The organism is Variovorax durovernensis, from assembly GCF_977011995.1.
The window spans coordinates 3,455,607-3,511,979 of sequence record NZ_CDRNCW010000001.1 but is presented as its reverse complement, the minus strand read 5'-3'; the positions used below and the strand labels follow the sequence as shown (position 1 = coordinate 3,511,979).

Genomic DNA, 56,373 nt, shown 5'->3' with positions numbered 1-56,373 from the left:
GCGCTGGGGCCGACCGCCATCCCCAACGCCTGGAACATCCTGTACGGCGGCACGCCCGCGCACAATCTGGCGACCGTCACGCCCATCACCAACGGCGACAACGCCGGGGTGCTGATGGGCGTGGTCTCACAGACGGTGATGGGACCTTCGCGCCACATTACCGGCGCCTTCACCGTGCTGCTGAAAGGCACGCCGTGCACGCGCATGACCAGCCTGTCGGTGCAGAACCGCTGCAACATCATCGGCATGCGGATCGTGCCGAGCCAGTTCAAGGTGCTGGTGCTCGCGGCCTGAATGCACATTCGGTTGCCTTTGTAAGCAGAAATAATTCACTTTTGGCATGTGTATTGCTGCATTGCAGCAAAGCAGATGGCGCGCCCCAATGATGTGCCACGACAGCGGAGACGCCGGTCCTGAAAAGTCACCACGTCATCGATTGCGAGGCGCCAATGAACGCAAGCACTGTCCAGGAATCGCAGCACGTTGCGATAGCGGAAGACTCCGCACTGCATGAACGCTTGCGGCGATGGCGAGGCGGTACGGCGGAGTCGCTGGTGCCGCGCATCGCGGGGTACGCGCTGCTGGCCTTCGTGCTGTGGCTCGTCGTCACCACGCTGATCCAGCCGCTGGTGTCCAGGCAGGCCACGCGCTCCGTGCTGCAGGCACCGGTGACGCTGGTCACTTCGCCCATCAGCGGGGTGGTCACGCACATGACGGTGCGCGCGCTTGACAAGGTGGAGGCCGGCGCGGTGGTGGCCACTGTGCAGAACCCGACCATCAACAGAGACATCCTCACCACGCTCAGCACGCAGCGTCTCGCGTTGCAGAGCCAGGTGGCGCAGTTGACGAACCAGGTCAATGCATCGGGCGAAGAGCTTCAGTTCGTGGAGCAGCAGGTCAAGCTGTACCGCACCGCATCGATGGCGCAGACGCGCGATGCGTGGCAGATAGCGCAACGCCAGCGCGAAGTGGCGCAATCCAGCGTGGCCGAGCAGGAACAGAAAGTGCGCCGCACGTCCGCCATGCTCGACGAAGGCGCCGTGAGCCCGCAAGCCATGGACGCCGCGCAGGCGCAACTGAGCATCTCGCGCGCCAACGCGGCCGTGGCCGAGCAGGCTTATTCAGGCCTCGGCCAGAGCATGGCGAGCGCGAGCCGCGGGGTGTTCGTGGGTGGCGGCGGTGCCACTGTCTACCAGACGCTCGCCAGCCGGCGCGAAACACTGAGCGGCGCCATCGAGCGCGCCCAGCACGACAGCGAAGCCTTGCGTCAGCAGCTGCGCGAGGTGACCGCGCTGGAAGCCGAGGAGCGCAGCCGCATCGACCGCATGGCCGCCTTCGAGGTGCGTGCGATGCAGCCGGGCCAGGTGAATTCGGTGCTGATGCCGCAGGGCAGTTTTGTGCCGCAGGGTGCCACATTGGTGCGCATGACCGACTGCAGCCGCATCGAAGTGGTCGCGGTCTTTCCCCCGCGGGTGGCCAGGAAGCTCAACATGGGCTCGACCATCGCCGTGAAAACCGATGACGGCGGCGCGGAAGTGTCAGCACGCGTTACCCAGTTGTTGCCGGTTGCTCCAGAAGATTTCCAGAGCCGCTATGCCGTGCCCTTCCCGTTCGCCGAGCAGGGCTCGGTGTATGCGGTGGCGCGTGTCGAATCCGACAACCCGGGGTGGATAGCACAGCGCGGCCTGTGCGCGCCCGGCAAGGTGGTATCGGCGAGGCTGGCCTCTTAGCGCAAAGCCTGAATCCACGACGCCGATGAAGGCAGGCGATGGATCACGCAAACCTTGTTCAACGATGCGCGCTGGCGATTGCGGCGATGCTGTGCCTTCATGCACCGCAAGCACCGGCAGCCGACAGCCCCGCGCAACAGATGCTCGCGCGGCAAAGCTGCGATGGCCTGCGCCGCGCCGTAGCGTTCAGCAGCCGGGGGGATTCGTCGACGCCGCTTTTGCTGCCGAGCTACCGCACCGAGGCACAGATCGACGGTGTGCCTGAACTCGCGCCAAGCCTTGCGAACGTGGCCTTCGTGTACGACAACGCGCTGGCCGGCATCGCACTGCTCGCATGCGGCGACACCGCGTCGGCAAAACGCATCGCCGATGCGATGGTGCTGGCCGTGGAGCATGACCCGCACTACCCGGACGGCCGCATCCGCAACGCCTACCGCGCCGGCCTGCTGGCCGACGCCAAGCCCGTGCTGTCCGGCTATTGGGACGCGGACAAGAACCAGTGGATCGCCGACGCCTACCAGGTCAGCACCGCGACCGGCAACGTGGCGTGGGCCGCGCTGCTGCTGTTGAACGTGGAACAGTCGGCGCCCTCCCCGCGCTATGCCGATGCCACCGCCAGGCTGCTGGCCTGGATCGAGCAACGCACGCGTTCGAGCGTCGCGCCTGATGGCTACAGCGGCGGCTGGTATGGCTGGGACGACAGGCAGGCCGTGCAGGCCTGGAAGTCGACCGAGCACAACATCGACATCGCCATGGCCGCCGCATGGGCCGCCCGCTCCGGCGAACGCCCCGGGCAGAAGCGACAGGCCGCCACCGCGCTGGCCTTCGTCGAGCGCATGTGGAACAAGGGCGAGCAGCGTTTCTACATCGGCACGCAGCCCGACGGCGCCACCGTCTCCAACACGGCCTCGGGCCTCGATGCGCAGCTGTGGCCCGTGCTCGCCGCGCCGCCGGGCCATTGCGCATGGCAGGCCGGGCTTGCGTGGGTCGATGCCAATCATCGCTTCGGCGCCGGCTACGGCTTCTCGCGCCAGCCCGACGGCATCTGGACCGAGGGCAGCGCGCAGGCCGCCGCCACGCTGGTGGCCGTCAAGGGCGCGGCGCCCGAGGCGCTGTGGCAACTGCTGGCCTCGCAGCGCGCGCCCAACGGCCTGTACTACGCCACACCCAGCCCGCGCATATCGACCGGGCTGGCCATCGGGCCGGATTCCAAGGGGCCCGATTTCTTCTACTACCGCTGGCCCCACCTGGGCGCCACTGCCTGGATCGCACTGGCCGCCAAGGGCTGGAACCCGTTCACCGGAACAACCACCGTCACAGGAGCAAAGCCATGTTCGAACTGATCGATACACCTGAATTCAGGGTCAATCTGATGGTCGTGGGCCTGGCCCTGATCATGGTCTTCCACGCGCGCGCCGACCGTGCGTCGCATCGCGTGCTGTTCGGCTTTCTCACCGCGCTGGTGCTGGTGCGCTATGTGGCGTGGCGGCTGGCCGAGACGCTGCCGCCGGCGGACCTGGGCTTCGGCACGCTGATGGGCTGGGTGTTCCTGGTTTTCGAGATGGTGTCGATCCTCTACACCCTGCTGTCGATACAGATGCTCTCGCGCCGCCGCGACAACCACGCGCAGGCGGACGCGGGCGAGGCCATGCTGCGCAAGCGTGGCGCGGACGTGCCTGCCGTCGATGTCTTCATCTGCACCTACAACGAAGAGATCGGCGTGCTCGAGAAGACCATCCTCGCCGCGCAGGCCATCGACTATCCGCATGTGAATGTCTGGGTGCTCGACGACACGCGGCGCGACTGGCTGCGCGACTACTGCGCGCGAAAAGGCGTGCACTACGCGCGCCGGCCCGACAACGCGCACGCCAAGGCGGGCAACCTCAACAACGGGCTGCGGCAATCGGCCGGGCAAACCAACGCGCCCTACATCCTGGTGCTCGATGCCGACTTCGCGCCCCATCGCAACATCGTCTACCGCGTGCTCGGCCTGTTCGACGACCCGAAGTCGAAGGTGGGCCTGGTGCAGACGCCGCAGTTCTATTACAACGCCGACCCGATACAGCACAACCTGCGCGCCACCGACAGCTGGGTCGACGAGCAGCGCGTGTTCTTCGACGTGCTGCAGCCCGCCAAGGACGCGGCCGACGTGGCGTTCTGCGTCGGCACGTCGTTCATCGTGCGGCGCGACGCCATCACCTCCGCCGGCGGCTTTCCCACAGGCAGCGTGTGCGAAGACATCTACACCACCTACACGCTGATGCGCTTCGGCTGGGTCACGCGCTGGCTCAACGAGCGGCTGTCGAACGGGCTGTCGGCGGACAGCATCATCGACTACATCAACCAGCGCAGCCGCTGGTGCCTGGGCACGATCCAGGTGGCGCTGCTGCGCGACGGCCCGCTGCGCGGAAAGGGCTACAGCTTCACGGCGCGGCTGCATTACGTGCACGGCCTGCTGCACTGGCTCACCAAGCCCTTCATCCTGCTGATCCTGGCGGCGCCCGCGCTCTACTGGTACACGGGCGTGTCAGCCTTCCATGCCACGCCCCGGGCCTTTGCCATGTACGGCCTGCCGCCGCTCGTCATGTTCTGGGGCTACACCTATTGGATCAGCCAGCGCCGCTGCCTGCCCGTGTTCACCGAGGTGACGCAGATCGTGGCCGCGATGGCGGTCACGCGCACCATCGTCTCGGCGCTGATCCGGCCCTTTGGGCGGCCCTTCAAGGTCACAGCCAAGGGGCAGGACCGCACCAGGACGGTAGTGCACTGGAACCTGGTCGCGGTGTTCGGCGCCTTGATCGCCGCGATGGAGATGGGTGCGCTGGGCGCCATCGGCAGCCCCATGACAACAGGCGACGTGCTCAATGTGGTGTGGACCTTCATCGCCACCGTGTACTGCCTGGCCGCGTTGATCGCCTGCATCGACCGCCCGCGCCCCGAGCATGACGAGCGCTTTCCGTACGACGCCGCGACCACCGTGCGCAGCGCCGCCGGCGTGGGTGCGGCACGCTTCGCCGAGATCGCGGGCGACGGCGCGCGGCTGCTCAACAGCACCGCGCTGGGCCGCATCGGCATCGGGCAACCGCTGGACATCCACGTCGATCATGTCGGCTGGGTTGCGGCCACGGTGACGGGCCGCTCCAGCGCCGGCACCGAACTGGCCTTCGCGCACGACGAAGCGGTGCACGACCGGCTGGTGCGGCATGTCTTCAGCCTGCCGCCCAGCCATGTCGCCACGCAGGTGAAGCCGGGGCGCGCCGTGCTGGCCTTCATGGACAGCGCAGGCTGGCGCTGGCCGCATATGCCGCGCATGCCAGCGGTGCCGCGCATCTTCGCGAGCAGCGCGCCGATGCTGACTGTGCTGTTGGTCGCCGTGCTGGTGCTGTCCGGCTGCAACCTCACGCCGCCGCTGAAGCCGGCCGATGTCGAGGTGCCCGCGCAATGGGCAGAGGGCAAGGGCGGCGCCGACGCCGCGCCCGTGGCATGGCAGGCCTTCGTGCGCGACGACGAGTTGCGCGGCCTGATCGGCACCGCGCTGTCGCAGAACCGCGACCTGCGCGTGTATGCCGCCAAGGCCCGGGAAGCCCGCGCCGTGTACGCGGGCACGCGCTCCAGCCTGTTTCCGGAGATCGGCCTCGTGGGCTCGGCCGGGCGCGGCAACCAGGTCACGTCGCTCAGCTCTAGCGGCGTCGTCACCAACAGCCAGGCGGTCGGCAGCGTGGGCAACACCTATGCCGTGCAGGCCGGCATCATGGCCTATGAACTCGACTTCTTCGGCCGTGTCGATGCGGGCGTGAAGCAGGCGGGCTCGCAGGCCACGGCCAGCGACCGGGACTTTGCCGCGGCGCGCATGAACCTGGTGGGCGAGGTGTCGAACGCCTACCTCACGCTGCGCGCCGACCGTGCGCTGCTGTCGCTGGTCGAGTCGGACCTTGCCACCCAGACCGACAGCACGGGCGTGATGCAGCGTGCCCGCACGGCGGGCGGCACGTCGGACCTCGACCTGCTGCGTTCGCAATCGCTGGTGCAGCGCGCCGCCGTTCAGCGCGAGGAATTCCGCATGCGCGTGGGGCAGGATCTGCAATGGCTCACGGTGCTGGTCGGGCAGCCGGTCCCGGCCACCACCGGCGCACAGCGCCCATGGCCGGAGCGTTCGGTGGCCGACGTGCCCGTGGGCCTGCCCGCGAGCCTGCTGCAGCGACGGCCCGACCTGCTGGCGTCATATGCGCGCGTCGAGGCCGCGAACTCGGGCATCGGCGCGGCCAAGGCGGCGTTCTATCCGAGCTTTTCACTGACCGCCGTGGGCGGCGGCCTGAGCAGCGAGTTCTCGAGCCTGCTGAGCTCGGGCAACCGCAGCTGGGCCACGGTGCTCGGCGTGTCGCTGCCGATCTTCGACTGGGGCCGCCGTTCGGCCAACCTGAGCGCCAACGAAGAGCGACTGGCTGCCGCAATGGCGAGTTATGAATATGCCGTGCAGCAGGCGTTGCGCGAAACCGCCAACGCGCTGATCGCCGACAGCCACCTGCGCCCGCAGCTCGAAGCCCAGCAGGCGCGCGTGCAGTCGCTGCAACGGGTGGCGACGATCTCGCGCACGCGCTTTCGCAACGGGCTCGAAGACTACTTCGCCGGGGCCGATGCGCAGCGCGAGCTGTACATCGAGCAGCGGCAGTGGATCGAGCTGCAGCTCAAGCAGGCTGTGAACACGGTGAGCCTCTACAAGGCGCTGGGCGGTGGCTGGGAAGATGCGCCGGCGCCCGTGGCGGCCGCCGCGAAGGCGCAGCGGTAGTCGTCAGGCCGCCAGGGGCTGAGCGAACCACGCCTCGGCCCAGCCCTGCCGCTTCACCGGGTTGAACTCGCTGAAAGTGAAACTCGCGAGCTTCTGGGTGTGGAACGGGTCTTGCGCGAAGAAGGCCTCGAGCGCGGCGAGCGATTCCGCGCGGGCCAGCATGAACCCGCCGGTCGCCGGTACCTTCGGGCCGGAGCACAGGAGCATGCCGGCGTCGTAGCCCAGTTGCAGATAGGCGCGATGCGGCGGCACGGACTCCTGGATTCTTTCGAGCGGAACGAGATAGTTGATTTCGACGATGAAGTGCTTCATGAAGGGGCGTGTTGGTCTGAATACCACCAGACTTAGCAGCGACCGTGCCTGTTATGTTCGGCGCGAAGGACCTCTCCATGGAATGGCATCAAAAAAGCTTCGACGCGCTGAGCACGCGCGACCTGTACCTGATCCTGTCGGCGCGCAGCGAGGTGTTCGTTGTTGAGCAGCGCTGCATCTACCTCGACCCGGACGGCAAGGACGTGCAGGCCCATCACCTCTACGCGCTCGACGGCGGCCAGGTCGCAGCCTATCTGCGCCTGCTGCCACCGGGCGTGTCGTACGAAGAGGCCTCGATCGGCCGCGTGCTGACAGGCGCAGCGCATCGTGGACAGCGGCTGGGCCAGGAACTGCTGACACGCGGCCTTGCGTGCGCCGGGTCTCTTTGGCCAGGCGCCGCGCTGCGCATCGGCGCACAGCTCTATCTTCGAAAGTTCTATGCGTCGCTCGGCTTCGCCGAGGTCGGCGAGCCCTATGACGAGGACGGCATCCCTCACATCGAGATGCTGCTGCGCCCTACTCCGCCTTCACCCCCGCCGTGCGAATGACCTTGCCCCACTTGATCGTTTCAGAAGCAATGAACGCATCGAATTCCTCCGGCGTGCTGCCCGCCGGAATGGTGCCCATCGCATCCAGCTTGGCGCGCGTGTCGTCGCTCTTGATGATGCGCGCCACTTCGTCCGACATGCGCTTGACGATGTCGCGCGGCGTGGCGGCCGGCGCCAGCATGCCGGCCCAGGTGCTGCCGGTGAAACCCGCAAAGCCCTGCTCGATGAAGGTCGGCACCTCGGGGGCAGCCGCCAGCCGCTTGTCGCCCGCCACGCCGATCAGCCGCACCTTGCCGGCCTTCGCCTGATTGATGAGCCCCGTGGGCGCATCGAAGAAAAGCTGTATCTGCCCGCCCATGAGGTCGGTCAGCGCCGGCATCGCGCCGCGGTACGGGATGTGGATCATGTAAGTCTGCGTGAGCGACTTCCACAGCTCGGTGGTGAGGTGCGCGGCCGAGCCGTTGCCCGACGAGCCGAAGCTCACCTTGCCCGGATTGGCGCGGGCGTAGTCGATGAGTTCGCGCGCCGTCTTGAAAGGCGACTCGATGTTGACCGCCGCCAGCAGCGGCGACACGCCCATCAGCGACACCCCGGCCAGGTCTTTTCGCGGGTCGTAGGGCAGCTTCGGGTACAGCGTGGTGTTCGCGGCATAGGCCGCGATGACGACGCCGAAGGTGCTGCCGTCGGGCGGTGCCTTGGCGATGGCGTCCACACCGATCAGGCTGTTGGCGCCGGGCTTGTTGTCGATCAGTACCGGCTGGCCGAGCCGAGTCTGCAAGCCCACCTGCACGAGCCGCGCCATCTGGTCGGTGAAGCCGCCCGGCGTGTACGGCACGACGATGCGCACCGGCTTGTTGGGCCATGTGCCCTGCTGCTGCGCGAATGCCGGCAGGGCAAGGCCCGCGGCGGCCGTGGCAAAAGTGAAGCGGCGTCGTGACAGCGTGGCATGAGGCATGGTGGCGGGGGCCCTTTCGTCGGTCCGGAATGGATCAGGCCATTCTCGAAGGGGCTGGCTCTTCGCGCGGTCAGGGTTTGCCCGCCGGGCCCGCGCGGCCTCCGTGCCTCTATGCCACCGGCCAAAGTCGTATCAAGTTGTTAAACTAAATCGGGCCGCTGAAAACGGTACGAACGAAGAACAGTTCACGGGAGCGAGTACATGATCGTTGGCATTGACCTGGGCACCACCAACAGCCTGGTCGCGGCATGGCGGGACGGACAATCGGTATTGATCCCCAACGGATTGGGCGACACGCTGACGCCCTCATGCGTGAGTCTCGACGAAGACGGCACGGTGCTAGTCGGCCGCGCCGCGAGAGACCGCCTGCAGACCCACCCTGACCGCACCGCCGCAGTCTTCAAGCGCTACATGGGCAGCGACAAGACCTTGCGCCTCGGCCAGCGCGAGTTCCGCCCTGAAGAACTCTCGGCCCTGGTGCTGAAGGCGCTGAAGGCCGACGCCGAAGCAGCCCTGGGCGAGCCGGTCACCGAAGCCGTGATTACCGTGCCGGCCTATTTTTCGGATGCCCAGCGCAAGGCCACGCGCACCGCTGGCCAGATGGCTGGCCTTCGCGTCGACCGGCTGCTGAACGAGCCCACGGCCGCGGCACTGGCATACGGCATGCACAACATGGGCGCGGAAACCCGCTTCCTGGTGTTCGATCTGGGCGGAGGCACCTTCGACGTGTCGATCCTCGAGATGTTCGAAGGCGTGATGGAAGTCCGGGCCTCGGCCGGCGACAACTTCCTGGGCGGCGAAGACTTCGTCTCGGTGCTGATCGACCTGTTCTTCGAACGCCGCGGGCTGTCTGCCTCGCTGCGCAAGGACGCACGTTTCATGCAGCAGTTGACGGGCGCGGCCGAGGCCGCCAAGCGCGCGCTGAGCACGCAGCCCAAGGCCACGCTGTCGGTCTGGCAGGACGGCACGCAGCACGCGCTGGACATCGACGAGAGCATCCTCGAACAGGCCTGTGCCACGCTGCTCAAGCGCTTGCGCATTCCGGTCGAACGCGCGCTGCGCGACGCCAACCTGCGCAGCGGCCAACTCGACAACATCGTGCTTGCCGGCGGTGCCACGCGCATGCCGATCGTGCGCCGGCTGGTCACGACCATGTTCGGCCGCTTCCCGTCGATCGATTTCAACCCCGACGAAGTGGTCGCACTGGGCGCCGCCGTGCAGGCGGGGCTGAAGGCCAAGGACGCAGCGCTGAAGGAAGTGGTGATGACCGACGTGTCGCCCTACTCGCTCGGCGTCGAGGTCAGCATGCGGATCTCCGAGACCACTTCGTCGCCGGGGCACTTCGATCCGATCATCGAGCGCAACAGCCCGGTGCCCATCAGCCGTGTCAAGACCTACTTCCCGACCAGCAAGGGCCAGATGCTGGTCGACCTGAACATCTTCCAGGGCGAGGCGCGCATGGTGCGCGACAACATCCACCTGGGACAGCTGCGCGTCGAGCTGCCGGGCCTTGCGGCCGAGGAATCAGGCGTGGACGTGCGTTTCACCTACGACGTAAACGGCCTGCTGCAGGTCGAGGCGACGGTGCAGAAGACGCAACACAAGTCGAGCGTGCTCATCGAAGGCAATCCCGGCCTGCTGTCGGAAAGTGAAATCGCCGAGCGCCTGCGGGAACTCGACGAGTTGAAGATCCACCCGCGCGACACGCTGGAAAACCGCACGCTGCTGGCGCGCGCCGAACGGCTCTACCAGCAGTTGCGCGGCGACGTTCGCGCCTGGCTGGGTGCGCAGATCCGCGAGTTCGAGCGCGTCCTGGCCACGCAGGAAAAGCGCGTCATCGCGCCCGCGCAGCGGCAGTTCGAGGAGCAGTTGAACCACATCGAGCGCGAGGGCTTCATCCTCGGCGACAGCTGACGCACGCCTGCCCGCCGGGAGCCCCATGAACAGTTCCGTGCCGTTTCTCCGGTACCTGGATCTCGACGAGGACGCGGACGAGCGCGCCATTCGCCGCGCCTACGCACAACGCCTGAAGAAGATCGACCCGGAGGCCGACCCCGAGAGTTTCCAGGCCCTTCGCGAAGCCTATGCAACGTCGATGAACTGGCTGCAGTGGCGCCTGCAACAGCCGGCAGAGAGCCAGGCGCAGCCTGAACCCGCGCCCTCCTCCGCACCGGAGCCAGACGCAGCCGCGGCAACCGAGCCCATGGCGGCGCAACCTGATCCGCGTGATCCGCGCGCGATGGCAGAGACCCTGCGTGCAGAACTGGCGCAGGCCTTTCGCGAACGAGGCTTCACCGAGCCCGCATCGGTGCGCGAGCACCTGCAGCGGGCGCTCGACGACCCACGCCTCATCGACATGGACGCCCGCTTTTTCTTCGAGTGGGGCGTGGCGGCCATCCTCGCGTCGGGCTGGCAACCTGGGCACGAGCTGCTGTTCGACGCGGCCGTGGAGGCTTTCGACTGGCGCCACGACAGGGCACGTCTGCTGTCGTTGGGCCGCGAGGGTCAGATCGTGGACAGCGCAATCGTCGAGCTCGAAGCCTTCGGCAGCCGCGAGGCGCCGATCTACAACGGCGCATCGCGCGAGCAACTGATTCAGCTGCTGCGCAGGAACGAACGGCCGGACGACGAGGTGCTGGCCATGTGCACGCCCGCCGTGGAGCACATGGCATCGCTCTACCCGCACTGGCTTCATATCGTCACCAACACGAAGAACATCGCGCAATGGCGTACGTGGGAGCAGGAGCTTGCCAGCGCGCGGCAACAACGGCAGGCCGCACCGCGTTCGACCGGAAAGCCGGTTTCGCCGGCTCGCCTGCTTGCGTTCGTGTCGCTGCTGTTCCTGGCGCTCGGCGCCCTGCTGTGGTGGAGCGTCCCCACCGGCCAGGCCATGATCGCCGCCGGTCCGGCGGCGGTTCGGGCCGCGCCGCCAGAGCTGACGCAGGCCTTGCAGCAAACTGCCCCGCCCCCTTTCAACGGGCCCGCGCGCTACCGCACCGAACCCAGGATCGCCTACCCCGCGCAGGCAAAGCGCGAGGGACTGCAGGGACGGGTGATCGTTGGCGTGCTGATCCGCAAGAACGGTGAAATCGGCGATGTCCGCGTCGTGCACGGATCTGGGCATGCGTTGCTCGACGAAGCCGCTGTGAATGCCATCCGCTCCGCCACCTTCTATCCGGCCCGCGTAGATGGCAAGGACGTCGAGTCCTGGTACCACGCCCCATTCAACTTCAAGCTCAGCTCGTGAGCCATCTCGAGCCGTCGCCAGTTTGAAGACTCCCGCACCACACAAGCGCCATGAGCCAGCAGCAGCTACCTTTTCTCCAGCACCTCGGCCTCGGCGATGACGCGGACGAACGCGCCATACGCCGTGCCTATGCGCAGCGCCTGAAGCAGATCGACCAGGAGGCCGAGCCCGAGGCCTTCCAGGCCCTGCGCGAAGCCTACGAGACGGCGATGGGCTGGGCGAACTACATGCAGCAACGGGCGCAGGCCGCAGCGCAAGAAGCGCAGCCGCCGCAAGCCACGCCCGCCGAGCCGGCGCCCGAGAGCACCGATGAGGCAACCGCATCACCAACCCGGCTGGCCGACTCCGAAACCATCGCCCGTGCGGTGCTGGACGAGCTGCAGGAGCGGCTGAAGATCCGCCCGCCCGAAGGCCTGCCCGAAGGTCGCAAGCTGCTCGAAGGCATGCTGGACGACGCGCGGCTGCTTGACCTCGATGCGCAGTTCCTGTTCGAGTGGGGTGTGGCGTCGATCCTCGCGCAGGGCTGGAAGCCGGGTCATGAGTTTCTCTTCGGGCCGGCCATGGACTGCTTCAAGTGGAGAGAAGACCGCAGCCGCCTCTTGCGGCTGGGGCATGCGGGGCACTTCATCGACGTGGCCATTCGCGAACTGGAGATGTACGACCGCCAGGTCGATACGCAGCGCGCGCCCCAGCGCGACATGATCCGCCGCCTTCGCCACGGACGTCGGCCCAGCGACCGCGAGCTGATCCAGAAGTTGCCGCTGGCCGAGCAGCTGTGTGCCACCTGGCCGAACTGGCTGCACGTGGTCACCAACACGCAGAACATCCTCAAGTGGCGTCAATGGGACACCGAGGTACCGCGCTGGCGCCGGGCCGTCACCGGCAAGCCCAACGGCACGGCGGCAAAGGCACGCAAGACCCCCGGCGCCAGTGCGGCGAGCGGCCAGAGCCGGCAAAGCCCGGCCGGCATTTTCTTTCTGGTGCTGCTGGTGCTTGGCGGCCTCGGCCAGATGCTGTCCTCCAACCACTCGTCCAGCAGCTACACGCCCCCCGCTGCAAGCTATCCACGGCTCGTCGACCCGAGCCAAACCCGCCCGGAGCCGTTCAAGGTGCCCTCGGCCTTGCAGCCGCCTGTCTGGAACCAGCCCAGTCCGCCGTCACCGCCACCGGCACCACCGCCAATCGCGCAGTTCGACGTCGCCAGGAAGACCGTGGCCACGCTGACCAAAGGCAAGGTCGATGCGAAGAAATGCGCGGACACGTCGGAGATCCTCGGCTACCACGGCCAGGCGCATCAGAAAGGCAATTTCGGCCCCGCCTTCGATCGCCTGGTGCTCGACTGTCTGGTCAAGGATCTGTGGAAACCGCCGGTGCCGCTGGCGGCAGTGGATGCCTCGCTGCAGCGCAACCAGAAGCGGACGAAGGCGCTCATGGACAAAGAGATTGCAACAGCACGCGCATGGACTTCGCCACCGACCGCATGGCGCGGAGACCTGCCGCCTCCCGCGCCTCCCGAGGCCCCCTCGCAGCAACCCAGGCCCACACCCGCGCCCATGCCGCCTGCGTCGTTCCCGCGCACGGCGGACGATCCTGGTTTCTGGCTGACGCCGGGCTCGCCGCTGTCGAAGAGCCCGCCACCCAGGTAACCATCTCAGCGGACTGCCCGTGTCTCAACGCGCCAGCCGCAACCGCATGTCGAAGCGCGCCCCGCCCCCCGCTTCGTTCGCCGCCTCGATGCGCCCGCCGTGCGCATGCACCACCGCCTGCGACAACGCCAGCCCCAGGCCGAGTCCCGGCGTGTTCTCGTCCGAGCGCGCGGTGGCGCCGCGATAGAAGCGCTCGAACAGGTGCGGCAGTTCGTCGCCGCGAATGCCGGGCCCGTGGTCCGACACGCTGATGATTGCTTCGTTGGCCTCCAGGTCGGCGCGCACGCTCACGCTTACCACCGTGCCGGGCGGCGAGAACTTGAGCGCGTTGTCCAGCAGGTTGGCCAGCGCCAGGCTGGCCGCGCCGCGCGCCACACGCGCGGCCACCGGCGGCGCGGGCTCCAGCACCAGCGACAGGCGGCGCTCCCGGGCTATAGGCTCCAGGCGGCGCACCGCGTCCTCGGCCAGCATGTTGAGCGATACCTTCTCGGCCGCGTCGCGCTCCTGGCCGGCGTCGATGCGGGCGAGCACCAGCAGCTCTTCGACCAGCAGCGTGAGCGACTCGACTTCCTCCAATGACGAATGCAGCGTTTCGACGTATGCCGCCGGCTCGCGCGGCCGGCGCAGCGCGAGTTCCAGCTCGGTACGCAGGCGCGACAGCGGCGAGCGCAGCTCGTGCGAAGCGTCGGAGGTGAAGCGGCGCTGCGCCTCCATGCCGTTCTCGATGCGGCTCAGCATGTCGTTGAGGGTGTCGACCAGCCGGCCGATCTCGTCGCGCGTGCCGGGGTGCGGCAGGCGCTCGCCGAGGTTGGCGTCGCCGATGTGCCTTGCCTGCTGCACCACGTCGGCAATGGCGCCGAAGGCGCGCCGCGTGATGAGCGCGCCCGCCGCTGCCAGCGCCAGCAGCAGGGAAATGCCGAGGATCAGGAACAGCACGCTCGCCATGCCCAGGGTGCGGTTCACGTCGTCGAGCGAGCCCGCGACCTGCACCGCCAGCAGCTTCTGATGTCCCGGTACAGGCACCGACACCATTCGGGTCGGTTCCTCGCCGAAGCCGTCGAGCGTCTCGAACACGGTCTCGCCGGCGGCCAGGCGCTCGCGCAGCACGGGCGGAATGGGCAGTTGCGCTTCGCCGAGGTTGCTGCTGCGCGCCAGCACGCGGCCTTCGGTGTCGACGATCTGCACCAGCCGGTCGAGCCGCACGAACGAAGGCGCGGCCGGACCGGGCGGTGCCTCGTGCACGATGACCGCGTCGCCGGCGTTTGCCGACAGCAGCATGCCGAGCTCGGTCTCGGCCAGCGCGAGCAGCGCCGCGTCGAGCTCGCCGTGCACGTTGCGCGAGAACACGAAGTACGAGCCGAGGGCGGCGATCGTCATCACCACCACGATCACGCTGACGTGCGCCAGCGCCAGCCGCCTGCGGAAGCTAAGCAGCATGGCTGCCGCCGGGGTTGTCTTCGGCCGGCGCCAGCCTGAAGCCTCGTCCGCGCACGGTCTGGATCAGCGGCGGCGCCGGCGGCGCGTCGACCTTGCGGCGCAGGTTGCTGATGTGCACGTCGATCAGGTTGTCGATGGCTATCAGGTCGTCCTTCCACACCTGCTCGGCCAGGCGGGAGCGGCTCACCACCTCGCCGGCATGGCGCAGCAATATCTGCAGGATCGCGAACTCCTTGTGCGTCAGGTCGAGCACCGTGCCGCCGCGCATCACGCGCTGGCTCAGCGGATCGAGGCTCAGGTCGGCCAGCGTGAGCACCATCGGCCGCATGATCTCGGAGCGACGCAGCAAGGCGCGCACGCGCGCCAGCAGTTCGTCGAAGGCGAAGGGCTTGGTCAGGTAGTCGTCAGCACCGGTGTTCAGCCCGGCGACCCGGTCGCTCAGGGCGTCGCGGGCGGTGAGCATCAGCACCGGGGTCTTGCAGCCGCGCTGGCGCAGGTCGCGGCACAGGGTCAGGCCATCCTTGCCGGGCAGCATCCAGTCGAGCACGATCAGGTCGTAGGCGATGACGAAGGCTTCCTCGTCGCCCTCCTCGGCCGTGTGCGCCACATCGACCACGAAGCCTTCTTCCTGCAGCCCGCGGGCCAGCAGGCGTGCGGCCTTGCGGTCGTCTTCGATCAACAGAATTCTCATCGGGGTGGATCATGCCGCGCCCGGCGGGCGCCGTGCCCCCGATTCTGAAGAAAACTTCAGGATTTCTTGGGAGCTTCTTCAGTCGTGCTTTCTTAACCTCCCTTGGGGCGACGGGACAGATCAAGGGCATGGAAAGGGATTCCTTGCGCGGTGCGTCCGGCCCCAACGGATGTCCTGAGATGAAGAAAAAATCCCTCTACCAGATCACGCCGGCGCGCATTTTCTTCGGCGTGCTGACCTGCGCGGCGCTGTGCGTCGACTCCTTCGACAACACCGCCCATGCGGCCACCGTGGCCGCTGCCGCTCCGGCGCCGATGCTGGTCCGCCAGGGCAACCGGCTGAGCGTGCCCGATGGCTCGCCGCTGCGCGACCGGCTTCGCGTGGCCACAGTCGGCGAGCAGGCCTCGCCGCACGACGTGAGCCTGCCCGCAACGGTAGAAGCCAACCCGGCCAGCACCGTCAACGTGCTGCCGCCGCTGACCGGCAAGCTGGTCGAGCTGAAGGTACGCCTGGGCGACACGGTCAAGCGCGGCCAGGTACTGGCCACGATGACCTCGCCCGACCTGGCGCAGGCCGTGTCCGACGCACAGAAGGCCCGCGACGCGCTCGACCTGGCGCAGCGTGCGCTGGTGCGTGCGCGCGGCGTGAACGAGGCCGGTTCCAACGCGGCCAAGGACGTCGAAGCTGCCCAGAGCGCCGTCGCGCAGCAGACGGCCGAGCTGCGCCGCAGCGAGACACGCCTGCACAGCCTGGGCGCGGACGGCAGCGGTGCGCAGGCCGGCCAGCTGCTGAAGATCGTCGCGCCCATGTCGGGCACGGTCACCGCGCTGAACGCCGGCGCCGGCGCCAACCTGAACGACGCCACGGCCACTCTGATGACGGTGGCCAACCTCGACTCGGTCTGGGTGACGGTGAACGTGCCCGAGAACGTGGTGGGCGCGGTTGCGCCCGGCCAGAACGTGACGGTCACGCTGGCCGCCTACCCGGGTCGCCGCTTCACCGGCAAGGTCGGCTTCGTGAGTGCGGTGCTCGACGCCGACACGCGCCGCGCCAAGGCGCGCATCGTGTTCGCCAACCCCGAGGGGCTGTTCAAGCCCAACATGTACGCCACCGCCGTGCTCGGCGTGCCGCAAGGGGCGCAGCCGCAGGTGCCGGCGTCGGCGCTGCTGATGAACAACGACGCCGTGAGCGTGTTCGTCGAGGCCGAGCCCTGGACCTTCGTGCGGCGGGTGGTCGAGCTGGGCCGCGAAGACGGCGACCAGGTGCGCATTCGCAGCGGCCTGAATGCCGGCGAGCGTGTGGTGGTGCGTGGTGGTGTGCTGCTGAATGATTAATCTCATCATCACCCAGTTCTTTCGCCGCAGACACCTGGTCTGGGCGATGTCCATTGCCTTGGTGCTGTTCGGCGCCTGGTCTTGGACGCAGATGACGGTCGAGGCCTATCCCGACCTGGGCGACGTGACGGTGCAGGTCACGACCCAGGTCAATGGCCTGGCTTCGGAAGAAATCGAGCAGCAGATCACCACGCCGCTGGAGCGGGCGCTGAGCAACACGCCTGGGCTGGCCTCGATCCGCTCGAGCAGCACCTTCGGGCTCTCGCTGATCACGCTGACCTTCAAGGACGGCACCGACGACTACTTCGCGCGCCAGCGCGTGACCGAGCGCATCGGCCAGGTCTCGCTGCCCTCTGGGGCGCAGCCGGGGCTGGACCCGGTGGCGGGCCCGGCGGGCGAGATCTACCGCTACACGCTGGAGTCGGACACCAAGAACCTGATGGAGCTTTCGGAGATCCAGCGCTGGACCGTGATTCCGGGGCTGCGCCAGGTGGCCGGGGTGGTCAACATCACCAACTTCGGCGGCTTCACCAAGGAGTTCCAGCTGGAGCTCGACCCGGCGGCGCTGCAGAAATACGGCCTGGCGCTGAGCGACGTGGTGACGGCCATCAACAACAACAGCGCCAACGCCGGCGGCGGGCGCATTGCGCGCGGCGAACAGAGCTACGTGGTGCGCGGCATCGGGCTCATCACCTCGCTGGACGACCTGGGCGCGGTGGTGGTGTCGCAGTCCAACGGCTCGCCGGTGCTGGTGCGCGACCTGGGGCGCCTGCAGTTCGGCCACCAGGAGCGCGGCGGCATCCTGGGCAAGGACAGGAACCCCGACACCATCGAAGGCATCGTGCTGATGCTCAAGTACGAGAACCCGTCGAGGGTGCTCGAGGGCGTACACAAGAAGATCGACGAGCTGCAGGCGCAGCTTGCACCCATGGGCGTGAAGATCGTGCCCTACATCGATCGCGACGACCTGGTGAAGCTCACGGTCGACAAGGTGACGCACACGGTGCTCGAAGGCATGGCGCTGGTTTGCTTCGTGCTCATTCTTTTCCTGGGCAGCCCGCGCAGCGCGGTGGTGGCGGCGGTGGCGATTCCGATGTCGCTGGTCACTGTGTTCATCGTGATGCACTTCACCCGCATGCCGGCCAACCTGTTCTCGCTGGGCGCGATCGACTTCGGCATCATCGTGGACGGCGCCATCGTGGTGATGGAAGCCATCCTGCGGCGGCGCGAGGAAGAGCCCAACGCCACGCTGACCGAGGGCAACATCCTCGAGACGGTGAGCCATGTGTCGGGGCCGATCTTCTTTGCCACGCTGATCATCATCACGGCCTACTTTCCGCTGTTCGCCTTCGAGCGCGCCGAAGGCAAGCTGTTCAAGCCGATGGCCTTCACCGTGGGCTATGCGCTGGTGGGCGCGCTGCTGTGCGCGATCACGCTGATTCCCAGCCTGGCCTACGTGGCGCTGCGCAAGCCGATGAAGCCCTTCGTCAACAAGCCGCTGGTGTGGCTCACCGGCGCCTACCGGCGCGTGCTGGGCCACCTGCTGCGGGTGCCAGCAATCGCCTATGCGCTGAGCATCGCCGCGCTGGCCGCGGTGGCTGTTCTGGGGGCCACCGCCGGGCGCGAGTTTCTGCCCGACATCGACGAAGGCGCGCTTTGGCTGCAGGTGCAGCTGCCGTCGGGCCTGTCGCTCGACAAGGCCAGTGAAATGACTTCCGAGCTGCGCCATGTGCTGCTCGAGTACCCCGAGGTTTCCTACGTGGTGACGCAGCTGGGCCGCAACGACGACGGCACCGACCCCTGGACGCCTTCGCACGTGGAAGTGCCCGTGGGCCTGAAGCCTTACAGCGAGTGGCCCGCCGGCATGAACAAGGCAGCTTTCGTGCGCACGCTGAACGAGCGCTTCTCGAAGATGCCGGGCTTCGACGTGGGCATCAGCCAGCCGATCATCGACGGCGTGAACGACGCCGTGGGCGGCGCGCACAGCCCGCTGGTGCTGCGCATCTACGGAGACGACCTGAAGGAAAGCCGGCGCATCGGCAACGAGATCGTCGACCTGCTGCACACCGTGCGCGGCACCGCGTCGGCGTCGCTGTTCCAGGAGCCGCCGATTCCGCAGGTGGTCATCAAGCTCGACCGCGAAGCCGCCGCCCGGCTGGGCGTGAACGCGAACGACGTGGCCAACCTGGTGCAGACCGGCATGGGCGGCGCCCCCGTCATCACCGTGTACAGCGGCGACCGCACCTACAACGTGACCGTCAAGCTGCCCCAAACGGCCAAGAGCGGCACCGAGGCCATCGGCTCGCTGCTGCTCAACGGTGCGGGCGGCGCCAAGGTCCCGCTGTCGCAGGTGGCCAGCGTGAAGCTGCAGACCGGCGAGAGCACCATTTCGCACGAGCTCAATTCGCGCCAGATCACGGTGCGCATCGACAACCGGGGCCGCGACCTCGCCTCCTACCTGGTGGAAGCGCAGGAGCGCATCGCCAAGGACGTGAAGTTCGACCACGCCAAGGTCCGGCTGCAATGGGCCGGCCAGTTCGAGAACCAGCAGCGGGCGCAGGCCCGGCTGGCGGTGTCGCTGCTGATCGTGGTGTCGATCATGGCGGTGCTGCTGTTCTTCCAGTTCGGCAAGATCCGGCACGTGGCGCTGATCCTGGGCGTGGTGCCGATGGCCACGCTGGGCGGGCTGATCGCGGTGCACGTGGCGGGAGAAACGCTCAACGTGGCCACCGCGGTGGGTTTCATCGCGCTGTTCGGTGTGTCGATACAGAACGGGATCATCATGGTGGCCAACTTCCGGCGCGTGCGCGGCGAAGGGCTGGCGCTGGAAGCCTCGGTGCTCGAAGGCGCGACCGAGCGGCTGCGCCCGGTGCTCATGACGGCCACCGTAGCTTCCATCGGCATGCTGCCGGCGGCGCTGGCCACGGGCGTGGGCACCGACGTGCAGCGCGGCCTGGCCACGGTGGTGGTCGGCGGTCTGGTGGTGTCGACGCTGCTGACGCTGTTCATCCTGCCGACGCTGTTCTTCGCGCTGGAGCGCCTGTTCGAGCGCAAGGGCTGGGGCCTGCGTTCGCGCCGCAACCGTTGAGCAAGGCGAGGAAAAAATGATGACCAAGAAGACAAGCCTTGCAACGCCCATGGCAGCCGGCATCGCGCTGCTGCTGGGCGGCTGCGCGGCCGGGCCCGACTACGCGCGGCCGCCGCTCAACCTGCCGGGGCAGTACACATCCGCTCCCGCCGGCACGACCGAAGCCGAGGGCGTGCCACTGCCCCGCTTCTCGCCCGACCTCGACGTGCCGGCCCAGTGGTGGCAGGCCTTTCGCTCGGAACCGCTGAATGCGCTGGTGGCGCAGAGCCTGGCCGGCAACCCGACCATCGAGGCCGCCGATGCCGCGCTGCGCGTGGCGCAGGAGAACGAGGCCGCCGACCGCGCAGCCTTCTGGCCGAGCGTGGCGCTGGGCTACTCGCCCACGCGGCAGCGCGTGGCCGGCGCGGTCGCGAGCCCGGTGTCGTCCAACGCGAACCTCTACACGCTGCATACGGCGCAGGTGACCGTGTCCTATACGCCCGACGTGTTCGGCGCCACGCGCCGGCAGGTCGAGGGTGCGCAGGCGCAGACCGAGCAGCAGCGCTTCCAGACGCTGGCCGCCAGACTCTCGCTGAGCAGCAACGTGGTGGCGGCGGCAATCACCGAAGCCTCGCTGCGTGCCCAGCAGCGCGCCACGCTGGCAATCATCGCGGACCAGAAGGAAGTGCTGCAGGCCTACCGCAAGCAACTCGGCCTGGGCCAGGTCGGGGTGGCCGACGTGGACGCCCAGGAGGCCTCGCTGGCCGCCACCGAAGCCACCCTGCCCCCGCTCGACAAGCAACTGGCGCAGCAGCGCAACCTGCTGGCCACGCTGGCCGGCCGCTATCCCAGCCAAGGCGTGACGGCGAATTTCGAGCTCGACGCGCTGCAACTGCCCGGAGAACTGCCGCAGACGCTGCCGTCCACGCTGGTCGAGCACCGCCCCGACGTGCGTGCCGCCGAGGCGCAGCTGCAGGCCGCCAGCGCCGCCATCGGCGTGGCGGTGGCCGCGCGGCTGCCCAATGTGACGCTGGGCGCGAGCTACGGCTCGTCGGCTTACACGCTGTCGCAGCTCTTCAAGTCGTCGTCGCTGTTCTGGAGCCTGGCGGGCAACGTGACGCAGACGGTGTTCGACGGCGGTGCGCTCAAGCACCGCGAAGCGGCCGCCCGAGCTTCGTTCGACCAGGCGGAAGCGCAATACCGCGCCACGGTGCTGAGCGCCTTCCAGGACGTGGCCAATGCGCTCGAAGCCATCGACGCGGACACCCGCGCGCTGCAGGCCTCCGTGAAGGCCGAGCGCACAGCATCGCAAAGCCTGGCGCGTACGCGCACGCAGGTGCGGCTGGGCGATGCCAGCCCGCTGGCGCTGCGCATCGCCCAACAGGCCGAGCAACAGGCGCAGCTCAACCTCGTGCAGGCGCGCGCGCTCCGGCTGACCGACGCAGCGGCGCTCTTCCAGGCGCTGGGCGGCGGCTGGTGGAACGCACCGCCGGCGCAGCTTGCCGATTCTTCTTCGTCTTCCGCTCCCCTCACCGCACCGAAATCCGCATTGCCATGAACATCATTCGCCACGAGATGGGTCCCCGCTTCAGCGAGATGGTGACCGTCGACCTGGGCACTGCCCGCCTGATCTATCTGTCGGGCCAGGTGGCGGAGAACCCGTCGCTCGACATCACGGGCCAGATGCGCGAGATCCTGCATCACATCGACGACATGCTCGCCACGCAGGGTGCGACCCGCAAGGACCTGGTGAGCGTCACGATCTACCTGCGCACCGTGGGCGACTACGAGGCCATGAACTCGGTGTGGGACGAATGGGTGCCCGCGGGTCACACGCCGGCACGTGCCACGGTCGGAGCCAAGCTGATCGACTCCGAATACCGCGTCGAGATCCAGGCCACCGCGGCCATCAGCGCCGTCGCAGGGGCGGCGCCGTGACGTCCGTTGCGCGCGCCGCGGTGCTGAGCGCGCTGGCGCTCGGCGGCTGCACCGCGTTCGATGCCCATTCGTTAGACCACGCGGCGCACGCGGCCGGCTGGCGCGCCGCGCAGGTCGTCGACGTGGGCCGCGCGGCCGATCTGGCGGGCACGGTCGACCGCGACTGCGGCACCGACGGCGGGCCCGATGCGCCTTACGCCGTCGTGCGCTACCGCAACGGCGGCGTGCGTTCGCGCTCGCTGGGCACCAGCCGGCTGCCGGCCGGGGCGGTGCCCAAAGTGGGCGACAAGGTGGAAGTGAACATCCTCGACTGCGCGGCGCCGCTGGCGGTCGCCGGGCAGGCAAGGCCGGCGGATCAGAGCGGCAGCGTCTCGGGCACGCCGTCGCGCTGAAGCCAGTCTTCGAACTCGTCGGACAGCCGCTGTGCCTCGCGCGTGGCCTGGCTCCAGGCCGCGATGCGCGCTTGCGCGTCGTTGGCGAAACGGATGAAGTCCTTGCGGTCGGGCAGCTTGCCGTTGGGCAGCTTCTTCACCCATTCGGGATCGGGCGCGAGCACCACCATGCGGTCGAGGAAGCCGCTGGCCTTGTGGCGCCAGCGCAGCCCCTTGTCGAGCCAGCCCGGCACCACCGCCTGCTGGAAATGCGGGTACAGCACCAGGCCGTCGTCAGCCGGCCGGTAGTCAAGGTGCAGGTGGTAGTCGGTGATGCCGCCGTCCCAGTAGGCGCCACGCGGCGCGCCGGGAATGTCGTGCACCGCCGCCAGCAGGAACGGAATGGAGCACGAGGCCTGCAGCACCATGTTGAAGTTGGCCTCGCTCAGCGCATGCTGGCGGGTGCGAAAGTCCCGCGTGCCGAAAGGCAGCGCCGCGCCGGGCGTGGAAAACACGCAGCGCTCCAGCCACGCGCCCAGACCCTTGCGGTTCAGGCTGTTGGTGGCGAAGGCGCCCAGGTAGCCCACCGGCGTACGCGCCCTGCCCTCGCGCCCGAGGATGTGGCGCCCACGTGAAGTCACCACGTGCAGCCGGTAGCGCGGATGGTTCAGCACCTCGGCAATGCGCCCGCCGTAGAAATCGTCGAGGCTCTCGGCAAAGCGCTCGCTGAGCTGCTGCGGGCTCAGCCGCTTCTGCCCCGGCGGCACCTCGAACTGCTGGCGCACGTAGTCATGCTCGAAGCGCTGGAAAGCCGCCTCGGGGTCCGACAGGCATGCCGTCGACAGCCGCCACGCGCCAATGGAAGCTCCCACCAGGTGCACCTGCTGGCTGCTCTGCGTGAGCCAGCGGCCGAAGATGAAGCGGTCGAGCGGTCCGAGGATCAGTCCCTTGGGCCCACCCGCCGCGCCGGGAATGGTGCGCACGTCCTGCGGGCGCAGGCCGTGCTGCTCGATGTGCTTGCGGGCCGCGGGGCCGGCGTAGATGCGCAGTGCTTTCATCATGCCGGGCGCGTCAGCAAGAACCGTGCGGCATGGCTTACTTGCGCAACCCCTGCAGCTTGGCGAACGCGCTGGCCATCTGGCCGGCCGGCTGCGGCGAGTTGTCGCGGCGGCCTTGCTGCTGGCCGCGCCCCGCGCCCTCGAAGCGGTTGTCGCGCGGGCCGTCGCGGCGCGCGGGCGCCGCATCGAGCTTCATCGACAGGCCGATGCGCTTGCGCGCCACGTCCACTTCCATCACCTTGACCTTGACGATGTCGCCGGTCTTGACGACTTCTCGCGCGTCGTTCACGAACTTGTGGCTCAGCTGGCTCACGTGGACCAGGCCGTCCTGGTGCACGCCGAGGTCGACGAAGGCGCCGAACTGGGCCACGTTGCTCACGGTGCCCTCGAGGATCATGCCTTCCTTGAGGTCGGCGATGTCGTCCACGCCGTCGTTGAAGCGCGCCACCTTGAAGTCGGGGCGCGGGTCGCGTCCGGGCTTCTCGAGTTCGCCCAGGATGTCCTTGACCGTGATGACGCCGAATTTCTCATTGGCGAACAGCTCGGGCTTCAGCGTCTTGAGCATCTCGGCGCGGCCCATCAGCTCGGCGATGGGCTTGCCGGTCTTCACGATGATCTGCTCGACCAGCGGATAGGTTTCGGGGTGCACGCCGGTCACGTCCAGCGGATCGGTGCCGCCGCGGATGCGCAGGAAGCCCGCGCTCTGCTCGAAGGCCTTGGGGCCGAAGCCGGTCACGTCGAGCAGCTGCTTGCGGGTGGCGAACGCGCCGTTGGCCTCGCGCCAGCGCACCACCGCCTTGGCCACGCTGGCCGAGAGGCCCGAGACGCGGCTGAGCAGCGGCACGCTCGCGGTGTTGAGGTCCACGCCAACCGAGTTCACGCAGTCTTCGACCACGGCCTGCAGGGTGCGGGCGAGCTCGCTCTGGTTCACGTCATGCTGGTACTGGCCCACGCCGATGCTCTTGGGGTCGATCTTCACGAGCTCGGCCAGCGGATCTTGCAGGCGGCGCGCAATGGAGGCCGCGCCGCGCAGGCTCACGTCGACGTCGGGCATTTCCTGCGAGGCGAATTCGCTGGCCGAATACACGGAGGCGCCGGCTTCGCTGACGACGACCTTGTCGACCTTGATCTCGGGTGCGCCGGCCTGCGCGGCCATCTTGGCCAGCAGCTTGATGAGGTCGGCGGCCAGCTTGTCGGTCTCGCGGCTGGCGGTGCCGTTGCCGATGGCGATGAGGTTCACGCCGTGCTTGGCGCACAGCTTGCCCAGCGTGTGCAGCGAACCTTCCCAGTCCTTGCGCGGTTCGTGCGGGAACACGGTGGCGGTCTCGACCAGCTTGCCGGTGGAATCGACCACGGCCACCTTCACGCCGGTGCGGATGCCGGGGTCAAGCCCCATCACCACGCGCGGGCCGGCGGGCGCGGCCAGCAGCAGGTCGCGCAGGTTGTCGGCGAACACCTTGATGGCGACCTTCTCGGCGTCTTCGCGCAGGCGGGTGAACAGGTCGCGCTCGGTCGACAGGGCCAGCTTGACGCGCCAGGTCCAGGCCACGCACTTGCGCAGCAGGTCGTCCGCCGGGCGGCCGGCATGGCTCCAGCCCAGGTGCAGCGCGATGCGGCCTTCGGCGATGCTGGGCTTGCCCGGCTCGGGCTCGACCGGCAGCACCAGCTTGGCGTCCAGGATGTCGAGCGCGCGGCCGCGGAACACGGCCAGCGCGCGATGCGAGGGCACGCGGCCGATGGGCTCGTCGTACTCGAAGTAGTCGCGGAACTTGGCGACGTCGGCGTTGTTCTCGTCCTTGCCGGCCATCAGGCTGGACTTGAGCAGGCCTTCGGCCCAGAGCCATTCGCGCAGGCCCTGCACCAGGGCGGCGTCTTCGGCCCAGCGCTCGGAAAGAATGTCGCGCACGCCGTCGAGCACGAGCGGCACGGTGGAGAAATCGGGGCCCGGCTTGCCGTCGTCCAGCGTGGTGGCGGGCTGCAGGAAGGCCTTGGCTTCCACCGCGGGGTCGAGCGTGGGGTCGGCCAGCAGTTTGTCGGCCAGCGGCTCGATGCCGAATTCGCGGGCGATCTGGCCCTTGGTGCGGCGCTTCTGCTTGAACGGCAGGTAGAGGTCTTCCAGTTCCTGCTTGGTCGGCGCGAATTCGATGGCGGCACGCAGCTCGGGGGTCAGCTTGCCCTGCTCGTCAATGGCCTTGAGCACCGCCACGCGGCGGTCCTCGAGCTCGCGCAGGTAGGAAAGGCGGGCTTCCAGTTCACGCAGCTGCGTGTCGTCGAGGCCGTCGGTGGCTTCCTTGCGGTAGCGGGCGATGAACGGAACCGTGGCGCCTCCGTCGAGCAGTTCGACGGCGGCCTTCACCTGGTTCTCGCCAACCTTGATTTCGGCGGCGAGCTGGCGAATGATTTTCTGCATGTCTTGAGCGCGTCCCTGGCAAAGCGCGGGAGTTTGCCATAGGCGCGAGCCGCGCCCGGCCGGGCGGCCCGGCGGGCGTGTTACAGCATGCTTTCGGACTCGGCCCGCTCGCCCGCCTGCGGGCCCGCCGCTGCCTGGGAGGGCACCAGCAGGCGCACGCACAGGCCGTGCGGCGCGACGTCCATGACGGCCAGCTCGCCCCCGATGGCATCCGCGCGGGCGCGCATGCTGCGCAGGCCCTTGCCGAACTGCTCGGGCGGCTGGCCGGGCGCCGCGCCGATGCCGCGGCCGTTGTCACGCACCTCGAGCACCAGCCCTTGGGCGCCGCTTTGCGGGCCGAAATGCAGCTCGACGCGGGTGGCGTGCGAATGGCGCAGCGCGTTCGACAGCGCCTCCTGCGCAACCCGGCACATCTGCATGGTGGATTCGGGCGGCAGCGGCCGGGCATGCGCCGAAGCGGCGATGTCCCACACCAGCGCGATGCCCAGCCGGTTGAAGGCGGGCTGCAAACGGTAGCGCAGGTGGGCCAGCCGCTCGACGGCGGTGGCGGTGGTCTGGTCGTCCAGGTCGTCCACCGTCATCTGGAGTTCGAGCAGGCAGGCCTGCAGGGCCATCGACAGGCTGTCGGGAGCGGCGGCGGCCTTCGGGTCCTGGCTGGCCAGCAGCGCCACCAGCCGGGAGCCCACGCCGTCGTGCAGGTCGTTGGCGATGCGCCGGCGCTCGGCCAGCACCGCCTCCATCAGGCGGCCGCGCGCGACACGCCGCTGGGAGAAGTACCAGATGCTCACGATCATGCCCAGCACCAACACATTGAGCACCTGCAGCGCCCAGAAGGTGGCGGGCATGTCGTGCGCCATCACGGTGATGGTGGAGGTGGCCCGCAGCACCTGCGCCGTCACCGGCGTGAGGTGCATCGCGGCGGCCAGCCCTGCCCACATGAGTGTTGATTTCCATCCAGAAGTGACCCACTTGGCCCGGTGATTTCCATCTAAATCTGACCCACGTGATAACCCTAACCTGCTGCTTTTAGCAGCAGGAGCACAGGAGTGATTGACGTGGCGACACTGAGTGTCATCAGGCGTTGGGCACTGCGAGAGCAACTGTCCATCCGAGAGATAGCCCGGCGCACGGGCTTGTCTCGCAACACCATCCGCAAGTACCTTCGCGAGGGCGAGGCGGCGCCCAGCTACGCGAAGCGCATCAGCCCGAGCAAGCTCGACGCGTTCGCCGAGAAGCTCGGCGGCTGGCTCAAGAGCGAGGCGTCTAAGTCACGCAAGCAGCGGCGCACGCTCAAGCAGATGCACGCCGATCTGGTGGCGCTGGGCTACCAGGGCTCCTACAACCGCGTGGCGGCCTTTGCACGAGCGTGGCATGCGCATCTCCACGAGGTCCAGCAGACGACCGGGCGCGGCACCTTCGTGCCTCTGGCCTTCGGTCCCGGCGAGGCATTCCAGTTCGACTGGAGCGAGGACTGGGCCGTCATCGCTGGTGAACGCACCAAGCTGCAGGTGGCGCACTTCAAGCTCAGCCACAGCCGTGCGTTCATCGTGCGCGCCTACCTGTTGCAGACCCACGAGATGCTGTTCGATGCGCACAACCGGGCCTTCGAGGTACTCGGGGGCGTGCCTCGGCGCGGCATCTACGACAACATGAAGACCGCCGTGGACAAGGTACGCCGCGGCAAGGAGCGCGACATCAACGCGCGCTTCAGCGCCATGGTCAGTCACTACCTGTTCGAGGCCGAGTTCTGCAACCCGGCCTCGGGCTGGGAGAAGGGCCAGGTCGAGAAGAACGTGCGTGATGCGCGCCACCGGTTGTGGCAACCTGTGCCGGCGTTCGCCACGCTGGCGCTGCTCAACGACTGGCTGGAGGACCGCTGCAAGGCGCTGTGGGGCGAGATCGTCCACGGCAAGCTGCCAGGGACCGTAGCCGATGTCTGGGCGCAGGAACGGCCACTACTGTTGCAGATCCCCAGACCCTTCGATGGTTTCGTGGAACACACCAAGCGCGTCTCGCCCACCTGCCTGGTGCACTTCGAGCGCAACCGTTACAGCGTTCCGGCCTCCTACGCGAACCGGCCAGTGAGCCTGCGCGTGTACGCCGAACGCCTCGTCGTGGCGGCCGAGGGCCAGATCGTGTGCGAGCACACGCGCATCATTGACCGTCGCCACGACACCGCAGGTCAGACCGTCTACGACTGGAGGCACTACCTGGCAGTGCTGCAACGCAAGCCAGGAGCGCTCAGGAACGGAGCGCCCTTCAGCGAGCTGCCGCAGGGCTTCCGGCGGCTGCAGGCCGCGCTGCTGAAGCAGCCAGGCGGAGACCGCGAGATGGTGGAGATCCTGGCGCTGGTGCTGCACCACGACGAGCAGGCAGTGCTGACCGCGGTCGAACTGGCGCTGGAAGCCGGCGTGGCCAGCAAGACTCATGTGCTGAATGTGCTGCACCGACTGCTCGATGCCAAGCCCATTGCGCCGGCGCCTGTCACGGCACCGCAGGCACTGCGCCTGATGAACGAGCCGAAGGCCGATGTGCTGCGCTACGACACGCTCCGGGGGCGTGCCAGCGCTGCTGGCGGCCTGCGCGGGCCGCTGAACTCCAAGTCGAGTAGCCAGGAGGTGCGCCATGCGACATGACCCTGCCAGCGGCGCCATCGTGATCATGCTGCGCGAACTCAAGATGCACGGCATGGCCCAGGCCGTCGCGGAGCTGGCCGAGCAGGGATCGCCGGCCTTCGAGGCGGCCCAACCGATGCTCTCGCAGTTGCTAAAGGCAGAGACAGCCGAGCGGGAGGTACGCTCGGTGGCCTACCAGTTGAAGCTCGCTCGCTTCCCAGCCTATCGCGATCTCGCTGGCTTCGACTTCGCCAACAGCGAGGTCAACGAGGCGCTGGTGCGTCAGCTACACCGATGCGAGTTCATGGACGATGCGCAGAACGTGGTGCTCGTGGGCGGTCCGGGCACCGGCAAGACCCACATCGCCACGGCGCTGGGCGTGCAGGCCATCGAGCACCAACACCGCCGGGTGCGCTTCTTCTCGACGGTAGAACTGGTCAACGCACTCGAGCAAGAGAAGGCCAGTGGCAATCCCGGCCACATCGCGCACCGACTGATGTACGCGGACATGGTGGTGCTCGATGAACTGGGCTACCTGCCGTTCAGCGCATCAGGTGGCGCGCTGTTGTTCCATCTGCTGTCCAAACTCTACGAACGCACGAGCGTGGTGATCACAACCAACTTGAGCTTCAGCGAGTGGGCCAGCGTCTTCGGCGACGCGAAGATGACGACGGCGTTGCTGGACCGGCTCACGCATCACTGCCATATTCTGGAGACCGGAAACGACAGCTTCCGCTTCAAGCACAGCTCGGCTCAACCCGTTCAAGCAGTCCAACCTAAAAAGGAGAAAGCCAAGAACTTATCCACACCGTGAGCCGGCTGGCTCGCAAAGAGGGTGGGTCAATATTCGATGGAAATCGCGGGTCAGGATTCCATGGAACTCAACACACATGAGCACGCGGCGGCGGGGAATGCGCGGCCACAGCCAGGTCAGCAGCGTGCACCACGAGGCTATCGACAACCACACGTACTGGTCTTCCAGGAAGTGCGGTAGATGAAAGACCTGCGGCGTCAGCATTGCGCCCCCTAGAGCAGGCCCCGGTGGGACGCGAAGCTCACCGCCTGGGCCCGGGTGTGTGCGTGCAGCTTGCGGTAGATGTTCTTGACGTGGGCGTTAACCGTCTGGGCACTGATGGTGAGCTGCAATGCGATCTCTTCGGTCACATACCCCGTCGCTACAAGTCGCAACACTTCACGCTCCCTTGACGATAACGTCGCCTTGCTGTCCGGCGGGCGCACCGGGTTCACGTTCGAGCGCTTGTGATCGAGGTGCACGAGCAGCCGGCGGGCCAGCCGGGGGGTGATGGCGGCGCCCCCGTTGACCACCTGCAGCACGGCCTGCGCATAGCTCTGGAACCATGCGTTCTTGACCAGATAGCCCGACGCGCCGAGCTCGAAGGCATGCAGCACCTGGGGTTCGTCCTCGAGCGCCGAAATGACGATGATCTCAGCGGCGCTGCGGTGTTTCTTGGCCTCTTCGATCAGCTCGAATCCGCTGCCGTCACCGAGGCGGATGTCCACCATCAGCACATCGAATTCATGCTGCATCAGCAGGCGCCGTCCTTCGCGCAGGGTGCCGGCCTGGCCTTCGAGCTGGATGCGCAGATCGCTCAGCAATTCCTGGGCGATCACGCGTCTCACGAAGGGGTCGTCGTCGACCAGAAGAACTCGCACCGGCTTGGTCTCTTGACCGGTCAGAAAGTCAGGCCACGGAAGTGTGTCGGCAGACGGTGCGAGCAGCCCGCCGAACTGTCCAGGGGGGGAATATTTCCTAGCCCCAGTTCCGATGTCTGTCAATGAAATGTCGAGTTCGCTTTCCATTCCAACCCCTTTGTGACAAATGGACTACCGTGTTCGTGACCAAAAGTTAATCCATTTCCATTCAAAATCTTGAATTAAGTTTTTTTGTTTACTTTGGTTGCATTCTGTTGCGGATATGTATTTGTGTCCAACGAAAGTTGTAGTTTTCGAGGCTGCCGTCGCATGGAGAAGCGGTTTCAAGCACCGGTTCCGGAGCCGCTCATCCACTCCTTTCGCCATAGCCTCGCATTACCCAGCCTGGGGCATTTTTGTATCCCTCCTCGACGCTGAAACTGCGTTCCGGTCGCCACGGAAACATTTCATTCCGCGTTCACAGACCGTTAGCTGATAGCCGGATGGTCCGGCGATCAGGTTCGTTTCACACACTTTCGAGGAAGCATCATGAAGAAGACTCTCATTGCAATCGCAGTGGTTCTGGTGGGAAGCGTTGCCTCGGCAACCAGCACGACGGCTCTGGCCGCCACCAGCACGACGACCGGCTCTTCCAGTTCCGCCGGATCGGTGGCAGCCAGTTCCGGCACGGGCAGTGCATTGAGCTACAACGCAGCCAACTCCAGCTCGTCGGCCAGCGCCAACGCAGCAGGCGGCGCAGTCAGCTTCCCGGGCATCCGGCTCGGCGGTGCAACGGCCGGCGGCACGGCAACCACGCAAGGCTCGGTGACCAGCATGGCCGCAACGACCGGCAACGGCCTCGCGGTGGGCGGCGCCAACGCTTCTGCCAATGCCGGCGCGGCTTCCAACGCCAACTACAGCGCTGGCGGCTCGAACCCCATCAGCGGCAGTGCCAGCGGCAGCGCCAGTTCGGTCACCAACAACACGGCCGCAACAGCTGCCGGTCCTGGCGGCGGCCTGGCCATCGTGACCCGCACTTCGGGCACGACCTCGGGCTACAGCGCTTCTTCCGGCGCGGTCAACGGCTTCATCAACGGCACCACCACGTCGGCAACGGCAGGCTCGACCGGCGGCTCCTTTGGCGTGACCAACGTCAGCTTCGGCAATGCCGGCGGCTTCAGCAACGGTGGCGGCACTGGCGGCCTGGCCGGCGCCGGCGCAACCGCATCGGCACCCTGAACTTCCGATGTAGCGGTTGTTGGACTCGGAAATGGGGAGGGGCCCCGGCCCCTCCCCTGGCCTTCAAAGGAGTTGAAAAAATGAAAAAATTGCTTTTCCTCGCATTGCTGACGGTATCCGCGGCGGCGATGGCTCAGACGACGGCAGGCGGCGCGAACAACGGCTCGAGCAGTTCGGCCACCACGTCGGCCCAGGGCAACAACCAGGCCGTGACGTTCTCGGGCCCCTCGAACACCACATCGAGCGTGACGAGCACCCAGAACGTCAACAGCAGCGGCACGACAGGCGTCGAGTACGGGGGCAGTTACACGATCAAGAACGTGCCGTCGGTCAACGGACCCAACCTGACCACCAGCAACGACACTTGCATGGGCAGCACCAGCGCGAGTGCCAACGGCCCCGGCGTCGGGCTCAGTTTCGGCACCACCTGGACTGACGAGCACTGCAAGCGCCTGAAGATGAGCCGCGAGCTCTGGAACAAGGGCATGAAGGCAGCGTCGTTGGCAATGGACTGCATGGACCCGGCGGCCCAGGCGGCACTGGAGATGACCGGGACCAAGTGCCCGCAATCGATGACCGCCGACGAGCGCGTAGGCGCCTACGGACCGCAAGCCTCGTCGGCTGGCGCGCCCACGGTTTCCTCGACGCGACCCGTAGCCCCTGCTGCCCCCGTCGCCTCCGCACCCATGCCCCCCGTGGCGATGGCTCCGCCGGCGCCCGTGCCTGCCCCGCCACCGGCACCGGTCGCGGTGGTGCAACCCCCGCCCGTCGCTGCCGCGGAACCGGTCGTGCAACCCGTCGCGCAGCCGGTGGCTGCAGCCGAACCGCCGGCCGTGGTCTCGATGCCGGTGTCCAGCGCGACGGTGACGACCATCGATGCCAGCGACGTGGCGGCCGCCCTGCGCGCGCAGCGCATCCTGTCGGCGGAGCCGGTCGGCGACATCGCCACCGCGCCGCAGTCGATGGCCTACCCGCAGTGAGCGCGCGGAGTCCATGATGACCAGGACCGTATTTCTCTGGACCGCGGCGTGTTGCCTGGCAACAGCCGCGGCGGCGGCCCCGCCGCCCTTGGACACGCTGCGCATCCAGCGCATGAACATGGGCAGCGGCTTGCAGAACGCATCCGGCACCGACAAGGCCCAACCGGTAGGCGACCTCGGCGTGTGGCACGTGCCGCAGTACATGCCCGGCTACCCGACGGCGGCGACCATCTGGCCGCGCGTCGTCATCATCCAATGCGAAGGCGACGTATGCCCCGGCTACGAGGTGACGCCGGAGCTGGGCCGCGGCGAGTATCTGTTCTTCCTGCCGACGCGCAAGTAGGGTCGGCGGCAGGCGCCGCGCGAGCAGCGCCTTGCCTTAACCTTCGCGCATGACACCTTTCGCGCGCGTCCTGCGCGTTTTTCGTGCCCTCGTCCGCGCGTTGGGCACCGCGCTCCTCGTTCCGCTGCTGCTTTTCGAGGAGTGGGGCTGGGAGCCGCTGGCCGCGCTCATGGCGCGGCTCGCGCGCCTTCCCCTCTGGGCGCGCCTCGAAAACCGCCTGCGCCAACTGCCGCCCTGGGGCGCGCTGCTGGCCTTCTTCGTGCCGGTGATATTGCTTCTGCCGGTGAAGGTGCTCGCCCTCTTCCTCTTCAGCCGTGGCCACGCCGCCACCGCGCTGACCGTGCTGGTGCTCGCCAAGCTGGTGGGCACGGCCATCGTTGCGCGGATCTTCCAGCTGGTCGAGCGGCCGCTCATGCGCATTCCTTGGTTCGCGCGCTGGTATCCGCGCTGGAAAGCCTGGAAAGACCGGGTGCTCACCATCGTTCGGCAAAGCCGTCCGTGGCGGACAGTGCGCGCGGTCAAGGCACGCATCGCTCGGGGATGGCGGCGATTCAGGGAAGGCTGAGTTAATTTTACCCGGGTGTATTGCTGGTTTAATTTAATCCGGGTAATATTCGGCGCATGAACCTGTCACCCGAAAACAGGCGCGCCCTGAGCCGCCAATACAAGGAATCCGTGCGCCCGGCAGGCGTCTTCGTCGTGCGAAACACGGTGAACGGCCGCATCTATGTGGCCGGCAGCCTCGACGTCGAAGGCGCCATGAACCGTGCGCGCTTCGAGCTCAACATGGGCTCCCACCGCTGCAAGCCCCTGGGGCAGGACTGGGTCGCGCAGGGCGCGGCGCATTTCAGCTTCGAGGTGATCGACCGGGTCAAGGAGCGCGAGGACGATCCCGCCTTCGATCGCAAGGCAGAACTCGAAAAGCTGCTCGCGCTCTGGCAGGAAGAACTGCAGTGTTTCAGCGAGAAGGGCTACAACAAGCCATGAGCACCGACGCCCTCTCCTTCTGCCTGGACCTGGGCCGCGCCCACGCCAGCCTGGCGCTGAAGCTGGACGACGATCTCGGTGCTTTCCACGGCTTGAATTTCGCCGACTTCACCCTCCTCTATCTGTTGTTGCGCACGGAGCAAGGCCGCATGCCGATGGCAGACCTGGCGCGCACGCTGGGGCTGCCGATGTCGGCGCTGATCCGAAAGATGGTGCTGCTCGAGAAAACGGGCCTGGCCGAACGCGTGGCAGGTGCCGGCACCGACAACAGCCGCCATGCCGCGCTTCGCTCCGGCGGACGGCAACTGGTGCGCGATGCGGCCGCGACTGTCGAAGCGCACTGCAAGGAGGCAGTCCGCTCCATCGATCCGCAACAGCTGTCCGGCGCCCACGCCGTGCTGCGAGCCATCTGAGCGACAACGCGGCGCACACGTGGGCGCCGCAGCGGGTAGATTACGCAACTCGTTTCTCCCGGCCTCCTCTTTCGACAGGAATCAGGAAACACAACATCCGCATGTCACCAGACACCCCTCCCACCACCCTCACGGTGTTCTTCGATTTCCGGCGCATCGCACGCGGCACCCGCGCCGAAGTGCTCGACCAGCTTCGTCGCCGCGACGACCCCGGGCCCTATCTCGTGTTCGACGACCAGACCGGTGCGCAGCTCGACCTCGATCTGCGCGAACTGCCCGACCCCGAAGCCGAACACCGCGACGAAACGCCGCGCGGCGTCGGCCGCCCCAAGCTCGGCGTGGTCGCGCGCGAAGTCACGCTGCTGCCGCGCCACTGGGACTGGCTCGGCCGCCAGCCCGGCGGCGCCTCGGTCGCGCTGCGCAAGCTGGTCGACGAGGCGCGCCGCGTGCATGCCGATCGCGACGCGGTGCGCGCCTCGCGCGAGACCACCTACCGCGTCATGACCGCCATCGCGGGCAACCTGCCCGGCTTCGAGGAAGCCACGCGCGCCCTGTTCGCCGGCGAGGAGCAACGCTTCGGCAACCTGATCGAACCCTGGCCCGCCGACCTGCGCGCCCACCTGCAAGAACTGTCCGCCCCCGGCTGGAGCCATGAATGAGAGTACCCACTGAAGCACCCGGCACGACGGGCCCCAGCGGCATGAAGGGCGTGCCGGTCGCGCCCGCCGGCGCCGCGCGGCCGTTGTGGAAGGTCTTCCTTTTCTTCCTCGCGCCGATGTTGCTCAGCAACATCCTGCAATCGCTTTCGGGCACGCTCAACAACATCTATGTCGGGCAGATGCTCGGCGTGAGCGCGCTGGCGGCCGTGTCGAGCTTCTTCCCGGTGATGTTCTTCTTCATCGCCTTCATCATCGGCCTTGGCGCCGGCGCCTCGGTGCTGATCGGCCAGGCCTGGGGCGCGCGCGACGCCGCCAAGGCCAAGGCCGTGGCCGGCACCACGCTCACCGTGGGCGTGCTCGCGGGCCTCGTCATCGCTGTGTTCGGCGGGGCCTTCACCACGCCCATGCTGGCTTCGCTGGGCACGCCGCCCGACGTGCTGGCCGACTCCACGCGCTATGCCCGCATCATGCTGATCGCTATGCCGGGCGTGTTCGTGTTCCTGCTGGCCACCGCCATGCTGCGTGGCGTGGGCGACACCGTGACGCCGCTGCTCACGCTGATGATCTCGACGCTGATCGGGCTGGTGGTCACGCCAGCGCTCATCCGGGGCTGGGGCGGCCTTCCGCAGCTCGGCGTGGCCAGCGGCGCCTGGGCCTCGGTGCTGTCGTTCGCAGTGGCGACCACCTGGCTGGGTTTCCGGCTGCGCCAGCGCAAGAGCCCGCTGGCACCCGACGCGGAGTTCATGCGCCACCTGCGCATCCAGCCGCAGCTGCTGAAGGCAGTGCTCAAGATCGGCGTGCCCACGGGCGTGCAGATGATCGTGGTCGCGCTGGCCGAAGTGGTGCTGCTGTCGATGGTCAACAGCTACGGCTCCAGCGCCACGGCCGCCTACGGCGCGGTGAACCAGGTGGTGGCGTACGTGCAGTTCCCGGCCATTTCGATCGCCATCACCGCGTCGATTCTCGGCGCGCAGGCCATCGGCGCGGGCCGGGCCAACCGGCTCGGCGCCATCGCCAAGACCGCGCTGCTGATGAACGTGGTGCTGACCGGCAGCCTGGTGGTGCTGGGCTATCTGTTCTCGCGCCACCTGATGGCGTTCTTCATCACGAGCGAGCCAGTGCTCGAGATCGCGCAGACGCTGCTGCACATCATGCTGTGGAGCCTGGTGATCTTCGGCATGGCGGCGGCGCTGTCGGGGGTCATGCGGGCCAGCGGCTCGGTGCTGGTGCCGACGCTGATCTCCATCGTCTGCATCCTGGGTGTCGAAGTGCCGGTGGCATATGCCATGAGCCACCGCATCGGGCTGGACGGCATCTGGATCGCCTACCCCGTGACCTTCGGCGCGATGCTGCTGCTGCAGACCGCGTACTACCAGCTGGTCTGGCGCAAGAAGGCGATCCACCGGCTGGTGTAGACACCGGCAGGGCCACGGCGGCGGATCACGCCCCGTCGTAGGCCTTGCGCACCTCGGCGATGTCGAGCTTGACCATCTTCATCATCGCCTGCATTGCGCGCGCGGCCTTGGCCGCGTCCTTGTCCTGGAACATCTGGATCAGGCCGTCGGGCACGATCTGCCACGACACGCCGTAGCGGTCGGTGAGCCAGCCGCACTGCACCGGCTCGCCACCGCCTTCGAGCAGCCTGTTCCAGTAGTTGTCGACCTCGGCCTGCGTCTTGCACCGCAGGTACATCGAGATGGCCGGAGTGAACTTGTACTGCGGCCCGCCGTTGATCACCATGAACTCCTGCCCTTCGAGCTCGAAGATCGCGGTGAGCAGCTGTCCCTTCAGTGCGGGGTTGGTGTCGCCCCAGAGCAGTTTGTCGGTCACGCGAGAGTTCGGAAAAATGCCGGTGTAGAACTTCAGCGCGTCTTCGCCGTTGCGGTCGAACCAGAGGCAGGGAACGATCTTTTGCATGCGGGTCTCCTTTGCTTCAACGATGAACCAGAGAGTTCAGTATCGAAGCGGTGGGCGTCCCTTGTCAACAGAGTCGCCCGCAAAGGCAGAATGGAAAAATCAAAGGACGCCCATGACCACCACCTCGTCGACACCCGAAGCCGCCCGAGCCTATGCCGTCGAGATGCACGGCGACCAGAAATACGGCGTGCACCCGTACGTGCACCACCTCGACGCCGTCGCCGCCCTGCTTCAGCCCTATGGCGAGCAGGCACGCGTCGTCGGCTTCCTGCACGACGTGGTGGAAGACACCGAGGCCACCGTGGCCGACGTGCAATCGCGCTTCGGCGACCTCGTCGCCAAGTGCGTGGCGCTGTTGACCGACGCGCCCGGCGCCAATCGCAAGGAACGCAAGGCCAAGACCTATGCGGCGCTGGCAAAAGTGACTGGCGATGAGGAACTGGCGCTGGTGGTGAAGGCGGCCGACCGGCTTGCCAATGTGCGGGCCTGCGTGGCGGACGGGCACCGCACGCTGTGGGACACCTATCACGGCGAGCATCCGACCTTCAGGGCGGCTGCGTTCAGGGCGGGGCAATGCGATCCGCTGTGGACGGAACTGGACGCCCTGCTCTCGCCCGCGCACATGCCCGCGGCCTAGACGCCGCTGCGCGGGTTCGAAAACTCCATCACGCCATCAGCCACCGACCCGAAGCGCAAGCTCATCAGATCGCGCGCGTAGTTCTGGTACAGCCGCCACGGCGCGCGCGAGCCCTGCTTCGGGAACTTGCCTATCGAGCGCTGCACGTAGCCCGAAGAAAAATCGAGCCACGGCTCGGCTATCAGCGCCGGATCGGTGTTGCGCGGCATGCACTGCCGCCAGCCGTGCTTGTCCATGTGGTTGAGCAGCCGGCAGACGTACTCGCAGGTCAGGTCGCACTTCAATGTCCATGAGGCATTCGTGTAGCCGAACGACGACGCGAGGTTGGGCACGTCGCTGTACATCATTCCCTTGTAGTTGAAGGTCGCGGCCGGATCGACGGGAACGCCGTCGACATCGAGTGCGATGCCGCCGAGCACCTGCAGGTCGAGCCCGGTGGCGGTGACGATCAGGTCGGCCTCCAGCTCCTTGCCCGACTTCAGCCGGATGCCACGCGGCGTGAAGCGGTCGATGTGGTCCGTGACCATCGAGGCACGGCCCGCATTCAGTGCCGCGAACAGATCACCATCGGGCACGAGGCACAGCCGCTGGTCCCACGGGTTGTAGCGCGGCGTGAAGTGCGTGGCTATGTCGTAGCCCGGCCCCAACGCCTGGCGAACGCCGCCCAGGATCATTCGCTTGATGCGCTCCGGTTTGCGCCGCGCAAGACGAAAGAACAGCATGCTCAGCAACACGTTCTTCCACCGCGTGATGACATACGCCAACCGTGCCGGCAAGAGGCGCCGCAACCGGTTGGCCAAGGGGTCTTCGGCCGGGCGCGACACCACGTAGGTCGGCGAGCGCTGCAGCAGCGTGACGTGCGCGGCGGTCTTCGCCAGCGCGGGCACCAGCGTCATCGCGGTGGCGCCGCTGCCGATCACGACCACGCGCTTGCCTGCGTAGTCCAGGTAGTCGGGCCAATGCTGCGGATGGACGATGCGGCCGGTGTAGTCGGCGGTGCCCGCGAACTCCGGCGTGTAGCCGGCCGTGTAGCTGTAGTAGCCGCTGCACATGAAGAGGAAGTTGCAGCTCATGCGAAGCGGCTCGCGCCCTGGGCCGTGCTCGATGTCGACCCACCACCGTGCTTCGGGCGTAGACCAGGAGGCGCGCACCACGCGATGTTCGAAGCGGATCTTCCGGTCGATGCCATGTGCCTGCGCTGTCTCACGCACGTACTTCAGGATCGACGGGCCATCGGCAATCGCCTTGGCCTGCGTCCACGGCCGGAACGAATAGCCCAGCGTGTACATGTCGGAGTCCGAGCGGATGCCCGGGTAGCGGAACAGGTCCCAGGTGCCGCCGCTGCGTTCGCGCCCTTCGAGGATCGCGTAGCTGCGGCCCGGGCAGTTGGCCTGGAGGTGGTAGCCGGCGCCGATGCCCGAGAGACCGGCGCCGACGATCAATACATCGAAGTGTTGTTCTTCCTGCACCGGAATGTCTCCTCAGTCTCAGGTCTTGCCGCCGGCTCCTTCCGCGGTGGCCGTGCGCCGGATCATCACCCATGCACTTGCCGCGCTCAACACCGCCAACCCCGCACCCAGCAGCATCACCCACCGGAACCCCGCCACGAACGACTCGGCCACAGCCCGCTTGAGCGCCGCCGCCGTAGCCGCATCGACACCCGGCGGCAGCGCCGCGCCGGCCAGCTTGCTGCGCTCGCCTTCCAGGAACGCCGACACCTGCGCCGAGGCGCCGATCTCGCGCAACTGGCCTGCCAGAGCCACGTCGAAGACCGCCGCCATGACAGCGCCGAACACCGCGATCGCCAGCACCGCCGCCGCGCGCGACACCGCATTGTTCACCCCCGAGGCCACGCCCGCCAGGTCGGGCCCGACCGCGTTCATGACAGTGGTCGTGAGCGGTGCGACAGTCACCGCCATGCCCAGGCCCAGCACCATCACGGCTGGCAGGAAGCCGCTCCAGTAGCTCGCGCCGACGCCCGGCAACGCGAACAGCGCGAAGCCCACGGCGGCGATGGAAGGCCCAACGACCAGCGGAATGCGCGGCCCGAACCGGTCGACCAGTTGCCCCGCCCAGCCCGAGAGCGCGAACATGATGAAGATGAACGGCAGAAGCGCCGCGCCCGCCACCGTGGCCGAGTAGCCCTGCACCTGGATCAGGTTGAGCGGAAAGAAATAAAGGCTGCCGCCCAGTGCCGCATAGAGCAGCAGCGTCAGCAGGTTGGCGCCGCTGAAATTGCCGATGCGCAACAACCCGAGCGGCAGCATAGGCGCGCGTACCTTGCGCTCGGCGAAGAAGAAGCCCGCGCTGCCCAGCACGCCGACGGCCAGCGCGGCCAGCACTGCCGGTGCGCGCCAGCCCTGCGTGGGCGCCTCGATGAAGGCATAGACGATGCCTCCCAGCCCTGCAGTGGCCAGCAGCGCGCCCCAGATGTCGAGCCCTCCGCCGGCCGAGGCGCCGCGGCTTTCCGGCACGTGGCGCCACACGATCCACAGCACCAGCAGAGCCATCGGCAGATTGATGAGAAAGGCCCAGGTCCATGAGAAGTGGTCGACCAGGAAGCCGCCGAGCACTGGCCCCACCGCCGCCGTGATGCCGCTGAAGCCCGACCAGGTGCCGATGGCCTTGCCGCGTTCCTTCTCGGGAAAGGCGGCGCTGATGAGCGCGAGGCTGCCCGGCACCAGCAGCGCGCCGCCGATGCCCTGCACCGCCCGCGCCGCAATGAGCTGCTGCACGCTGCCCGCGAGCGCGCATGCCACAGAAGACACGGCGAAGAGGCCCACGCCGATCGCGAAGATGCGGCGCCGCCCGTAAAGGTCGCCCAGCGCGCCGCCCACCAGCAGCAGCGCGGCGAGCAGCAAGGCATAGGACTCGACCACCCACTGCGCCTGGAAGGCGGTGGCATGCAGGTCGGACTGGATGGCCGGCAGCGCGACGTTGACGACGGTGCCGTCGATGAAGGCCATGCTGGAGCCGACGATGGCGGCAGCCAGCACCCAGGGCTTGGAGGCTTCGGGGCAGGCGCTTTCCTGCGGCCTGGCTGCGTGCAGGATCAGCGTGTCGTCGCAGGGCGCCTTGCCGATCTGTGCCATGAGGGTCTCCGGTTTATTGCTCCTGCCCCCGCTCTGCCAAGGGAAAGAGTCAGGTCGCGCAGGTCGTCGCCGACGGATTCGCGCGCGCCGCATCCACGCTGCGCGCCATGGCCGCCGCCGCCGCGGCGGTCACGCGCTGCGCACCGCGCGCCACCGCGTCCATGCCGCTGCCCACGGCTTCGCCGAGGTTCAGCTGGCACACCAGCGTGCGCGCTTCGTCCGAGCGCCGCAAGGTCCAGCTGAAGCCGGCATCCACGCGCCCGCCATCGACCGCGTCGAACTGCTGCAGCTGCACCGCGATGCGCCACACCGGCTGCGATGTCTGCCGGCCGCCCTTGGTCACGTCGAGCGCACCGAGCCGACCGGCGATGCCGCTGGCCAGCGCATCGCGCAGCTCGTTCTCGAAGGACGAGGCCCAGCGGTGCTGCTCCAGCACCTCGACCTGCACGCTGCCGTTGGGCTGGCGCACGACCATCTGCGGGCGGGCGAAGCGCTCGGGCACGGCCACCGGCGCCAGCTCGATGTAGAGCGGCACTGCGCCGCCAAGCGTCGAGGGCGCCGCGTCGGCGGCGGTGACCGGGCTCGCGAGCGTGTAGTAGTTGTCGGGCTTGCTGGCGCAGCCTGCGAGCATGGTCGCCAGCGTGGCCGTCAGTGCGATGAATGCAAGTTTCAACTTCATTTCTTGTCGTCCGGTTTGCCGCGCAGCAGCGATTCGGGGTGGCGCTCGAGGTAGTCGGTCAGCACGCGCACCGAGCCGGCCGCGCGCGTCAGTTCGCGCAGCGTCTGGCGCATGTCCTGCTGCAGCGGAGAGTCGTCGGCCAGCGTGCGCTCTGCCGTGTTGACGGTCTTGCGCACGTCCTTCATGGCCGCCGCCAGTTCGGGCGTGACGTCGCTGTTGATGCGGTTCACGGTCTGCTCGGTGGCGGTCAGCGTCTTGTTGAGCGTGGCGAGCGTGGTGCGCAGGTCGCCGGCGATCTGCTCATAGGGCACCTTGTTGAGCTTGGTCGCGATTTCCTGCACCTGCGACTGGATCTCGTCGAGGCTGTTGGCCACCGTGGGCAGCTCGATCGGGTTCTTCGTCACGTCGATCTTGGCCGCCGGCGCCTTCGGGAAGAAGTCGAGCGCCACGTAGACCTGCCCGGTCAGCAGGTTGCCGTTGCGCAGCTGGGCTCGCAGGCCCTTCTCCGCCAGGAAGCGCAGCCGCTCCTGCTGCGTGGCGCGCGACTCGGTGGCCTCGGTGTTGCCGTGGTTCTCCTTGCGGCGCAGCCGGTCGGGGTAGACCTGCACCAGCACCGGCATGCGGAACTCGCGCTCGGCGCGGTCGAACTCCACGCCGATCGACTTGACCTCGCCGATCACCACGCCGCGGAAGTCGACCGGCGCGCCCGGCGTCAGGCCGCGCAGCGACTGGTTGAAATACATCAGCAGCGTCTGCGAGGGACCGTCGGGCTCCTTCATGGCCGTGGCCTCGTCCTGTGCCAGCGTGAACGATGCGTTGGCCTTGGCCAGCGGACCCATCGCGTCGTCGGGCGCCTGGAACGCAATACCGCCCAGCAAAATTGTTGCGAGCGACTGCGTGCGCAGCGTGAAGCCACTGGCGCTGAGCTGCGCGTCGATGCCGCTGGCCTGCCAGAAGCGCGTGTTCATGCCGACGAACTTGTCGTAGGGTGCATTGATGAACACGCGGATGGTCACGCCGCGCCCGTCGCCGTCCAGTTCGTAGGCGGCCACCTGCCCGACCTTCACGCGCCGGAAGTACACGGGCGAGCCCACGTCGAGCGAGCCCACGTCGTTGGCGCGCAGAAGAAACTGCTGGCCAGAGTCGTCGCGCGTGACGATGGGCGGGGTTTCGAGCCCGGTGAATTCCCCCGAGGTTTCCTTCGACACCCCCGCGTCGGCGCCTATGTAGGCGCCCGACAGCAAGGTGTTCAGCCCCGAGATGCCCGAAGTGTCCAGCCGCGGGCGCACCACCCAGAAGCGCGAGTCCGATGCGGTGAAGCTCTCCGCGTCCTTGTTGAACTGCACCAGCACGCGCACATGCGACCGGTCGCGTGCCAGCCGCAGGCGCGTGACGAGGCCGATCTGCACGTCCTTGTACTTGACGGCGGTCTTGCCGGCCTCCAGGCCTTCGGCGGTCTTGAAGGTCAGCACCACCTCGGGGCCGCGATCCATCAGGATGCGCGCCACCAGCGTGATGCCGACCAGCGCCGCGACGATGGGAATCAGCCAGATCAGCGACGGCAGCCATTCGCGCCGTCGCACCACGCGCGGCCTGGGAAGCGCCGAGGGCGCCGGTTTGTCGTCTTGCGGTTGCTCTGGTTCACTCATGCTGGTTTCTCGTCCCTTTTGCCATGTTCCTGCGGAACTTCCCGGCCCTCGACGAGGGCCTGCTCTTCCTTGCTGTCCCAGGTGAGCTTCGGATCGAAGCTCAGCGAAGCCAGCATCGTGAGCACCACCACCGAGCCGAAGGCCGCGATGCCCACGCCCGCGGTGATGACCGCGAAGCCCTGGATCTGCACCAGCCCGGTCAGCAGCGACACCACGAACACGTCGAGCATCGACCAGCGGCCGATGACCTCGATGATGTGATAAAGCCTTGCCCGCTCGCGCTGGCGCCAGGTGCTGCCGCGCTGCGCCAGCACCACAAGCAACAACAGGACCGCGAGCTTGAACAGCGGCACCAGGAAGCTGGCGATGAAGACGATGGCCGCGAGGCCGTAGGCGCCCGACACCCAGAAATAGATGACACCGCTCAGGATGGTGTCGTACTGCGCGCCGAACAGCGTGCGCGTGATCATCACCGGCAGCAGGTTGGCCGGTATGTACATCATGCAGGCCGCGATCAGGAAGGCCCAGGTGCGGTTCAGGCTCTGCGGCTTGCGTGTATGCAGATGGGTGCCGCAGCGGCCGCAGGCCTCGCCCTCCTCCGCGTCCTTCCAGACCGCGCCGCAATGCCGGCAGGCCAGCAGGCCGAGCGACGCGGCGGTGGCGACCGGGGCGTCATCGTCCTCGTGGTCTTCATGGGCGTGCTCTTCTCGAGCGGCCCTGCGAAAGGGAAAAAGCTTCATGCGGACGCCCCGCCCTCGTCCGTATCGGCATCGGACGCCTTCGGCCGGAAGGTCATTTCCCAGAACGCGCCGGGGTTGAACGACAGCACCGCCGTCAGCATGACCGTGAGCGCCACGAAGGCCCAGAGCGCCGGCCCCGGAACCACGGTCGCCATGCTCGACAGCTTGACGATGGCCACCAGCACGCCCAGCAGGAACACTTCGATCATTCCCCAGGGCCGTAGCGATTGCATCGCCCGCACCAGCAGCGCGAAGCCCGCGGGCCGATGCTCGCGGCTCAGCGGCACCAGCAGATAGGCCAGGATGCACAGCTGCAGGAACGGAAAAAGAATGGTCGTGGCCAGCACCAGCAGCGCCACCACCGACATGCCCTCGGCGCTCAGCGCCACCACCGCGCCGGCCAGCGTGGTCTGGCTGCGCAGGCCCTGCAGCTCGATCTCGACGATGGGAAACAGGTTGGCGATGGCAAACATGATCAGGCAGGCCACCGTCAGCGGAAGGATGCGGCGCTGCTGCTGGCCGGGGTGCCGGGCCAGCTCGGTGCCGCAGCGCGGGCAATGCGCCACGTCGCGGGGGTGCAGCGGCGCGCGGCTGTAGATCGCGTCGCAGCCGGGGCAGACCACCGTGTCAGGTACTTCCTTCATAGGTCAGCACCCTAACTCATTCAGCAGCCCGGTTTTGTCGTCTTGAGGCGCAAGCTGCTGAAGACGGCCGCCACCGCCGCGCAGCAGGACGCCAGCACCAGCGCGACCACCGGGCCGTGCCCGCCGTGCGGACTCCAGAGGCTGAAAACCGCCGCCAGCACCACGGCGCCCAGCGTCTGCCCGGTCAGCCGGGCCGTGCCCAGCATGCCGCTGGCCGCACCGCTGCGGTGCGCCGGCGGCGAGGTCACGATGGTGTGGTTGTTGGGCGACTGGAACAGCCCGAAGCCCAGGCCGCACAGCGCCATGCGCCAGGCGATGTCGGCATTGCCCGGGTGCGCCGGCAACGCCGCCAGCAGTGCCAGCCCGCCGGCCAGCAAAGCCAGGCCGATGCCGCCGAGCAGCCCGTCGGGGTAGCGGCCGATCAGCCGCCCGGCAATGGGCGCCATGACCACGATGCCCAGCGGCCACGCGGTGATGAGCAGGCCGGCCTCGATGTGGCTGCGGCCGTAGGCGTCGAGCAGCAGGAAAGGCAGTGCGATATAGGCCAGCATCTGAGCGCAGAACGCGGCTACGGACGTGCCCATCGACAGCGCGAACACCGGAATGCGCAGCAGGTCGATGGGGAAAAGGGGCACCGCCTGCTTGCGCTGCCGCCGCAGGTAGACGAAGCCCACCGCCAGCCCGGCCAGCAGGATGCCCCAGGCCGAGGCCTGCGAGCCGCCGGCGCCCTGCACCCCGCCTTCGCGTACGCCCAGGCGGTCGACGCCCAGGAACACCAGCGAGAACATCAGCACGTTGAGCGCCACGTCCACCGGCGAGAAGCGCAGCCCGGCGGCCGGCGCCACCCGGTTGAACGGCAGCGCCCGCATGCCCAGCGCAAAGGTGACGATGCCCAGCGGCACGTTGATGGCAAAGAGCCACGGCCACGAAGCCACCGAAAGAATGGCCGCCGCCACCGAAGGCCCCGCCACCGACGAAGTGGCGACCACCAGCGAATTCAGCGCCATGCCCTTGCCCAGTTGCGACGAGGGGTACGTCAGCCGCACCAGCGCCGCATTCACGCTCATGATGCCGGCCGCGCCCAGCCCCTGGAAGGCACGCGCGGCGGTCAGCGTGGCGAGCGAATTGGCGAAGGTGGCGGCCAGCGACGACAGCGTGAACACCGCCAGCCCCACGAGGTACACGCGCCGGTAGCCGACCAGGTCGCCCAGCGACGCCAGCGGCAGCAGCATGACCAGCGTGGCGATCTGGTACGCGTTGACCACCCAGATCGCCTGCGACGGGCTGGCCTGCAGCTCGCGCGCGATGCCCGGCAGCGCCAGGTTGACGATGGTGCCGTCGAGCACCGACACGATCAGCCCGAGCACGATGACCAGCATCGCCCAGCGGCGCTCGCGCGGGGCCAGACCGTCGACGGGCACCTGGCCCGTTGTGCCTTCGTTCGCTGGAAGCGCAGTGCCTGCGCGCACGGTGTTCATCGCTCAGGCCTGCTGCGCCCGCGCGGCGGGTTCGGAGCGCACGCCGCCCAGCGTGAGCCAGGTCAGCACCAGCGCGATCAGCGCGCCGGTGGCCATGCCGGCCACCATCGGCAGCGGACGACCGTCGGTGAAGAGGCCCACCAGCGCCATAGCCAGCGCACCCGTCAGCATCTGCAGCGTACCGAGCAGCGCCGAGGCGGTGCCCGCGATGGCGCCGTGCATCTCGAGCGCCAGCACGCCGGTGGTCGGGATCACCAGCCCCATGAAACCCGAGGCGATGAAGTACAGGACGATGAGCACCCAGATGTTGTCGCCGCCCGCCGCGAAGTACACGAACATCGCGACCATCGCCACGCCGCAGCAGACCACGCCGAACTTCACGAGGTTGACCAGCCCGTAGCGCTCGCCCAGCGCCCCCGTGAACTGCGACGCCGCAATGAAGGCGGCGGCGTTCACGCCGAAGGCCACGCTATACATCGCGGGCGACAGGCCGTAGTGGTCGATCATCACGAACGACGAATTGGCCAGGTAGGTGAAGAAGCCCGCCATCGCGAAGCTGCCGATGAACACCAGCCCCAGGTAGTGCCGGTCGCGCAGCAGCAGCCAGTAGGCCGAAAGCGCGCTGCCGAGGCTGCTTTCCACGCGCTCCGAAGCCGGGCGCGTCTCGTCGAGCAGCTTGACCATCATGGCAAGGCCTGCCACCGCAGCGATGGTCACGGCCCAGAACACGCCGCGCCAGCCGGCGAAAGCGATGACCGCGCTGCCCGCGAGCGGCGCAAGGATCGGCGACACGCTGAACACCAGCATCAGCAGCGACATCAGCCGCGCCGCGTCGGTGCCGGTGTGCAGGTCGCGCACCACTGCGCGCGGAATCGCCATGCCGGCGGCGGCGCCCAGGCCCTGGACGAAGCGCAGCACGATCAGCGTCTGGATGTCTGTGGCCATGGCACAGCCCACGCTCGCGAGCGCGAACAGCACCAGCCCGGCATACAGCGGCGGCTTGCGCCCGACCATGTCGGAGATCGGACCGTAGAGAAGCTGGCCCGCGCCGAGCGAAAGGAAAAACGCCGTGAGGCTCATCTGCACCGCGCCGATGTCGGCATGCAGGCTCTGGCCGATGGCCGGCAGCGCCGGCAGGTACATGTCGATGGCGAAAGGCCCGATGGCCGAAAGCAGGCCCAGCAACAGGGCCATCTTGAAGAAGGGAGAAGAACGCATTGACCCGATTGTCGCCAAGCGCGGCAATCGCTGCAGCCGTGGGGTCTGCGCTCAGGCGGCGCTAATTCTGGGCAAAGAATCGGTTGGCCGGGCGCGGCAGGCCGAGGTTCTCGCGCAAGGTACGACCTTCGTATTCACGCCGGAAGATGCCGCGGCGCTGCAGTTCCGGCACCACCTTGTCGACGAATGCGTCGAGCCCGCCGGGCAGCCACGGGAACATGACGTTGAAGCCGTCGCAGCCTTCGGCCTCCAGCCATTCCTGCATTTCGTCGGCAATGCCTTGCGGCGTGCCGACGAAGGCCAGGCCGCCGTAGCCGCCGAGGCGCTGGGCCAGCTGGCGCACCGTGAGGTTCTCGCGCCGCGCCAGGTCGATCACGCGCTCGCGCCCGCTCTGGCTGGCGTTGGTCTCGGGCACTTCGGGCAAGGGCGCGTCGGGGTCGAACTTCGAGGCATCGTGGCCGAGCGCGATGGAGAGCGAGGCGATGGCGCTGTCGTAGTGCACCAGGCTGTCGAGCCGGGCACGGATGGCCCTGGCCTCCTCCACCGTGTCGCCGACCACCACGAAGGCGCCCGGCAGGATCTTGAGGTGGTCGCGCTCGCGGCCGATCTTCTCCATGCGGCCCTTCACGTCCGCATAGAAGCGCCTGGCGTTGTCGAGCGTGCCGGGCGCGGAGAACACCACCTCGGCGGTCTCGGCCGCGAGCTGCCTGCCGGGCTCGGACGCGCCGGCCTGCACGATCACCGGCCAGCCCTGCACCGGCCGTGCGATGTGCAGCGGGCCGCGCACGGACAGGTACTTGCCCTTGTGGTTCAGCACGTGCAGCCGCGCGGGGTCGAAGAAGCGGCCGCTCTCGACGTCGCGCTCGAACGCATCGTCGGCCCAGCTGTCCCACAGGCCCGTGACCACGTCGTAGAACTCGCGGGCGCGGGCATAGCGCTCGTCGTGCGCCATGTGGTCGTCGCGGCCGAAGTTCAGCGCGGCGTCGGGGTTGGAGGTGGTAACGATGTTCCAGCCCGCGCGCCCTTCGCTCAGGTGGTCTAGCGAGGCGAAGCGGCGCGCGATGTGAAAAGGCTCGTCGAAGGTGGTCGAGGCGGTCGCCACCAGCCCGATGTGCTGCGTGTGCTGCGCCAGCGCCGACAGCAGCGTGAACGGCTCGAACGATGTCACCGTGTGGCTGCGCTGAAGGGCCTCGATCGGCATGTTCAGCACCGCCAGGTGGTCGGCCATGAAGAAGGCGTCGAAGCGGCCGCGCTCCAGCGTCTGCGCGAGCTGCTTGATGTGCGCGAAGTTGAAGTTGGCGTCGGGCCAAGCGCCCGGGTAGCGCCAGGCGCCGGTGTGGATGCTCACCGGGCGCATGAAGGCACCCAGCCGCAGTTGCTTGCCGGTGCTCATTTGCCGGCGGGCCAGAACACCAGCGCGCGCAGTTCGATGCTGCGGCGCGGTGGCGCTTCGGGCGCGCTGCCGGGGTCTTCGAAGGCAGTGTGCGCGGTGAAGCGCGCGGTGCCGTCCTCGCGCGAGTCGTAGATCTTCAGCAGCAGCGCCTCGTCGGGCCGAAGCCGCGGAAACCAGTACCAGCGGTGGCCGGGGTTGTAGGTGAACGAATAGGTTTCGCCGACCTTGTCGGGGTAGACGAGGTCGCTGGGCACCATGTCCTCGAAGGCGATGGATCGCGCGTCGCACAGCGCAAGCGGCAGCCGTTCCACCGTGGCCAGCGGGCGCCAGAGGTTGACGATGGCGAAGCGGTGCTTCAGGCGCTGCGCCGCTTCTTCGGGCGGCAGGTGGTCGCGCACGCGGCGCGGCGCGGAGACGAAGGTCTGGTCGTTGTGCACGCGGCGCACCGGCTCGCGCAGCTCGGCCGTGCGGCGCGAGCCCTGGGCGCTGTCGCGCAGCGTGTGGTCGAACACCACGATCTTCTCGGCGCCCGTGATGTCGCGCAGCAGCGCCTCTGACTCGCGGTAGTAGATGTCGCGGATGGTGGCGTCATGCGAGAAGTCGGCCACCGCGCTGCGGTGCGAGATCTGCGTGAAGCCGCTGCGGTCGAGCGACAGTTCGTTCAACGCCACCAGCGGCCGGCCGTCGCGGATGGCCACGCGGCGCGGCTCCAGCTTGCCCGTGACCCACGGCGTGCCGGGCGGCGGTTCGAAGGTGTAGCTGACCGGGCGGCCCTCGCCCCCCTTCAGGTAATTGACTTCCGCCTCCACCGACGGCAGCGTGGCGGCCAGCAACTGGCTGTTCGATCCAACGCTCATTCGGTCAGGCTCCTGCTGCTTGTTGCCTTTGTCAAAACGGCTCCTTGAAGGGGCGCAGGTCGAGTTCCTGCGTCCATGCACTGCGGTGCTGCACATGCAGCTGCCAGTAACTTTCGGCGATGGCCTCGAGCTGCAGCAGGCCGTCGCCGCCGGCCTGCGCCACGCGCTGCGGCGCGCCGGTGCGCAGCCGCTCGCCGTCGATGCCGCCGTCGATCACCACATGCGCCACGTGTACGCCCTGCGGGCCGAACTCGCGCGCCAGGCTCTGGCTGAGCGAACGCAAGGCCGCCTTGGCCGCGGCGAAGGCTGCGAACGGCGGCTTGCCGCGCAGCGCCGCGGTGGCGCCGGTGAACAGCAAGGTACCGCGCCCTTGCGAGCCGGCGGGCTCGAAGCTGTTGGCCAGCAGGCCGCGCAAGGCCTCGTGCCCGAAGATGAAACCGCCCAGCGCGCTGGTGCGCCAGGCCTGCGTGAACTGCTCGACGGAGAGCTCCAGCGTCGGTGCGCGCACGGCGCTCGCGGCATTGAAGATGGCCACGGTCAGCGGCCCCAGCGCCCTCGCCTTCTGCGCGATGCCGTGGATCTCGGCCTCGCTTGCCACGTCGCCCGGGAACGCATGCGCACGCCCGCCGGACGCCGCGATTTCCGCGGCCACCGCATCGAGCTGGGCCTGCGTGCGCCCGGTCAGCGCGACGATGAAACCTTCGGCCGCGAAGCGCCGCGCCAATGCGGCACCCAGGCCGGCGCTGGCGCCGACACCGGCAATCCATGCGACCGGAGACGGGTCGGTGCGGGACGAAGAAGCGGAGGGAGTGACGGAGGTGACAGCCATGAGCGAGCACGAAGGCTATACCTGCGCCCCGGGGCGCGGAAGTATTCAAAAGCGATAACCTTATTCGGTAGCTGGTCGGTGGCGGCAGTCGCTTGACGCATGCGGCGCTTCACTCCATGCGCCGCGCCCGCTACGCTATCGGCTTCCCCGGACCGCCTCATAACGAAACACAGCAATCGCTTTCCAGGAGAAGTTACCGATGGCTCTTGCCCGCACGATCCGCACCGATCTCTTGCGCGTGTTCGCCCTGACACTGGTGTCGCTCTTCGCCATTCCGGCCGCGACGCTGGTCTTCACCGAATACGCCCTGCGCTCGCAGGACAGCGCCTTCCTGCAGTCGATAGAAAAGCGCATTGCCGGCGACGCCCGGCTCTCGGCGCAAGACAAGGCCGAGGCCACCGCCTTCTACCGCGAGCATCCGCTCTCCAAGGCCTGCGACGCCACATCGCCCGAAGACAAGAACTTCCACGACAAGGTCTGCAGCCCCTATTCGATGCAGTGGCAGTTCCACTGGGCCGACCGCGCCGCCATCTGGACCATCGTGGTCGGCGCGGCGCTGCTCGCGGCGGCGCTGGTGCTGGGCGCGCTGGCCTTTGCCAACCGCGGCCTGCGCTATGCCAGCTTCGTCGCGGGCTGGCGGCTGATGACGGTGTCGAGCGCCATCGAGGTCGTGCTGCAGGGCGCCATGCTGGTGTGGCTGTCGTTCTGGGTCACCGCCTACTTCTGGCACAGCTACTACATCAAGCTGATCGCCATCGCGGGCATCGCGGCAGCGGCGGCCGTGTTCTATGCCGTCTACACGCTGTTCAAGAAACTGCCCTCGAACAACGAGATCGAGGGCGAACTGATCGCCGAGGCCGATGCGCCGCGCCTGTGGGAGCGCATCCGCCAACTGGCCGGCCGCGTGCAGACCGCGCCGCCCGACCAGATCTTGGCGGGCATCGACACCAACTTCTTCGTGACCGAGGCGCCGTGCGAAGTACGCGGGCAAACGCTGCACGGCCGCACGCTGTTCGTCAGCATTCCGCTGCTGCGCGTGCTCGACCAGACAGAAGCCGACGCGGTACTGGCGCACGAACTGGCCCACCTGGGCGGCGGCGACACCCGCAGCAGCGCGGCCCTGGGCCCCAAGCTGCTGCAGTTCGACCAGTACACCTGGAAGATGCGCGGCGCCGGCCTGACCATCGTGGCGCACTACCTGCTGCGCCTGTACCGCATGATCTTCGCGTTCGCCCTTGCACGCGACAGCCGCGAGCGCGAGCACAAGGCAGACCGCGTGGCCGCCGGCCTCACGGCGCCGAGCGCCATCGTGCAGTCGCTGATCAAGATCTCCGCCTATGCCAGCTACCGCAACGACGTCGAGCGCAGGCTCTTCGAGCAGAACCGTCAGCACGACGGCGCGTTGGGCATCGCCGGCTTCGTGGCGGCCGGCCTGCCGCCGTACGCCGGCTCGGACGATTTCATCGAAGCCATGAAGACTGCCGGTGTGCCGCACCCGTACGACAGCCATCCACCGCTGCTCGAACGCATGCGCAACGTCGGCCACCATGTGCCCGAGAGCGCCTACGGCGCCATCGTCGCCACCGCGCCGCAGGCTTCGTGGGCCGACTTCATCGAGACCGCTGCGGCCATCGAGCAGCGCATGTGGAGCGAGTACGAGCAGCGCTTCGTGCAGAACCACGAACTCAGCCTGGCCTACCGCTACGAGCCGGCAACGGAAGAAGAGCGCGCCGTGGTGCTGCGTCACTTTCCGCCAATCAGCTTTGCGCTGAAGAACGGCAACCGCATCGACGTGAGCTACAGCGGCCTGCACCCGAGCGCCGACGGCGCCGCGCCGATCCCGTGGGACGAGGTCAAGGGCCTGACCTACAAGGACAGCAGCTTCGGCGACACCCTGATCGTCACCCACCACGACAAGCGCACACTCGGCGGCGCGCGCACCACCAAGGTCAAGCTGGGCGGCCTGGGCAAGCAGAAGGAACACTTCAAGGCCGCGGCCGGCCACTACTGGCAGCGGCACCAGGTCATGCGGGCACAACAGCAACAGCGGGAGCCATCACTACACAATTGACACCGCAGCGACAGCCTCCACAAAACCAATCCACACAACACCGGAGACAACCATGAACCCCGTCGAACAGAGAACCATCTCGAAGATCAGCTGGCGGCTTTTGCCGCTGCTGATGATCAGCTACTTCATTGCCTACCTCGACCGCGTGAACCTCGGCTTTGCCGGCGCGGCCATGTCGAAAGACCTGGGCTTCACCGCCGCCGTGTTCGGCAGCGCGGCAGGCATCTTCTTCCTTGCGTACTTCCTGTTCGAAGTGCCCAGCAACATGGCACTCGAACGCTTCGGCGCGCGCCGCTGGATTGCCCGCATCATGTTCAGCTGGGGCATTCTGTCGGCGGCGCAGGCTTGGGTGGGTGGCGCGACCAGCTTCAACGTCGTGCGCTTCCTGCTGGGCATTGCCGAGGCAGGCTTCTTCCCTGGCGTGATCTTCTACATCACGCTGTGGTTTCCGGCAGCCTACCGCGCGCGCATCGTGGGCTGGTTCATGTTCGCCATTCCCATCTCGACCGTGATCGGCTCGCCCATCTCGGGCTACATCCTGAACATGGACGGCATCGGCGGCATGCACGGCTGGCAGTGGCTTTTCATCCTGGAGGCGGTGCCTTCGCTCATCCTGACCTTCTTCGTGCTGATGTACCTGCCCGACGGCCCGAAGGACGCCAAGTGGCTCACCGACGAAGAGCGCACCTGGCTGCAGCGCACGCTGGACGCCGAGCGCCAGAACCGCGAGTCGATCAACAAGATCTCGTGGAAGCAGTCGCTGCTGAATCCGCGCGTGATCGGGCTGGGCTTCGTCTACATGGGCATCACCGTGCCGCTGTACGGCCTGAGCTTCTTCCTGCCGCAGATCATCAAGGGCTTCGGCGGGCTGAGCAATGTGCAGATCGGCTTCATCAACGCCTTCCCGTACCTGGTCGGCGCCGTCGCCATGCTGTTCTGGACGCGCGCTTCCGATGCGCGCAAGGAGCGCAAGTGGTTCCTGCTGATTCCGCTGGCCTGCATCTTCGTCGGTCTCGTTCTGGCGGCACAGATCAGCGCGCCGATTCCCAAGATGGCCGCCGTGACGCTGGCCGCCTTCGGCATCTTCAGCGCGCTGCCCACCTTCTGGACGCTGCCTACCGCCATCCTGAGCGGCACCGCTGCCGCCGCCGGCATCGCGTGGATCAACTCCATCGGCAACCTCGGCGGCTACATCGGCCCGACGATCTTCGGCGCGCTGAAGGACCGCATGGGCAACGACATCTACGCGGTGATCTTCCTCGCGTTGCTGTCGGTGGTGGCTTTCGCGCTGGTGCTGATCATCGGGCACGACTCGCGCACCGAGCAGGCTGTGGCGCCGGGGCGGGCCTGAACGCAGGGGCGCAAGGGCACAATCCTCGCCCGTGACTTCGAGCACACCGCCGCTCCACACCATCCTCCTGTACGCCCGCGACATGCGGGCGACGGCGGCGTTCTACTGCACGCACTTCGGGTTCGAGTCGACGCTCGAAATCGTGGAAGGCCTGATCGAACTCAGGTCTACGAGCGGCGGCGCCCACTTGCTGATCCACCAGGCGGCAAAGAGCGTGAAGCTCGGGCAAGCCGGCGTGAAGCTGATGTTCGATGTCGAAGACATCGAAGGCTTCAAGCAAAGGAGCGCAGCGAACGGCCTGGCGTTCGGCCCCACGCACGCAGCCAACGGCTACGCGTTCGCGAATGCGAAGGATCCTGACGGCAACCCGGTGGCAGTTTCCAGCAGGGCTTTCCGCGCCGAAGGCTGAAGAGCGGCCGGCTCGGGATCACCAGCCGCCGCCCGCGTTCAATACAGCGTGGCCCTCTGCCTGGCAGGCAGCTCCCTGTCGTAGGTTTCCCCGTCGAACGCGGCCTCGGTCAGCGCCGAAAGAATGGCCCCCGGCGTCGGCACCGTGCGCTTCGCATCCGCCGGCACCGGCTCCCACAGCTTCGAGCGCTGGATCGCACGCGCGCACTGGAAGAACACAGTCTCCACCTGGATCTCGATCACGCATTGCGGCGGCTTGCCTTCCATCGCCAGGCGGGCCAGCAGGTCCGGCTCGACGGTGATGCGCGCCCTGCCGTTCACGCGCAGCGTCTCGCCCACGCCGGGAATCAGGAACAGCAGCCCCACGCGCGGGTCGGCCACGATGTTGCGCAGGCTGTCGATGCGGTTGTTGCCGCGCCGCTCGGGCATCAGCAGCGTTTTTTCGTCCTGCACGACGACGAAGCCCGGCGGGTCGCCGCGCGGCGAGGCGTCGAGGCCGCCGGGGCCGATGGTGGAAAGCACGGCGAAGGGAGACGCCTCGATCAACGCCCTGTAAGCCGGGTGAAGGTACGGCACCTCCTTCTTCAGCGAGGCTTCGCCGGGCTGGCCGAACAAGGCTTCGAGCTGCGCCAGGGTTTCGATGGCGTGCGGCGTTGTCATTGCAGGAGCTCCAGGTGATCAGGGGGAAGACGGGATTGTTGTTCAGCCCGCGGTGCGTGTCGCATCCGCGGCCACGGGCGACGAACTCCAGCCGCAGGCCAGCGCGGTCAGCGCCAGCAGCAGCGCGGCTATGCCGTAGATCCACGGCGGCGAAGCCACCGGCAGCAGCAGCCCCGCGATCAACGGCCCGGTGCCGGCACCGATGTCGCGCCAGACAGATCGCGCTGCCAGCGCCTGCACACGCTCCGGTCCGGGCGTGCGCCGCGCCACGATGGGTGGCACCAGCGGCAGCTGCAAGGCACGCAGCACCACGATCAGCGCCGCGCAGCTCCACAGCCAGCCGAGGCCGAAGCCCACCAGCGCGATCGCGGTGACGAGCGACAGGCTCACCAGCAGCCGCTCGGCGCCAAAGCGCTCCGCCATGTGGCCGCCGACCGGGCTCAGCAGGATCTCCGCCAGGTAGCGCAATGCCATCAGCACGCCGGCCACGATCACCGCGCCGCCCGGCATCAGGTCTTTGCCGAGGTAGGACAGGCCGACGATGAAGAGCCCGTCCAGCGTCAGCCCTTCCATGAACGACCAGCCGTCGAGGCTGTTGGGCCGCTTGAAGCGACGCGCAGGCTTGCCCACGGGATGCGGCGCCGAGGGCAGCCGCCGCGTGACCAGGCAGGCGAGCAGCGAGAACACCGCGAGGATGCCGAAGATCGCGCGCGGCCCGACCCAGTGCGCGAGCAACGCGCCCAGCGGCAGCGCCAGCACCGGACCCATCGCGATGACGGCACGCGAGCGCCCGTTGCGCCGCGCCGCGCCGACCGGGTCGGCCGTGGCCAGCGCCTGCGTCGACAGGTTCAGCGCCGCGAAGCACAGGCCCCACATCAACCGCAGCGGCAGCAGCGCCCAGAAGCCCGAGAGCGTGGTGTAGCCGAGCCCGCAAACCGCCGCGGCCACGACGGCCAGGGTGCAGGTGGGCCGGTCGCCGTTGCGCGCATAGAAGCGGGCGACGAAGCCGTAGCCCGCGATGCGCACCAGCCGGTTTGCGGCGAGCAGCATGCCGGCCTCGGCCAGCGTCACGCCGAACTGGTCGGCATACATGGGCAGCAGCAGGTAGAGCACCACGTCGGCCGGCAGCGACAGGCCGAGCGCCATTGCGGCGTGGCGGGAATCCAGGTCGGTGGAATTCCGGGCGGAAGCGGGTGGAGTACTGGACATCGAGCGCCGATGGTGCGCCGCACCACGCCTGCCTGACAAACGACTTAAACGCCAGCCATGCGTGAGAAAATTGCACGCATGCCGTTTCGCGAGCCGCCCCTCAACGCCGTGCGCGCCTTTGCCGCCGCAGCCCGTCACCTGAGCTTCACGCGCGCGGCGCTCGAGCTGCATGTCACGCACAGCGCCGTGAGCCGGCAGATCAAGACCCTGGAAGAATTCCTGGGTGTCGAGCTGTTCGAGCGCCGCATCCGCCAGGTGGCGCTGACCGCCGAAGGGCAGCAGTTCTTCGCCGAGGTCGAGCCGGCGCTGGCGCAGATCGGCGCGGCTGCGCGGGCGCTGCAGGCACAGGGCACGGCGCGCGCGGTGCGCATCAACGTGCGCCCTTCTTTCGCGGTGCGCTGGCTCATTCCGCGCCTGCCCTCCTTCGTCGAGCAATATCCCGACATCGAGCCGCAGGTGGTCACCAGCACCGTGATGCCCGAGCAGGCGGTCGACAGCTTCGACATCGCGGTGCGCCGGGGGCGCGAAGGCTGGCCGCCGTCCATCGAGGCGCGGCCTTTCCTGAAGGACGAGGTGCTGGTGGTCGGCGCGCCCTCTTTGTTCAAGGCCCATCCGCTGGACGACCTGCGTTCGCTGGCGTCGCATGTGCTGCTGTCGGCCGAGGATTACGGTAGGGACGCCCATTACTGGACGCCCCCCGCACAGATCCGTACGTGCCCGATTCAGGCATACGGCTCCTACCTTGGGTGAGTGACGGCAAAGCGCTGGTCAGGCCACGGATGAAGGATTCGGGGAGGCGGTAGCCACGCATCAGCGAGCTTCGTCATTCGTTGCCACGTCATGTGATCCTTCTGGCTTCGACGCCGAAGCGTTCGTCGCCAGAGATCGCTGACATAGTGGCGGAACGCGCCGAGCGCCCGGGCATTCGTCGGCACCGCGTGGTATGCGAAGAACCCCGTGACCACTGCCCTCAGCCATCGGCCCTGTTCGGGAATGGCGTGGTGCATGCGGCTACGCAGTTCCTCCTTGACCTCGCGAAGCTTCGCTCGCATGCGGTCGCCCCGGCTCTTGCGCTGGAGCTGGAAGGCCCCGCGTCGAGACCTGCCACAAATGAACGTGAAC

General features: G+C 67.8%; 50 protein-coding genes and 1 pseudogene (2 of these 51 running past the window's edge). 28 read left to right on the top strand and 23 right to left on the bottom strand.

Translation table 11 applies throughout. The annotated features are described in order from the left end of the window. The 4 genes from ACWV14_RS16695 to ACWV14_RS16680 all read left to right on the top strand — a co-directional run. Positions 1–294, top strand: partial view of a DUF4150 domain-containing protein gene (locus ACWV14_RS16695; protein ID WP_422086680.1) — the 3' portion only. 93 nt of this gene lie to the left of the window's left edge; the window shows 294 of its 387 coding nt (coding positions 94–387); its start codon lies beyond the left edge, outside the window; its stop codon occupies positions 292–294. Between the two features lie 155 nt (positions 295–449). Beyond that, the gene (locus ACWV14_RS16690; RefSeq protein WP_454908312.1) at positions 450–1,730 is read left to right on the top strand and encodes an HlyD family secretion protein; all 1,281 of its coding nucleotides are present in this window, start codon (positions 450–452) and stop codon (positions 1,728–1,730) included. 38 nt (positions 1,731–1,768) lie between these two features. After that, entirely contained in the window at positions 1,769–3,073 is a 1,305-nt protein-coding gene (locus ACWV14_RS16685; protein ID WP_454908313.1) for a hypothetical protein, read from the top strand. After that, positions 3,061–6,516, top strand: a complete 3,456-nt coding sequence (locus ACWV14_RS16680; RefSeq protein ID WP_454908314.1) for an efflux transporter outer membrane subunit — start codon at positions 3,061–3,063, stop codon at positions 6,514–6,516. The genes ACWV14_RS16685 and ACWV14_RS16680 overlap by 13 nt, the downstream gene beginning before the upstream one ends. Positions 6,517–6,519: 3 nt before the next feature. Here ACWV14_RS16680 and ACWV14_RS16675 read toward each other — a convergent pair whose 3' ends face one another. Continuing rightward, positions 6,520–6,828: a YciI family protein gene (locus tag ACWV14_RS16675; protein WP_454908315.1), complete on the bottom strand. Its 309-nt coding sequence runs from the start codon at positions 6,826–6,828 to the stop codon at positions 6,520–6,522. 53 nt (positions 6,829–6,881) lie between these two features. Between ACWV14_RS16675 and ACWV14_RS16670 the strand changes: the two genes are divergently transcribed. Next, a complete protein-coding gene (locus ACWV14_RS16670; RefSeq protein WP_454914110.1) occupies positions 6,882–7,376 on the top strand; it encodes a GNAT family N-acetyltransferase in 495 nt (164 codons plus the stop codon). Here the strand turns inward: ACWV14_RS16670 and ACWV14_RS16665 are convergent. After that, on the bottom strand, positions 7,345–8,331 hold the full coding sequence (locus ACWV14_RS16665; protein ID WP_454908317.1) for a Bug family tripartite tricarboxylate transporter substrate binding protein: 987 nt from the start codon (positions 8,329–8,331) through the stop codon (positions 7,345–7,347). The two genes, ACWV14_RS16670 and ACWV14_RS16665, sit on opposite strands and share 32 nt — an antisense overlap. Before the next feature lie 201 nt (positions 8,332–8,532). Here ACWV14_RS16665 and ACWV14_RS16660 point away from each other — a divergent pair, with 201 nt between their 5' ends. The 3 genes from ACWV14_RS16660 to ACWV14_RS16650 are packed head-to-tail and all read left to right on the top strand — an operon-like array spanning position 8,533 to position 13,224. After that, complete coding sequence (locus ACWV14_RS16660) at positions 8,533–10,245, top strand: Hsp70 family protein (RefSeq protein WP_454908318.1); 1,713 nt, start codon at positions 8,533–8,535, stop codon at positions 10,243–10,245. Between the two features lie 25 nt (positions 10,246–10,270). Beyond that, positions 10,271–11,578, top strand: coding sequence for a TonB family protein (locus ACWV14_RS16655; RefSeq protein WP_454908319.1), 1,308 nt, complete (start codon positions 10,271–10,273; stop codon positions 11,576–11,578). Positions 11,579–11,628: 50 nt separating this feature from the next. Then, positions 11,629–13,224 (top strand): hypothetical protein, encoded by a 1,596-nt coding sequence (locus ACWV14_RS16650; protein ID WP_454908320.1) that lies wholly within the window; start codon positions 11,629–11,631, stop codon positions 13,222–13,224. A gap of 24 nt (positions 13,225–13,248) precedes the next feature. On the opposite strand, the gene ACWV14_RS16645 is transcribed toward ACWV14_RS16650, so the two are convergent. Then, positions 13,249–14,658: a sensor histidine kinase gene (locus tag ACWV14_RS16645; protein ID WP_454908821.1), complete on the bottom strand. Its 1,410-nt coding sequence runs from the start codon at positions 14,656–14,658 to the stop codon at positions 13,249–13,251. Continuing rightward, positions 14,651–15,352: a response regulator transcription factor gene (locus ACWV14_RS16640; protein ID WP_454908321.1), complete on the bottom strand. Its 702-nt coding sequence runs from the start codon at positions 15,350–15,352 to the stop codon at positions 14,651–14,653. The genes ACWV14_RS16645 and ACWV14_RS16640 overlap by 8 nt, the downstream gene beginning before the upstream one ends. Positions 15,353–15,531: 179 nt before the next feature. On the opposite strand from ACWV14_RS16640, the gene ACWV14_RS16635 reads away from it, so the two are divergent. From ACWV14_RS16635 to ACWV14_RS16615, 5 genes are read left to right on the top strand one after another with little or no spacing between them, the layout of a single operon-like run. Next, a complete protein-coding gene (locus tag ACWV14_RS16635; RefSeq protein WP_454908322.1) occupies positions 15,532–16,686 on the top strand; it encodes an efflux RND transporter periplasmic adaptor subunit in 1,155 nt (384 codons plus the stop codon). Then, positions 16,679–19,774: an efflux RND transporter permease subunit gene (locus ACWV14_RS16630; RefSeq protein WP_454908323.1), complete on the top strand. Its 3,096-nt coding sequence runs from the start codon at positions 16,679–16,681 to the stop codon at positions 19,772–19,774. The genes ACWV14_RS16635 and ACWV14_RS16630 overlap by 8 nt, the downstream gene beginning before the upstream one ends. A 19-nt stretch (positions 19,775–19,793) precedes the next feature. Then, the gene (locus ACWV14_RS16625) at positions 19,794–21,311 is read left to right on the top strand and encodes an efflux transporter outer membrane subunit (protein WP_454908324.1); all 1,518 of its coding nucleotides are present in this window, start codon (positions 19,794–19,796) and stop codon (positions 21,309–21,311) included. Continuing rightward, the gene (locus tag ACWV14_RS16620) at positions 21,308–21,691 is read left to right on the top strand and encodes a RidA family protein (protein WP_454908325.1); all 384 of its coding nucleotides are present in this window, start codon (positions 21,308–21,310) and stop codon (positions 21,689–21,691) included. Before ACWV14_RS16625 ends, ACWV14_RS16620 begins: the two co-directional genes overlap by 4 nt. After that, positions 21,688–22,083, top strand: coding sequence for a hypothetical protein (locus ACWV14_RS16615; protein WP_454908326.1), 396 nt, complete (start codon positions 21,688–21,690; stop codon positions 22,081–22,083). The genes ACWV14_RS16620 and ACWV14_RS16615 overlap by 4 nt, the downstream gene beginning before the upstream one ends. Here ACWV14_RS16615 and ACWV14_RS16610 read toward each other — a convergent pair. From ACWV14_RS16610 to ACWV14_RS16600, 3 genes are all read right to left on the bottom strand, one after another. After that, entirely contained in the window at positions 22,047–23,120 is a 1,074-nt protein-coding gene (locus ACWV14_RS16610) for a phospholipase (RefSeq protein ID WP_454908822.1), read from the bottom strand. The genes ACWV14_RS16615 and ACWV14_RS16610 overlap by 37 nt on opposite strands. Positions 23,121–23,157: 37 nt before the next feature. After that, positions 23,158–25,530: a Tex family protein gene (locus ACWV14_RS16605; RefSeq protein ID WP_454908327.1), complete on the bottom strand. Its 2,373-nt coding sequence runs from the start codon at positions 25,528–25,530 to the stop codon at positions 23,158–23,160. 80 nt (positions 25,531–25,610) lie between these two features. Next, complete coding sequence (locus ACWV14_RS16600; RefSeq protein WP_454908328.1) at positions 25,611–26,468, bottom strand: sensor histidine kinase; 858 nt, start codon at positions 26,466–26,468, stop codon at positions 25,611–25,613. 108 nt (positions 26,469–26,576) lie between these two features. On the opposite strand from ACWV14_RS16600, the gene istA reads away from it, so the two are divergent. Further along, positions 26,577–28,166 (top strand): IS21 family transposase, encoded by a 1,590-nt coding sequence (istA, locus tag ACWV14_RS16595; protein ID WP_454901620.1) that lies wholly within the window; start codon positions 26,577–26,579, stop codon positions 28,164–28,166. Further along, positions 28,156–28,959: an IS21-like element helper ATPase IstB gene (gene istB / locus ACWV14_RS16590; protein ID WP_454901618.1), complete on the top strand. Its 804-nt coding sequence runs from the start codon at positions 28,156–28,158 to the stop codon at positions 28,957–28,959. Before istA ends, istB begins: the two co-directional genes overlap by 11 nt. 212 nt (positions 28,960–29,171) lie before the next feature. Here the strand turns inward: istB and ACWV14_RS16585 are convergent, their stop codons facing one another. After that, positions 29,172–29,966, bottom strand: a complete 795-nt coding sequence (locus ACWV14_RS16585; RefSeq protein ID WP_422086666.1) for a LuxR C-terminal-related transcriptional regulator — start codon at positions 29,964–29,966, stop codon at positions 29,172–29,174. Between the two features lie 381 nt (positions 29,967–30,347). Here ACWV14_RS16585 and ACWV14_RS16580 point away from each other — a divergent pair, with 381 nt between their 5' ends. The 8 genes from ACWV14_RS16580 (at position 30,348) to ACWV14_RS16545 (ending at position 35,834) form a co-directional block, all read left to right on the top strand. Beyond that, positions 30,348–31,037: a hypothetical protein gene (locus ACWV14_RS16580; protein ID WP_454908329.1), complete on the top strand. Its 690-nt coding sequence runs from the start codon at positions 30,348–30,350 to the stop codon at positions 31,035–31,037. A gap of 80 nt (positions 31,038–31,117) precedes the next feature. Continuing rightward, positions 31,118–32,017 (top strand): hypothetical protein, encoded by a 900-nt coding sequence (locus tag ACWV14_RS16575; protein WP_454908330.1) that lies wholly within the window; start codon positions 31,118–31,120, stop codon positions 32,015–32,017. A gap of 16 nt (positions 32,018–32,033) precedes the next feature. Continuing rightward, the gene (locus ACWV14_RS16570) at positions 32,034–32,360 is read left to right on the top strand and encodes a hypothetical protein (protein WP_428745014.1); all 327 of its coding nucleotides are present in this window, start codon (positions 32,034–32,036) and stop codon (positions 32,358–32,360) included. Between the two features lie 49 nt (positions 32,361–32,409). After that, a complete protein-coding gene (locus ACWV14_RS16565) occupies positions 32,410–32,925 on the top strand; it encodes a hypothetical protein (RefSeq protein WP_454908331.1) in 516 nt (171 codons plus the stop codon). A 56-nt stretch (positions 32,926–32,981) separates the two neighbouring features. Beyond that, the gene (locus tag ACWV14_RS16560; protein ID WP_454908332.1) at positions 32,982–33,347 is read left to right on the top strand and encodes a GIY-YIG nuclease family protein; all 366 of its coding nucleotides are present in this window, start codon (positions 32,982–32,984) and stop codon (positions 33,345–33,347) included. Beyond that, the gene (locus ACWV14_RS16555) at positions 33,344–33,760 is read left to right on the top strand and encodes an AsnC family transcriptional regulator (RefSeq protein ID WP_454908333.1); all 417 of its coding nucleotides are present in this window, start codon (positions 33,344–33,346) and stop codon (positions 33,758–33,760) included. The genes ACWV14_RS16560 and ACWV14_RS16555 overlap by 4 nt, the downstream gene beginning before the upstream one ends. 101 nt (positions 33,761–33,861) lie before the next feature. Beyond that, on the top strand, positions 33,862–34,419 hold the full coding sequence (locus ACWV14_RS16550) for a DUF2239 family protein (RefSeq protein WP_454908334.1): 558 nt from the start codon (positions 33,862–33,864) through the stop codon (positions 34,417–34,419). A 41-nt stretch (positions 34,420–34,460) separates the two neighbouring features. Beyond that, positions 34,461–35,834: an MATE family efflux transporter gene (locus tag ACWV14_RS16545; RefSeq protein WP_422089174.1), complete on the top strand. Its 1,374-nt coding sequence runs from the start codon at positions 34,461–34,463 to the stop codon at positions 35,832–35,834. A 25-nt stretch (positions 35,835–35,859) separates the two neighbouring features. On the opposite strand, the gene ACWV14_RS16540 is transcribed toward ACWV14_RS16545, so the two are convergent. Continuing rightward, entirely contained in the window at positions 35,860–36,336 is a 477-nt protein-coding gene (locus tag ACWV14_RS16540; RefSeq protein WP_454908335.1) for a VOC family protein, read from the bottom strand. A 112-nt stretch (positions 36,337–36,448) separates the two neighbouring features. On the opposite strand from ACWV14_RS16540, the gene ACWV14_RS16535 reads away from it, so the two are divergent. Next, on the top strand, positions 36,449–36,973 hold the full coding sequence (locus ACWV14_RS16535; RefSeq protein WP_454908336.1) for an HD domain-containing protein: 525 nt from the start codon (positions 36,449–36,451) through the stop codon (positions 36,971–36,973). Here the strand turns inward: ACWV14_RS16535 and ACWV14_RS16530 are convergent. The 11 genes from ACWV14_RS16530 to ACWV14_RS16480 all read right to left on the bottom strand — a co-directional run bounded on the left by ACWV14_RS16530 (position 36,970) and on the right by ACWV14_RS16480 (position 49,552). Then, positions 36,970–38,442, bottom strand: coding sequence for a flavin-containing monooxygenase (locus tag ACWV14_RS16530; protein WP_454908337.1), 1,473 nt, complete (start codon positions 38,440–38,442; stop codon positions 36,970–36,972). The two genes, ACWV14_RS16535 and ACWV14_RS16530, sit on opposite strands and share 4 nt — an antisense overlap. 18 nt (positions 38,443–38,460) lie before the next feature. Beyond that, positions 38,461–40,065, bottom strand: a complete 1,605-nt coding sequence (locus tag ACWV14_RS16525; RefSeq protein WP_454908338.1) for an MFS transporter — start codon at positions 40,063–40,065, stop codon at positions 38,461–38,463. Positions 40,066–40,114: 49 nt separating this feature from the next. Then, entirely contained in the window at positions 40,115–40,744 is a 630-nt protein-coding gene (locus ACWV14_RS16520; protein WP_454908339.1) for a PqiC family protein, read from the bottom strand. Further along, positions 40,741–42,393 carry a PqiB family protein gene (locus ACWV14_RS16515; protein WP_454908340.1) on the bottom strand — a complete coding sequence of 551 codons (1,653 nt, stop codon included), beginning with the start codon at positions 42,391–42,393 and terminating at the stop codon, positions 40,741–40,743. Before ACWV14_RS16515 ends, ACWV14_RS16520 begins: the two co-directional genes overlap by 4 nt. Continuing rightward, positions 42,390–43,133 (bottom strand): paraquat-inducible protein A, encoded by a 744-nt coding sequence (locus ACWV14_RS16510; protein ID WP_454908341.1) that lies wholly within the window; start codon positions 43,131–43,133, stop codon positions 42,390–42,392. The genes ACWV14_RS16515 and ACWV14_RS16510 overlap by 4 nt, the downstream gene beginning before the upstream one ends. Beyond that, positions 43,130–43,777 (bottom strand): paraquat-inducible protein A, encoded by a 648-nt coding sequence (locus tag ACWV14_RS16505; protein WP_422086651.1) that lies wholly within the window; start codon positions 43,775–43,777, stop codon positions 43,130–43,132. The genes ACWV14_RS16510 and ACWV14_RS16505 overlap by 4 nt, the downstream gene beginning before the upstream one ends. Before the next feature lie 20 nt (positions 43,778–43,797). Then, entirely contained in the window at positions 43,798–45,255 is a 1,458-nt protein-coding gene (locus ACWV14_RS16500) for an MFS transporter (protein WP_454908342.1), read from the bottom strand. A gap of 3 nt (positions 45,256–45,258) precedes the next feature. Next, positions 45,259–46,473: a multidrug effflux MFS transporter gene (locus ACWV14_RS16495; protein ID WP_454908343.1), complete on the bottom strand. Its 1,215-nt coding sequence runs from the start codon at positions 46,471–46,473 to the stop codon at positions 45,259–45,261. A 61-nt stretch (positions 46,474–46,534) separates the two neighbouring features. Continuing rightward, entirely contained in the window at positions 46,535–47,866 is a 1,332-nt protein-coding gene (locus tag ACWV14_RS16490) for an LLM class flavin-dependent oxidoreductase (protein ID WP_454908344.1), read from the bottom strand. Beyond that, the gene (locus ACWV14_RS16485) at positions 47,863–48,723 is read right to left on the bottom strand and encodes a CmcJ/NvfI family oxidoreductase (protein WP_454908345.1); all 861 of its coding nucleotides are present in this window, start codon (positions 48,721–48,723) and stop codon (positions 47,863–47,865) included. Before ACWV14_RS16485 ends, ACWV14_RS16490 begins: the two co-directional genes overlap by 4 nt. 31 nt (positions 48,724–48,754) lie before the next feature. Next, positions 48,755–49,552: an SDR family NAD(P)-dependent oxidoreductase gene (locus ACWV14_RS16480; RefSeq protein WP_454908346.1), complete on the bottom strand. Its 798-nt coding sequence runs from the start codon at positions 49,550–49,552 to the stop codon at positions 48,755–48,757. Positions 49,553–49,751: 199 nt separating this feature from the next. Here ACWV14_RS16480 and ACWV14_RS16475 point away from each other — a divergent pair, with 199 nt between their 5' ends. The 3 genes from ACWV14_RS16475 to ACWV14_RS16465 are packed head-to-tail and all read left to right on the top strand — an operon-like array spanning position 49,752 to position 53,383. After that, complete coding sequence (locus tag ACWV14_RS16475) at positions 49,752–51,623, top strand: M48 family metallopeptidase (protein ID WP_454908347.1); 1,872 nt, start codon at positions 49,752–49,754, stop codon at positions 51,621–51,623. A gap of 52 nt (positions 51,624–51,675) precedes the next feature. Continuing rightward, positions 51,676–52,974: an MFS transporter gene (locus ACWV14_RS16470; protein ID WP_454908348.1), complete on the top strand. Its 1,299-nt coding sequence runs from the start codon at positions 51,676–51,678 to the stop codon at positions 52,972–52,974. Between the two features lie 31 nt (positions 52,975–53,005). Then, positions 53,006–53,383: a VOC family protein gene (locus ACWV14_RS16465; protein WP_454908349.1), complete on the top strand. Its 378-nt coding sequence runs from the start codon at positions 53,006–53,008 to the stop codon at positions 53,381–53,383. Between the two features lie 38 nt (positions 53,384–53,421). On the opposite strand, the gene ACWV14_RS16460 is transcribed toward ACWV14_RS16465, so the two are convergent. Next, positions 53,422–54,042 carry a pyridoxamine 5'-phosphate oxidase family protein gene (locus tag ACWV14_RS16460; RefSeq protein WP_454908350.1) on the bottom strand — a complete coding sequence of 207 codons (621 nt, stop codon included), beginning with the start codon at positions 54,040–54,042 and terminating at the stop codon, positions 53,422–53,424. A gap of 42 nt (positions 54,043–54,084) precedes the next feature. After that, positions 54,085–55,251, bottom strand: a complete 1,167-nt coding sequence (locus ACWV14_RS16455) for an MFS transporter (protein ID WP_454908351.1) — start codon at positions 55,249–55,251, stop codon at positions 54,085–54,087. Positions 55,252–55,329: 78 nt separating this feature from the next. Between ACWV14_RS16455 and ACWV14_RS16450 the strand changes: the two are divergent. Then, positions 55,330–55,941 (top strand): annotated as a pseudogene (locus ACWV14_RS16450) (LysR family transcriptional regulator); the annotation flags it as partial. Positions 55,942–55,988: 47 nt separating this feature from the next. Here the strand turns inward: ACWV14_RS16450 and ltrA are convergent. Then, on the bottom strand, positions 55,989–56,373 hold the 3' portion of the coding sequence (ltrA, locus tag ACWV14_RS16445) for a group II intron reverse transcriptase/maturase (protein ID WP_454908022.1). The gene runs 1,094 nt beyond the window's last position; the window shows 385 of its 1,479 coding nt (coding positions 1,095–1,479); its start codon lies off the right edge, out of view; it ends in the stop codon at positions 55,989–55,991.

Coding starts and splice junctions, on each gene's coding strand:
- ACWV14_RS16490 (WP_454908344.1), bottom strand. CDS start 47,866: ATGAGCACCGGCAAGCAACTGCGGCTGGGTGCCTTCATGCGCCCGGTG.
- ACWV14_RS16690 (WP_454908312.1), top strand. CDS start 450: ATGAACGCAAGCACTGTCCAGGAATCGCAGCACGTTGCGATAGCGGAA.
- ACWV14_RS16610 (WP_454908822.1), bottom strand. CDS start 23,120: ATGAAAGCACTGCGCATCTACGCCGGCCCCGCGGCCCGCAAGCACATC.
- ACWV14_RS16685 (WP_454908313.1), top strand. CDS start 1,769: ATGGATCACGCAAACCTTGTTCAACGATGCGCGCTGGCGATTGCGGCG.
- ACWV14_RS16525 (WP_454908338.1), bottom strand. CDS start 40,065: ATGGCACAGATCGGCAAGGCGCCCTGCGACGACACGCTGATCCTGCAC.
- ACWV14_RS16585 (WP_422086666.1), bottom strand. CDS start 29,966: ATGGAAAGCGAACTCGACATTTCATTGACAGACATCGGAACTGGGGCT.
- ACWV14_RS16575 (WP_454908330.1), top strand. CDS start 31,118: ATGAAAAAATTGCTTTTCCTCGCATTGCTGACGGTATCCGCGGCGGCG.
- ACWV14_RS16625 (WP_454908324.1), top strand. CDS start 19,794: ATGACCAAGAAGACAAGCCTTGCAACGCCCATGGCAGCCGGCATCGCG.
- ACWV14_RS16540 (WP_454908335.1), bottom strand. CDS start 36,336: ATGCAAAAGATCGTTCCCTGCCTCTGGTTCGACCGCAACGGCGAAGAC.
- ACWV14_RS16495 (WP_454908343.1), bottom strand. CDS start 46,473: ATGCGTTCTTCTCCCTTCTTCAAGATGGCCCTGTTGCTGGGCCTGCTT.
- ACWV14_RS16555 (WP_454908333.1), top strand. CDS start 33,344: ATGAGCACCGACGCCCTCTCCTTCTGCCTGGACCTGGGCCGCGCCCAC.
- istB (WP_454901618.1), top strand. CDS start 28,156: ATGCGACATGACCCTGCCAGCGGCGCCATCGTGATCATGCTGCGCGAA.
- ACWV14_RS16545 (WP_422089174.1), top strand. CDS start 34,461: ATGAAGGGCGTGCCGGTCGCGCCCGCCGGCGCCGCGCGGCCGTTGTGG.
- ACWV14_RS16520 (WP_454908339.1), bottom strand. CDS start 40,744: ATGAAGTTGAAACTTGCATTCATCGCACTGACGGCCACGCTGGCGACC.
- ACWV14_RS16630 (WP_454908323.1), top strand. CDS start 16,679: ATGATTAATCTCATCATCACCCAGTTCTTTCGCCGCAGACACCTGGTC.
- ACWV14_RS16460 (WP_454908350.1), bottom strand. CDS start 54,042: ATGACAACGCCGCACGCCATCGAAACCCTGGCGCAGCTCGAAGCCTTG.
- ACWV14_RS16570 (WP_428745014.1), top strand. CDS start 32,034: ATGACCAGGACCGTATTTCTCTGGACCGCGGCGTGTTGCCTGGCAACA.
- ACWV14_RS16480 (WP_454908346.1), bottom strand. CDS start 49,552: ATGGCTGTCACCTCCGTCACTCCCTCCGCTTCTTCGTCCCGCACCGAC.
- ACWV14_RS16455 (WP_454908351.1), bottom strand. CDS start 55,251: ATGTCCAGTACTCCACCCGCTTCCGCCCGGAATTCCACCGACCTGGAT.
- ACWV14_RS16655 (WP_454908319.1), top strand. CDS start 10,271: ATGAACAGTTCCGTGCCGTTTCTCCGGTACCTGGATCTCGACGAGGAC.
- ACWV14_RS16470 (WP_454908348.1), top strand. CDS start 51,676: ATGAACCCCGTCGAACAGAGAACCATCTCGAAGATCAGCTGGCGGCTT.
- ACWV14_RS16675 (WP_454908315.1), bottom strand. CDS start 6,828: ATGAAGCACTTCATCGTCGAAATCAACTATCTCGTTCCGCTCGAAAGA.
- ACWV14_RS16640 (WP_454908321.1), bottom strand. CDS start 15,352: ATGAGAATTCTGTTGATCGAAGACGACCGCAAGGCCGCACGCCTGCTG.
- ACWV14_RS16535 (WP_454908336.1), top strand. CDS start 36,449: ATGACCACCACCTCGTCGACACCCGAAGCCGCCCGAGCCTATGCCGTC.
- ACWV14_RS16660 (WP_454908318.1), top strand. CDS start 8,533: ATGATCGTTGGCATTGACCTGGGCACCACCAACAGCCTGGTCGCGGCA.
- ACWV14_RS16620 (WP_454908325.1), top strand. CDS start 21,308: ATGAACATCATTCGCCACGAGATGGGTCCCCGCTTCAGCGAGATGGTG.
- ACWV14_RS16475 (WP_454908347.1), top strand. CDS start 49,752: ATGGCTCTTGCCCGCACGATCCGCACCGATCTCTTGCGCGTGTTCGCC.
- ACWV14_RS16605 (WP_454908327.1), bottom strand. CDS start 25,530: ATGCAGAAAATCATTCGCCAGCTCGCCGCCGAAATCAAGGTTGGCGAG.
- ACWV14_RS16485 (WP_454908345.1), bottom strand. CDS start 48,723: ATGAGCGTTGGATCGAACAGCCAGTTGCTGGCCGCCACGCTGCCGTCG.
- ACWV14_RS16560 (WP_454908332.1), top strand. CDS start 32,982: ATGAACCTGTCACCCGAAAACAGGCGCGCCCTGAGCCGCCAATACAAG.
- ACWV14_RS16500 (WP_454908342.1), bottom strand. CDS start 45,255: ATGAACACCGTGCGCGCAGGCACTGCGCTTCCAGCGAACGAAGGCACA.
- ACWV14_RS16635 (WP_454908322.1), top strand. CDS start 15,532: ATGAAGAAAAAATCCCTCTACCAGATCACGCCGGCGCGCATTTTCTTC.
- ACWV14_RS16665 (WP_454908317.1), bottom strand. CDS start 8,331: ATGCCTCATGCCACGCTGTCACGACGCCGCTTCACTTTTGCCACGGCC.
- ACWV14_RS16670 (WP_454914110.1), top strand. CDS start 6,882: ATGTTCGGCGCGAAGGACCTCTCCATGGAATGGCATCAAAAAAGCTTC.
- ACWV14_RS16680 (WP_454908314.1), top strand. CDS start 3,061: ATGTTCGAACTGATCGATACACCTGAATTCAGGGTCAATCTGATGGTC.
- ACWV14_RS16505 (WP_422086651.1), bottom strand. CDS start 43,777: ATGAAGGAAGTACCTGACACGGTGGTCTGCCCCGGCTGCGACGCGATC.
- ACWV14_RS16600 (WP_454908328.1), bottom strand. CDS start 26,468: ATGTGGGCAGGGCTGGCCGCCGCGATGCACCTCACGCCGGTGACGGCG.
- ACWV14_RS16550 (WP_454908334.1), top strand. CDS start 33,862: ATGTCACCAGACACCCCTCCCACCACCCTCACGGTGTTCTTCGATTTC.
- ACWV14_RS16650 (WP_454908320.1), top strand. CDS start 11,629: ATGAGCCAGCAGCAGCTACCTTTTCTCCAGCACCTCGGCCTCGGCGAT.
- ACWV14_RS16510 (WP_454908341.1), bottom strand. CDS start 43,133: ATGAAGCTTTTTCCCTTTCGCAGGGCCGCTCGAGAAGAGCACGCCCAT.
- ACWV14_RS16515 (WP_454908340.1), bottom strand. CDS start 42,393: ATGAGTGAACCAGAGCAACCGCAAGACGACAAACCGGCGCCCTCGGCG.
- ACWV14_RS16580 (WP_454908329.1), top strand. CDS start 30,348: ATGAAGAAGACTCTCATTGCAATCGCAGTGGTTCTGGTGGGAAGCGTT.
- ACWV14_RS16565 (WP_454908331.1), top strand. CDS start 32,410: ATGACACCTTTCGCGCGCGTCCTGCGCGTTTTTCGTGCCCTCGTCCGC.